The following is a 57,671-nucleotide window of genomic DNA, read 5'->3' on the forward strand; positions in this document are numbered from 1 at the left end:
AGGAAGTTTCCCCGATTTTAACGGAATACTCTTCCAAAATCTCTCAAAATGAAGCCCTTTTCAATAAAATCAAAAAGGTATATGATGAAAAGGAACAATATAACCTTAATGAGGAACAGGAAATGCTTTTGAATGAAACCTATAAAGGTTTTGTAAGAAGTGGTGCCTTACTGAATGAAGAAGACAAGGAAAAATTAAAGAAGATCAGCATGGATCTTTCTATAAAATCCCTACAATTCGGACAAAATGTACTGGCTTCTACCAATGCTTATTTCAAACATATTACAGATAAAGAACAATTAGCCGGAATTCCGGAAGCGATTGTTGAACAATTTGCTGAGGAAGCTAAAGAAAGAAATCTTGAAGGCTGGGTGGTTACGTTACAATATCCAAGCTATATCCCATTCATGACGTATGCTGAAAACCGTGAACTGAGAAAGGAACTGGCATTGGCGAATGGTAAAAAGTCTTTTGATGGTGGAGAATATGACAATCAAAATCTCATCAAAGAACTTCTCCAGTTAAAACAACAGAAAGCTGAACTTTTAGGCTATAAAAATTATGCAGATTTTGTTCTGGAAGAAAGAATGGCAAAATCTCCGGCAAAGGTTATTGATTTTCTCAATGAGCTTTTAACGAAGGCTACTCCTTACGCTGCCAAAGAAATTGACGAATTAAAATCTCTGGCAAAAGCCGATGGAGTTGAAGAAATGCAAAATTATGATCACGCTTTCTATGCTGAAAAATTGCGTAAAGAAAAATATGATCTTAATGATGAAGAACTGAAGCCTTATTTCCCGTTAAATCAAGTTCAGGATGCTGTTTTTGGATTGGCAGGTAAACTATTCGGATTAACTTTTGAAGAAAGAAATGACATTCCGAAATACCATGAAGATGTAAAAGTTTATGAAGTAAAAGAAAACGGGAATTATAAATCTCTCCTTTATGTAGATTATTTCCCAAGAAAAGGGAAAAGAGCCGGCGCATGGATGACCAGCTATAAAAATCAATATAAGCAGAATGGAGAAAACTCCCGTCCGCATATTTCTATTGTTTGTAACTTCAGTAAACCTACAAAAGATACCCCTAGCTTGCTGACCTTCCAGGAAGTAACGACTTTATTCCACGAATTCGGGCATGCTCTCCACGGAATGATGGCTGACACTCAATATCCTACTCTATCAGGAACTTCTGTAAAATGGGATTTTGTGGAACTTCCCTCTCAATTTTTAGAAAACTTCTGTTATGAACCTGAGTTCCTGAAAACATTTGCCAAACATTATAAAACCGGAGAAGTTCTTCCTGACGAAAAAATTGAAAAGATTGAGCAGTCTAAAAACTTCATGGAAGGATACCAGACTTTAAGACAACTAGGTTTCGGATTACTGGATATGAACTATCATACAAAAGTTGCAGAGCTGGAGAATGAAACTGTAAAAGAGTTTGAAGATCAATACACCAAAGCGACAGCACTTTATCCAACCAATCCTGAAACCGCGATGAGTCCAAGTTTCTCTCATATTTTCCAGGGTGGATATTCTGCAGGATATTATTCTTACAAATGGGCAGAAGTATTGGATGCTGATGCATTCCAGTATTTTAAGGAAAATGGAATCTTCAACCCTGAAATTGCATCCAAATACAAAGTACTTCTTTCTTCAGGTGGAACAAAAGATCCTATGGAACTATATAAGGCGTTCAGAGGAAGTGAGCCCAAGGTAGAAAGTTTATTAAAAAGGGCTTTTGGATAGTAAAAAATTTAATACGAAGGAAAAACCTTCAAAAACAAATGAATAACATATCACAAAGACTTGAAAATGTAAAAAAACTTCAGGCGAAAAGGTGGGAGAATGAAGATCATTGGGATGAACTAAACGATCTTTTAGTGAAAGAATTAGATGAAATTCTGCTTATTGAACCTGAGAATACTTCTGCACTCATCAACATGGGTGCAATCTATTCCGATATGGGAGAAAATGAGAAAGCTTTGGATTATTTAAAAATGGCTTTAAATCTGGGCTCGGTAGATAAAAACCTTTTCGTAAATCTGGCCATCGTTATGATTTATATGGAAAAGCATCAGGCTGAATATTTAGAATATCTGGAGGACGCTGAGGGAAAAATTGAGAATCCGCTTACTTTTAAAGCTTATTTTGACCCCCAATCTCATTAAAATTATGATAGAGAAATTAAAAAAATTAGAAGCAGCTTTTAATGAGTCATTAAAGGCTGCTCTTGTCAATATTACCCCTGAAAAGATTGATGAAATCCTCAACAACAGAGATTCTTCAGAATTTTCTGATGCATGGATGAAAGCATACCAGGCAGTTGATGGAAAAGAAATAGACGAAGAAACCGAAGATGCTGTTACGCATATCCGTAAAGATATTTTTATCTCTATGTTCAAAGCTACCAGTTCTTCTGAGCTGCCAGCGTATATTTCTGATGACTTTGGATTAATTTCGTCTTACTATATTCACGATATTGAAAACAGTTGGGTAACCAATTTACTGTTTACTTATCTTAAGCATCAGATTCCTCAGGGAGACTTGATGGATACAGAGAAAACGATAAATGAATTGATTCAATAAATCAGAAAAGAAAAATAATCTATGAAAAAAACGCACCTACTCTATTGCCTTCCGTTTCTATTCTTTTTACACTGTAAAGAAGAAAAGAAAAATTCAATTTCAGAAACTCAATCACCGGAAGTTAATCAGGTAGAAAAAACAGATTCTTTGGTTACTACAAGAATTGATTCTTCCCAAGTTCCAAAAGCATTAAAATATAAAGGAAATTTCAAAGAAGGATTCCAATGGAAAGATAAAACAGGAGAATATATAGTTGTTACATCTGAAACCGGAAAGTACAGAAATGAAAATTTTCCTCATGAAAATGATGATAGTGCAGATGCTGAAGTTTTTGGGCAATCTTACTCTTTAGAAAATAATCAGCTGGTATGGAAAGTCAATGATTTTGTCAAAGACTGTATGGTAGATATAGATGCTGAGTTTAAGAAAAATACTTTAAGCGTAACAGATCTTGATAAAAACGGTATTGCTGAAGTCTGGATCATGTATAAAATTGCCTGCAAAGGTGATGTAAGTCCTTCAGATTTAAAGATTATCATGTATGAAGGAAAGCAAAAGTTTGCCATGCGTGGACAAACAAAAATCCGAACAGGAATGGAAAATCATGGTAAACCTGTATTTGAAGGAGGATCTTATACCTTTGATAAGGCTTTTCAACAAGGCCCAAAAACTTTCAGGGATTATGCTGAAGAATTATGGAATAAGAATAGGGAAGATTAATTGTCTGTGATTTTCTACTTTATCCTAAAAATCAATACATTTGACAAATAAAAACGATATCATAACCTTAAAAATTTAAATCATGTTTTTAGCAATTGTACTTCCTTTTCTATCCTTTATTGTTAGGGGAAAAGTTCTCACCGGAATCATTTGTTTTTTCTTACAGATTACTTTAATTGGCTGGCTTCCTGCTGCCATCTGGGCAGTGATGTCTTTAAATAATGAAAGAGCCAATGAGCGGAACGAAAAATTAATCCGTGCTGTACGTGAAAGTCAAAAATAAATCATTTGCAATTTATACTCAATCCTTTATTTACATAAAGGATTTTTTTTTGAAAAATTTTGAATCAGCGTTTTAAAACTTTTTCAGCTAATAATCGTAAATTTATAGTTCATTAATTCCGTTTAAAAGCTGTAAATTTTTCCCGCCATGAAAGAAAATAAATACGATAACCCGTCTTTTTTTGACCAGTATGAGAAGATGCTCCGTTCCCAGTTGGGATTAGAGGGAGCCGGAGAATGGCATGCCCTGAAAAATATGTTACCGGATTTTAAAGATAAAAATGTGCTTGATCTTGGCTGCGGATTCGGGTGGCATTGTCGGTATGCTATGGAAAATGGAGCAAAATCTGTTATTGGTATTGATCTTTCAGAAAAAATGCTGACCAGAGCACAAGAAATTAACAATCTCGAAGGAATTCTCTATGAAAGAAAAGCATTAGAAGATGTTGATTATCCCGCAGAACAATTTGATGTTATCTTAAGTTCATTAACACTGCATTATGTGGAATCATTCGATAGAATTTCTCAAAATATCTATCGATGGCTTACTTCAGGCGGCCATTTTGTATTCTCTGTGGAACACCCTGTTTTTACTGCTGAAGGAGGTCAGGATTGGATGTACAATAAAGATGGAGAGAAAATAGCCTGGCCAGTTGACCGGTATTTTATGGAAGGAAAAAGAAATACTACATTCTTAGGAGAAAATGTCATCAAGTATCACAGAACTGTTACCTCCTATCTGAATGTCTTATTAAAACATGGCTTTAAGATCAAAGAAATCATTGAACCTGAACCTAATCATGAAATGCTGAAAGAGATCCCAGAAATGAAAGATGAACTCCGAAGACCCATGATGTTACTAATTTCAGTAGAAAAATAGAAACTTATTTACCCGGTATACAACAAAAATAATTTTTAATGTCACTTAGTATATTGTATAACATAGTAATTAAAATAATACATATCTTTGTATAACAAATTACATGATATGATTACCAAAAAATTAATAACCTTCCTAATAGCTCTGCTGATTTGCAGTACTGTGGATGCACAATTACTCACCCAAAAAAACGAAAAGAAAATAGACAGCCTCATACTTACCGGATTTGGAAACCAAGATGAGCCGGGAGGTGTTTTTATGGTCGTTCAAAAGGGTAAAAGCCTTTATAAAAAAGCTTTCGGAAAAGCTAATCTGGAACTTGGTGTTACAATGACGCCTGAACATGTTTTCCAAATCGGTTCTATGACCAAGCAATTTACTGCTGTAGCTATTCTAATGTTGGAACAACAAGGAAAACTTAAGGTAAATGATCCCATCTCAAAATATATCACAGATTATCCTAATGGTGATAAAATCACGATTCATCATCTTCTTACCCACACTTCAGGAATTAAGGATTTTACAAAGATGAAAACTTTGTCTTCCATTGCTCAAAAAGAAATGGAACCCAAAGCTATGGTTGATTTTTTCAAAAATGAACCTGTTGATTTTGCACCAGGTGAAAAGTTCGATTATAATAATTCAGGATATGTTGTTCTTGGTTATATTATAGAGCTTACTTCAGGAGATACCTACGAAAATTTTATCAAAAAAAATATTTTTGATAAAATTGGGATGACCCATTCTTATTATGCTTCAGACCGAAAAGTAATTCCTCAAAGAGCTTACGGATATCATAAAAAAGAACATGGATACGTGAATAAGACTATTATTAGCTTCAGTGTTCCTTTTTCTTCAGGCTCACTGATGTCTACCGTTGATGATTTATGGAAATGGCAACAAGCTTTGAATCAAAATATACTATTAAATCCTCAACAAACTCAAAAAGCCTTTCAAAAATATAAACTTAACGATGGGGAAGAATTTACGTATGGCTATGGATGGCATTTGAAAGAAATCAACGGAACTCCGGATCGCGAGCATGGCGGAAGTGTATTTGGTTTCAAAAGCATGGGCGTTTATATTCCTGATGCAGATATTTATGTAGTAGGGCTAAGTAATTGTGATTGTCATTCTCCAACCGATATTACCCGGGATATTGCTAAAATAAAATTAAGTGAAATAAAAGCACCCTTAAAAAAGCCTTAAAACAAAACTCCAACGACGATGAATGTCATTGGAAAAATTAGCACCTGGATGATTCGGTGGATTTATCTTCGTCTTTCGGGAAGAACAGACTGAGGGACTTTAAAAATACACACAAGTACAATCGCCAAACATAGAATATTAATCAGTATTGCTATGGTAAAGGCATTATGATAATGCTGTATTAAAGGTTTTTCTCCCAATAAATAATAAAATACACTTCCAACAACAACAATTCCCATAATTGCTGCAATCTGCTGAAAGGTATTGTAAACACCGGAAGCATTTCCTATCAGTTTTTCAGGCATTCCGGAAAGCGCAATATTGGCCAGTGAAGGAATTACAGAACCTACTCCTAGCCCATGTAAAAATAATAACAGATATAACTGGTAAAATTCAATGGATCCATTGAAGAAAATAATCTGAAGAACCAAAATCAGTATAATAAAACCAAGTCCTGCCACCAGGGCTTTTTTTCCATACCTCAGGATCAGTTTCACTGAAAAAGCTGAAGCCAGGATAAAACCTAATCCCTGAAAAACAATTACTTCTCCAGCCCTCAACGGATTAATCATTAATCCATCCTGAAAAAATAAAGAGAGAATATAGAAATAAGAATCTAGCATAATAAAGAAGAAAGAAATAGCTACAATACCCAAATTGAAATTTTTAAAGTGTAACAACTCAAAGTCAATCAGATAAGGCTTATTATTTTTCAGTTTATCTTTCTGATTTTTTATAAAGAAGATTAAAATCCCCATAGAAACAGCCATGAGCAATATATTCGGAACAGAAAAAATTTTCTTTTCAGAAACAGTAAGTGTATAAGTCATGCTGAAAAGCCCTGCAGATAACAGCAAAACACCCCAGTTATCAAAGGATTGTTTTGTAGTGACTCTGGATTCTTCTAAGTTTCTTACACTGAAAAATAAAGCTACCAGACAAATAGGAATATTGATCAGAAAAATAAGTCGCCAAGGCTCTTCTAAAGTGGTTAGAGATGAAAAATATCCTCCCAGAAACTGTCCCAGGATTGTCCCGATCCCAATGGTAATTCCATACCAGCCCATGGCTTTAGTACGTTGTTCATGATCCGGAAATAAGATCTGGATCATAGAAAGAACCTGTGGGGCCATTAATGCAGCGCTTATTCCTTGGGCTAATCTTGAGATCATCAGCTGAACAGCGCCTTGTGAAATGCCACAGGTAATGGAACTTATCATGAAAAAGACCAAGCCGATAATGAAAACCTTCTTTCTTCCATATACATCACCCAAACGTCCACCAGTAATAAGAAAAGAGGCAAACCCGATAAGGTAAGCAGCAATCATCAGTTGCATTTCTCCGTTAGATGCCTGAATATCACGTTGTATGGAAGGTATGGATACATTGATGATAAAAATATCCATGATTGTCAGCAACTGACCAAACAGTATAACAAATAATTTCAAATAGTTATGTTTCATTTTTATATAGATATATCTATTTTTTAATTTATAAAAAAATTAAGGTAATAAACCCTGAATCATTTTTTTCACCATATCAAAAGAGTCATTTTTCTTAGTAATGGTGGAAGTTACTACCGCTCCTTCTATCAATAAAAATATATTTTCGATGATTAAATCAGGATCTGAGCATTGCTTTCCTTCACAATATTCATGCACAATCTCACGGATAATTTCTTTCTGTTTTTCTTTATGATTTTTTGCAAAACCGGATACTGCCGCATTCCCCTCTCCTATTTCAGAGACAATTTTAATGAAATGGCATCCTGCGAACTTTGATGATTGCTGTAGTTTTTTACGATAATCAATGATTGCTGATATCTTTTCTTTAGAATCAGAAAGATGAGCAATACTTTTCTCAAGACCTTCAAACCAATCCTGCTCTTCTTTGATTAAATAAGCCTGAAGAAGATCATTTTTGGATGCAAAATGATTGTACAGCGAACCAATAGCAATATCAGCTTCAGCAATAATCTGATTGATTCCCGTAGAATTATAACCTTGCTTATAAAATAATTCTGAAGCTACTCTGATGATCCTGTCTCGCACTTTTTCTTTTTTCATCCTGAAAATTTTAGCAAAGCTAAGTAAAAAATAGAGAAGTCTATCTATTTTTATTAATAAAGAATTTCTCTCTGTTCATTAAAATTCTTCTTCATGAATCATCATTATTGATAAAATAGCCCGATATTTAAGCTATAAAAGACAAGCCATGTTCAACATTTTCAAGAAGAAGAAAAAAATTAAAGCTAACCTTCATTCTGTAACCATTCCCGATCAGGCGTGGTCTAAAGTTTCGGAAGATAATGAAGCTATAAGATGGGTAAATCCACAACAATCTGCCTTAATTGTCCTTCATTTTTTTGATAAAGAACCTGATCTTCCTACGGCAAAAGATCTTGATTACCTACAAAAGTTTTATCGAAATATTGCAGCAGCATCTAATGGTGGTATTATTGAAACGGATATTATTCATATCCATAACATCCCTTGTGTAAAAACCATTATTAAATATCCCCAACAGGAAACAGGGATGATTTATATTGCTTCCATCACTATTCCTTTTGAAAATTGCAGTTATGTAATAAAAATTCAGGCTGATGAAATAGGAATTACAGGGATGAGAGATGCGCTTATTCTTGACAGATTACACAAAGCCGGAGAAGTCGAAATTGATGAAGAAAATATGAAAAACTGGTTCGGAGATCCTTATGATCCGGAATTTAAGCAAGGAACTTTAATGAATCAGTCTGAACTGGAAAAATACGATCACGAATTCCCTGAGCATCCACTTTCCATCACCAGATCTCTTCTTAGATCCATTGCTACAACAGTGATTTTCAAATCAGAAATAAAAGCGCTTCCTTCATTTAAAAAATAAATAACATCTCAATGAATTCATCCAATCCTGTAGTTTATTTTGAAATTCCTGTAAATGATCTTGAACGTGCAGAGAACTTCTATTCTGCTGTTTTCAATTTCAGTTTCGAGAAAGACATCATCGATCATTATGAGATGTCCTTCTTCCCTTTTGAAGAACAGAACAGTGGCATTACCGGTGCACTGGCTAAAGGCGATGTTTACAAACCTACCAAAGATGGGGTTATTATTTATTTTAAAACCGAAAGTATTGATGCTACCCTTGAGAAAGTTCTTCAACATGCAGGAACAATTCTCTATCCCAAAAGAACAGATGAGAAATATGGTTTTGCAGTGGCAGAATTCGAAGACTCAGAGGGAAACAGGATTGCTTTGCATGAAACAATGAGTAAGGAGGATGGAGACTGAGAGATGGAAGTTATTAAGTACATAAAAGAAAAAACTCCACTATTGAAACATTGAGCTATAGAAGTATTTTATAAAATAATTTATTACTTCTGTGTTAAATGTGAACCCCATAGGCACATAGGATTATTATCAATGACTGTTTTCGGTCAAAATAACTTTTGAAACGCTTTTGGCATCAAAAAGATCTATGTTTCTATGTGGTTTACAACTTCCTGCCTCGATCTTTCAGCTTACGTCCTTCAAAGGCATTCCATTCATCGCATAACATTTTTCAATCTATGTTTCAGCATATTTTGTATCTTTAATTACCATTTCAATAAAAATATTTGGTAATTCGTTATGACAGAAGAACTTTATTTCATCAAAACCAATCCAAATATTGCCAAAATCAATTTGTACAATAAGCTTTGTCGTGAAGAGGAAAATTTTCTGAGCTTTCTCCAGCCTGATGGAAGAGCAAGTCTTGAAATCATCAAGGATAAAGTAAAAGATTCTGTGGAAGAACTTAACAGACAAGAACTTTTAAATATTTTTTTATGGTTTAGCAAAGCTTACCCTTCTGATCATGAAGAAATAAAAACTCAGCTGTTTATCAATGGAATTGATCTTTTTTATGAAATTCAATCCCCATTACACACTGCAAATTTCCTACAGGTTCTTTCTGATTATGAAAAACTTTCTCAGGAAAATATGAATTATATTGTCAATGCTCAGAATTTTAATCAATTTCTGATCTACGGAATATTCCTTACAGAAATAATCAACAGGGAACAAGGTAAAGAAAACATTCTTTCTGATTATCTGAAACCTGATTACCCAACTTTATATACATTGGCAGAAAGTCATTCGGCATTAAAAAATATTGATGAAAAAAGCAATACAGATCTCCAAAAATACTTCAATGACCTGTATGACCTGACTAAATTTTATAAAGGTTCTATTATTCAGCTATAATTCTAAACTTCCTTTAAAAGTTCTGGATTCTTTAGTAAATAATCAAAGGCTTCCTTTACAGCCTGTTCAGGACTTTTTGGATTAAAACCCAATTCATTTCTGGCTTTGGAAATATCAAAATCCTGTTGCAATCCGGAAAACATTGAAATATCTTTCCTCGTCAATATCGGAGCTTTACCACTCAACTTTGCCGTGAATTCCATCAAAGCAGCAATCGTATAAAGAATTCCTTTGGGAACAGAATTGGGAACTTTTAATTTTAGATCCGGATATAGTCTATTGGCCAAAATCGTTGTATCGGTAATGGTCATGCATTTTTCATTGGCCAGAATATACCGTTCTCCAGAGCGTCCTTTTTGGGCTGCCAGATAACATCCTTCCGCAACATCTTTCACATCTACCCAATTCAGGGTAATCTTTGTATCTACGGGAATCTGTTTATTCAGAATAAGCTTTAGTACTCCATAAGATACATTTAAAGGCAGAAATGATTCACTTCCAATCATCGCAGATGGCATAACGGAAACAAGTTCTACCCCAAGCTTTGCTGCCAGTTCAAAAGCTAATTTTTCACCATCATTTTTAGAATTATAGTACATATCCCTACGATCCGGATTATACCCATTGCTTTCCTTTATGGGTAATTGAGTATAATCAAGTGCTGCAATAGAACTTACATAGACTATTTTCTTTACTCCAGCTTCGGCTGCCGCTTCAATAGTATTTCGGGTTCCTTTGATATTGACATCATAAATTTCTTTCTTAGGATCTTTAGCCCATAATTTAAAGGAAGCTCCTACTGCATAAAAGGTTTCTACTCCCTGAAGAGCTTTTACAAAAGAGGCTTTATCTGTAATATCAGCCTGCATCAGCTCGCAGTTCAGTCCTTCAAAAGGTTTTGTATTTTGGATATTGCGTACTGTTGCCCGTACTGGAACGCCTTGTTTCAATAAAAACCTGACTAAATTATTTCCTAAATGTCCATTAGCTCCTGAAACGAGGCTTAGATTATTCTTTGTCATTGCATTGATTTTAATGCAGCAAAGTTCATGCTCCTGCTTACGAAACCACTTGACTTTTGTTAGTTAATTATTTTTCTTCTGATTCTGCTCAGACTTTCCGGTTTCATCCCCAAAAATGAAGCAATATATTGAATAGGAACATGCTGAATAATTTCCGGATAATCCTTTAATAGTTTAACATAGCGTTCTTCGGCGTTCAACGTTGACAATTCTCTGGAACGGTTTTCATTATAGGCAATAGAATGCTGAAATACTGAAATACTAAAATCTTTCATTACCTGACTTTCAGCGACAAGATGATCGAGATCTTCTTTGCTAATTCTCAAAAGTTCACAGGCCGTAATGCACTCCACGCTATGATCAGAAACGGTTCTGTTGATAAAATGAGAATAAGAGGTGAAAAATCCGGGTGGACAATTGATATGTGTTGTTACTTCATTTCCGTTCTGATCCAGATAAAAAAGTCTGAGATACCCCGAAACAATATAATAAAGATAATTAGGAACCTTACCAGGCTCTTCTATCACAGTATTTTTAAAAAAAGATACAGGCTCGAAATACTGTTGAACCATTTCAATTTCTTTTGGAGAAAAATCATGGCTGGAACACATGTATTGTAGAAGCTTATCATGCATTGAAGTTGAGTTTATATCTATTACAAAAATAATCAAAAGAATACTCAAATATTTTTGCAAAGAAAAAAGATTTTTCACAGCCCCATGTAATATTCTCTGCAAAATAATTGTCTTGTATAAAAAGCTAAATATGAACCGTAAAATTATTCTTCTTTTAAGTCTTGTTTCATCTTCATTCGCATTGGCACAAAGTGTAGAAGGGACTGTTACAGACAAAGAAAATAAACCGATAGCGGAAACTGAAGTACTCATCACAAAAAATGATATTAAATTTTCTGCAATCACAGATGAAAAAGGTTTATTCAAAATTCCTTTGAAGGAGGATGGGAATTATCTACTTGAGATTATAAAAGACGGGGTAAAAACCAACAGTGAGAAAATTACAGTAAAAGGAAATGCAAGAAAGGACATTCAGATCAAGGATGAACCTGTGGTACAGAAAGTAGAAGGAGTAACCGTTACTGCAAAGAAAAAATTATTCGAGAGAAAAGTAGACCGTTTGGTCTTCAATGTTGAGAATTCTGTAGCATCTCAGGGAATTGATGCTATAGAAGCTCTCGCTAAAACACCTATGGTAAAAACCAGTGACGAAGCGATAAGTATTGCCGGGAAAAGTAATGTCGCTGTAATGATTAATGACAGACTCCTGAACCTGAATGGACAGGAACTTATCAATTATCTGAAGACAATCCGTTCTGATGATATTCTTAAAATTGAAGTTATTACCACACCTCCTGCAAAATATGATGCAGAAGGAAAAAGCGGACTCATTAATATTATTCTTAAGAAAAATGCCAATCTGGGCTGGAATGGTTCCATTCAGACCTCAGGAAATTATTTTTGGGGAAAACCTACCGTTTCTTCCAGAGGAGGTGCTACCTTTAATTATCAGGGAGAAAAGCTCTCATTAAGTACCAATCTATCAGCCGGAGATAACTATTGGCAGTATAATATTTACAATAATATGTCCGGTATCACCAATAACAATTACTGGAACAAAGATGGTGACAATCTTAATAATTACAAATACAAAAGCGGAAATATAAAGGCTGAATATAAGATCAATGATAAACATCTTTTCGGAATCAACTATAACTACTCCCATAGTAATCCTAAAGAAATAGGCGTAAGTGAATCGACCCGTTTCAATGGAAAAGAAATCATTACTATTTCTTCTGATTTCAACAACAGAAACAGCAGAGATGTTCATAATGCCACTGCATTTTATGAAGCTAAAATAGACAGTACAGGAGGAAAGCTGAATGTAACAGCTAATTTGATGCTGAATAATTCCAACGCGAGAAACTTCTCCAATACCTATACTCCGCAAGAAGTTTATACCATGGCTAATCCTATCAGTAAATACAGAATTTATTCAGGACAGGCTGATCTGGAAAAAACATTTGGTAAAATAAAAACAGAATCCGGGCTAAAGTATACAAAGATCAAAAATGATTCGGAGTTTAATTTCTTCGACATTATCAACGGACAAAATCAGCTTAATGCCGGTAAAACCAATACATTCCTTTATAACGAAGAAAACTATGCTGCTTATTTTTCAACCAACTTTAAGATCAATGATACATGGGATGCAAAGGCGGGACTACGTTACGAATACACAACACTGGAGGGTATTTCTATGAATGATAATATTTCCACAACGATCAAATATGGTAAATTCTTCCCCACGGCTTATTTAAGTTATAAGCCTAATGAAAACAATTCTTTTTCACTAAGCTATTCCCGCAGAATTTCACGTCCTTATTTTGGAAATCTGAATCCATTTAAGTATTTCACCTCCAACTTTGAGTATACTACCGGAAACCCGTATCTGCTCCCTTCATTTTCGGATAATTTTGAATTCGGATATGTTTTGAATAACAAATTCAACATTACGCTGTATCACAGTTACAATAAAGACAGCTGGGACAGAATTCAGATGATAGATGAGAATTATAGATACACCATTGCTAAGAATTTCTATAATGAAAATCAAACCGGAATCAATATCAGTTACAACTACAACAAATTGAAGTGGATGGAATCTAATATTTTTGTTAATGGCTATTATACCAAAGCAAAATCTTATGACCCATCTATTCTGCCTGTTCCTCCAGGATATAGTGCCAATATCAACATAGACAATAGTTTCTTCCTCAATAAAGATAAAACAGTGACTTTCTTACTGGGATTTTGGGGAAGCCTTCCTAATAGAGATGGAAATACCTATTACTACACCAATTCTTCATTGTATACAGGGCTAAAGTTGAGTTTTATGGATAAAAAACTTCTTGTCAACCTTTATTTGAATGATGTACTGAATACCAACCGTGAAAAAGGAATCGAGTATTATCCGGATTACAATATTGATTACCAATACAAAGGAATAACCAGAAACGTTCATCTTTCCCTTACTTATAAATTCGGAAATAACAATGTAAAAGGAGCTACAAAACAGGTGAAATTTGAAGACTCCAACAGAGCAAATGGTGGTAATAATTAAGACCCCATTCTCTTTAGCATAAAAAACAAAAAACAGGATAAAAACAATAACCCGCGACCGGCAGTTCCTTTTCAATAAGGTTCTGCCGGTCTTTTAAAATAATCTGCATTTTAAATAAAACTTTGTGTCAAATTCAAAAAAGCTTCAAATCTTTAATATTGATCCAATGTACTCCACCCCTTTTTTTAAAACAGAAAATGATCTGATCTTAAAAAAGTAATACAACATTCCTCCAAGAAAATAGGATAATACATCAAAAATATCCCCTGTGAATAAAGGTGAAAGTTTCGGGCAAAGGATTTCAAACAAAAAAGATAGATATAAAATGGATGTGAGGACAAATTTAAAATCCGGTTTCCAGTGAAATCCCAACAATGAATTCATGATATATTCTATCAGATAACAGTACATCGGAATGGTAATAAAATCAGTAAAATGATTATTGATAACAGGAATGAAAATACCATTCTTTCTCAGCAGGATCATCACTGCCCAGGCAGCCACTCCCAACAAAAACCAATATGAAATCTGCTTTTTCATCACATGTGCAGTACGGCCATGATAAATCCGATGATAACCTGAAGTACTTTGGCCATGATATCCTGAATATCGGTTTCATTGTTCTTTTCACTCTTTCCAGCAGCCTCGTAATCAAACTTTTGTTTTCCTTCCATTGTAATAAGATTTGATATAACAAATATACCTAAATTAGAACAATTGTTCTAATTTTTAAAATATGATTTATTACCAGCCTTTATTATTCTTATCTTTGAAAGATGAGCACAAAAGAAAAAATTTTGTTCAAGGCACTGGAACTCTTTAATGAAAAGGGATACAACAATATTACAACAAGGCATATTGCAGCTGAACTTTCCATCAGCCCGGGAAATCTTCATTACCATTTCAGGCATTCTGAAGACATCATCAAAATCCTATTTGCTGAGCTTACCCTTAAAATGGATGAACTACTGAACAAAATGAAGGCAAAAGAAAACAAAACATTGGAAGATCTTTACATTTTAACCTCTTCTACTTGTGAAATTTTCTATCATTATCGGTTCATTTTTGTCAATCTTGTTGATGTATTAAAAAAAATCCCGGAGGTTGAGGCAAAGTATGAAGGAATTAATTTTAGCAGAAGAGAGGAGTTTCAATTGATCTTCACCGATCTTCAAAAAAACAATATTTTAAAAAAGGATATTCCTGATTTTATCATCAATAGTCTTACCGAACAGATTTTTATTCTAGCAGACAACTGGCTTACTCACAACAGACTGATCTCAAAACTGAATAAAAAAGCCGCTATTGAGTCTTACACCCTTTTACTGATGAATCTCTTCTATCCTTTACTCAATAAAGAACAGCAAAAAATTTATGAAAAACAGTACATCCAATAATCCAATCACCATCAGAAAATCAAACCAGGAAGATCTTTCTGAGATGTTGCTGCTTTTTAAGGATACTATTACAGCTGTTTGCAAAGAAGATTACAATACAGATCAGCTGGAAGCCTGGAAATCCGGATCAGAGAATACAAAAAGATGGCTGAACGTCATGGAAGAACAATATATTCTAATTGCTGAGTCCGAAAATAAAATAGTTGGTTTTTGTACCCTTGACCAGGGAAATTATATCGATTTGTTATTTGTTCATAAAGATTATCAGCATCAGGGAATTGCTTCCCAGCTCTACCACCTCATCGAGGAAAAGGCTTTAGAGCAGGATCAAAAATTACTGACTGCTGAAGTCAGCAAAACGGCAAAACCTTTTTTTGAAAGGATGAATTTTAAGGTCATTCTGGAACAAACAGTGCATGTAAAAGGGATTGATATCATCAATTATAAAATGGAAAAATACTTATAACATGATAAAAAACATATAAGCGTATTTTTAAGAATTTGTGGCACAAAATTAGCTTCAGAAATGGCAAGTAAAATTGTTTTGAACCATTATTTTAGACCATTAAGATACGTAAATGGTTAAGTTTTTTCTTTAAAAAACAAATCTTGTTATAACCACTACACTACATCTTAATGGTTTAAATATTGGAACTTCAGGAGAAATCCTATATATTTACAATATTAATGAAACACTTAAACAGCATATTGCGTCTTCCATTCTTCAGTGAATATTACACTCCGGGCTATCGTTCGGGAAGACTTTCTATATCTGTATTCTAAATTAAATAATCTAATTAACATATAGAGCCCGGACAGTATTGTCCGGGCTTTTTTCATTTAAAACTATTCAACATGATTAATACATTACAAGAAAATGTCTCTATTATCCTGCCTGAAAACGGATTGGAAGAGAAATTAAAACAAGCTAAAGAAGAAAATCGAAAACTTTCTATCAAATTAGGGTTTGATCCTACTGCTCCTGATTTACATCTGGGACACGCCGTTGTTCTTAAAAAACTGAAGCAGTTTCAGGACCTGGGCCACCAGGTTATTATTGTAGTGGGAAGTTTTACCGCAAGAATTGGTGATCCTACCGGAAAGAACAAAGCAAGAAAACCATTAAGTACTGAGGATGTTCAGCATAATGCACAGACTTATATCAATCAGCTCTCGAAGATTATTGATGTTGAAAGAACAAAGATTGTCTTCAATTCTGACTGGCTTGACGCATTGAATTTTTCTGAGGTGATTCAACTGCTATCAAAAGTTACGGTTGCACAGCTGATGCACAGAAATGATTTTAATAAAAGATTTACAGAAAATACCCCTATTGCCATGCATGAATTGGTATACCCTATTCTTCAGGGTTTTGATTCTGTAAAAATTGAGTGTGATATCGAAATGGGAGGCACCGATCAGCTTTTCAACTGTACGATGGGAAGACAACTACAGGAGGTTCATCAGATGCCGGCGCAGATTGTAATGTGTATGCCGCTATTGAAAGGATTGGACGGAAAGGAAAAAATGAGCAAGTCTTTGAACAATATTATCGGATTAACTGATGAACCGAATGAAATGTTTGGAAAAACCATGTCTATTCCTGATGCATTAATTGATGAATTCATCGACCTTACCACTGATTTTTCAATGGAAGAGAAAGAGAGCTTAAAATCAAAAATAGAAAACGGTGAAAACCCGATGAATATAAAAAAACTCGTGGCTAAAAATATTATCCGTCAATACCATAATGAGGAAGCCGCTGAAAATGCAGAACTGTTCTTCAATAACCAATTTCAGAATAAGAATTTTGAAGAAAAAAACTTTGATCCTGTTTCTATCAGCGTACTGAATCATGTTCAGCATAAAACAACTATTCTTGAACTTTGTCATCAGTTAAAAAAAGACCTCAGCAAATCTGCAGTTCGAAGACTTATCGAAAGCGGCGGTGTGCAGATAAATTCTGTTAAAACCATAAATCCGGATGAGGAAATAGTGTTGACAAAAGAGGTCAAAATAAAGATCGGTAGAAGAAGCTTTTTTGAATTGGTCTAAAATAAGAGATTGAATGCCGGAAGTATAAAGAATTCTAAATTCAACAACTATTTCCGGTATTCCTCATCTCTCTAAGGTGATCTTTTTATTTCCAAGTCTAATTAAATCAATATCTTCGCCTCCAGAAATAAAAAAGTAATGACGCAGGCTGAAATCCTTACCCTGATTGATGAAGAATTATCCACAGATCATATAAAAACTGAACTTAGTCAACAAAAGATTGTCTGGATAGATCATTTGGGTACTGAAAATTCAGTGTCACCCCACCAAACAGCGATCAATAAAGATGGGATTATTGCCTGGTGGCAATGTAATGAAGCGGGAAAAGAAAAGGTTCATATCAGACTGAAAAAAAAGAAACTGCTTACATGGAAACCACCTATTAATACCTTGGGACAAGCAATTTTCCGGGATGGTCTTTTGTATTTTCATGAAAATTATCTTATCATTAAGTATAAAGATACTTATTATCAGAGATTGTTTATTTTTAATATCGAAACTTTAAAGGATGAAGAAATCCTTATCAATGCACTTACCATCCAGGTCAAAATAATAGAAAATGAGTTGTTTTTAGGAGGTCTTTACCCGGATGAAGAGTTTATAAAAATCACAATGTATCCGGATCGCATTGAAAAAGAAAATATTAATGAAGCATATCTTCAACAAAGAAATATTACATTTGATTAAACTTTAAATCAAGTTCAGGAAATATTGTTAAAGATAGGTACTTATTAATTTTTCCGGTCAGGGAAAGTATGGCCTGAAATTCGAATTAAAAAAACTATGAAAACTCCACTTACTTATCAAAAAGCTACAGAAAAAGATATTGATTATCTCCTTGATCTGAGAACCAAAACCATGGTTCCGCACTATGCAGAATCTAACCTTCCTACAGACCAGGAAACGACACTTCAACGGATCCTCTATCAGTTTGACAAGGCCTCTATTATTTTTCTGGACCATAATCCTATTGGGCTTTTGAAAATAGATCGAGCAGATACCAATATCGATATATTACAGCTTCAGATTGATCCCAGCCAACAAGGCAAAGGATTAGGAAGAATGATCCTGGCTGATATTTTAGAAGAAGCTTCTGCAACAGGAAAAACGGCTTCTTTAAGTGTTTTAAAAACCAATAAGGCTCAGCATCTATATTCGAGTTTAGGGTTCAAAATCGTAAACGAAGATGAGCATTCTTACTTCATGAAGTTCTCTCCTTTTTAGCACAAATACTTTACACTAATAATCTTATGCAGAAAGCTTTTAACTTAAAGTTTTTTAAGTGTGAAAAGAGCTTTTGTGATTTTTATGGTTGATTTTATTTTCCCACAGATACGGATTTTCACAGATAATTGTACAAAAAATCTGTAGAAATATTTTACTCTCGTTGATTGAGCAGATGATTGTGTAAAAATCTGTAAGAGTATAAAAAAATAGAGGTTTGGTCTAAAGCCATTGGAGTTGGGTAAAATATAAAAAAGCGGGCTAAAGCCCACTTCTATTGAATTTAAATACTTTCATTTTATTGTTGAGGTTATATTTACTGCTTCATCTCCTCGCTTTCTGCCTAATTGAACTACTGATTTGCCATTGTTACATAGATTAATCTTCCTCCATCTTCTGCAGACAACAATATTTTCTTTCCATCAGTCAGTTCAACCATAGATCCCGGCGGAATTTCTTTCTGTTCTGTAATATCTTTCATACCTGATAAACTTTGATTGACCAATACCCATTTTCCTTGATGAAATGTAAAATATCCTACAGGTATTTTATCCTGCATAGTCAGGTTTTCATTTCTAATCACCTTCCTTGAAACATGCCATTTGAACAAATATTGATTATGGTACACCATCAATCGGTGGTTTTCAGGTTTCCAGACCTCATCATCAAATCTAAAGTATAAATCAAGAACCGGAAGTGTTCCCTGATGTGGAGTTCCGCAGAAAGGACATTTCGGATTGCTGGTATTGTCAAAGACGTACCATTTTTCAGTACATTCCGGATTCTTACAAGGCTGTATCAGATCTACTGTTTTCAGCAAAGCTGTTTCCCATTCGTTGGCAGTGGGGCGCCTGATCGGATCATGTAATCCCTCTATAAATGTTTTTCTGAACAAATCTGTAATATACGGACCTGTTACGGTATAAGGGTTCTTTTGCGGATCGCCCCAGAAAACATCCCATTTCCTAAGATGATCGGCTCTTACATTATTGGAAGGATCATTAGGATGTTCTACAAACAGTGCTTTTTCACCCATAGATATGAGTTCATCCTTTTCAGAATCCAGATCCCAGATCTTTCCGCCTCGAAGAGGGTGTCTTCTTAACAGATACATGTAAATCAAAACTGCAAGAGCATGCAAATCGGTTTTTTGATTAGGCAGATGTCTTCCCGGATCCTGAAGTCCCAAATGTTGGGTCTTTAAAACTTCAGGAGCTATAAAATCTGCCGTCCCTATGACTTCCGGTGGAAATAATTTGGGGACAACAAGACCATCAATATCAATAATACAGGCTGATTTGGTTACCGGATCTACTAAAATATTGTTATAAGACAAATCTGAATGAGCTAATCCCATCTGATGAAGCTTCTTTACTCCTCGGCTGATATTAATGGCAATCTGAAAATAGCTTAACCAGTCCCCAAGTTCAGACTGATCCAGCCTCAGTGGATACTGCGGATTTCTAAACATCGGAGCTGTAAACCATTTTCCTACTTTATCTTCACCCTGAATATTATCAGAACCTACATATCCTTTAGCAAAGAAAAATTTTTGATTGTAAATAGGAACAATAATTCCAGTCAGCCTATCTTTTTCAACAATATCATAAGGCCATCTGAATATTTCATTTAGAAAATATTCTGCAGCATTTCCATTTTGTATACTTTGAAGATAAATAGAAACAATTCTCATAATTCTTTCCTTCTGCCCCTCATCCAATGGATTTCTATAAAAAGCAACTACATACTTCCTATCCGGCGAGAAATAAACATCTTTTACTCCACCCTGAATGGGTTTTTCATCTACATACTCATAGGACTTGGCTGCATCCAGAACAGAAACAACCTTAATGGTATTTTTCATATTGAATTAATAAATTATGGCTAGTGTACGGTCGTCATGATTACCTTTGCTCCAGAAATCAGTCCAATGCAGAAGCTGTTGAGCAATCTTGGCATCATTGATAAAGTCTACCTTAGCAAGATCATCGTTATCTCCGTTAAGATCATTAAAAAACATTTTCCAGCTTTCTGTATCTTCCAGTTTGTTCTCTGTAAGGAATTTCGGATCATAAATACCGTCTGTCATGAGCACCAGATATGAAAAATCTTCAACACAAGTCATCCTGAAACGGGAAGCAATATGATTATTGAAAATTTCCTTCATCGTCATAAAACGGGTACCACCACTGAATTCTCCCACATCCATAGTATTCAGAAGTTCTACCGCGGAAAAATCTGTATTGATGAGGTTAATTGGGCAGTCTCCTACTCCGAAACTCAGGATAACATATCCAAAACTGAACTTTTTAACCAAAGCAAAAATAAGAGTAGCATGAAGATCATTAATGGAGAGGTTATTTTCTGCAGCGGTTTTTTCCAATGTGTTATGAACGTATAAAACCCCTTTATACAGAACTCTTATTACATTTTCTTTCGCTTCATCCAGTTCTTTTTGCAAATTTCCTGGGGTATAAATGATAGTGATATTATTTTCAATTTCATTTAAAACATCCGGATCACTTAAAAACTGATTGATAGAAACTGTTGCCAGCCTTGAACCTTCCCGTGCCATTACAGCAGAACCGGCACCATCAGAAACGGAAATAACATTCCATTCTGCAAAAAGTTTATTCACAGCAAAATCATCTTCTCTGAATTTTCCTTCATGAGCATGAGAACGGCCCCTTTTAGAAGCTACAACAATTTTTTTGTCTGAAAATGTACCCTGAAATGAAACCTCATCTTCTTTATAAAAATCGGCATTTCTATCACTTGGAATACTCTTCCATAAATCTTTGGGATCAACATTAACCAATAGCTGAACTCTCTTAATCTCAATATTCTCTCCATCCTCGATGTGGAAAAATTCAATATCCAGATGATAAAGATTATGGGCCACCGGAATTCCGGAAATGCTGTTATTTTCAAACATAAGACCGGTTTCTTCTAAGCTGTTGATAGTTTTAATCCTGATATTTGGAAAATCAGACATTCCAAAGCTGAATTCATAGAACTTCCCTGAATGGGCATGTTGCAATACCCAGTGAGCTTCTTTAAATTCTTCTTTCTCTTTATAAATTGCCCCTTTTCCCATAGGCTCTTTTCCGGTTCCGAAATAAAATGAAGGTATTTTCATGGCTCATATGATTTAACCTAACGTTCTATTGATATCAAATCCTCCCCCGGAATATCCGTAATAATCTGAAGTTCCACACCAAGGGCATTTATTATATCCTTCTCCTTGCAGGCAATGAATTCCACCGCAAGAGCAGGTGGCAAGAGCAATAGGATTGGCACATTGCGGACATGAAGTTCCGCCCTGAAGTTCTTCTATTGAAATTTTCAGATGACTCCTTTGTGCAGAAGACAGCCTGTAATAGGATTTTTCATCAATTTTATAAGCTCCTTCCAATTTATAATATCTGGTAGACATCCCCGGAATACTTGATTCCCCGAACGTTTTTTTAAATTTCATCAGATAGAGCTTGTCCGTCTCTGAGCATTTACCATTCAAAACCACAAAATTATTATCTGGAAAACGCTGCTCCATCTGTGGATCTACCTTTTCAAGAATAACAGAATCAATTTTGGAAAGATTGATTCCTTCTTTTTTTGCTTCAGTAACACTTTGGCTGGTTGTTTTAATAGAATCTGTTACCCATTTGAAGAATTCTTTATATGAATTTTCATCTGTATTATTGAAGAGTAAAACGTTATCCGCCAATGAGCCTAAAAGCCTATAATTGGTATTTTCCCCTATAGAAACGGCAATGGTATTAGCCTTTCCATTGTACTTGGTATTCCATCTTTCGATCGCTTTAGTCGCATCATCCGTTGGAACACCGTCTGTAAACAGAAAAACAATAGGTTTCCAGTCACCTTTACGGTCATAAGTTGTCTTTACTACATCCTTATCAATACAATCCATAATTTTAATCAACCCCTGGGACAATGAGGTTCCGCTTCCAATCGGAATTTTAGGCGGATAAAAACTGATAATATCCTGCAGTGGCGTAATCACTTCAGCCTCTCCGGCAAAACCTACCACGGAAATATAAACTGTTTCCAGTGAATACGGATCTTTTTTCAGCTCTCTGACGATATTGGAAATTCCTTCCTGCACCTGCTCAATTGGATCTCCTACCATAGATTCGGAGACATCGATCAAAAAATAAATGGGTAGCCTTCTCATATCTGTAAAGACATTTTTTTAAATAATAATAGTAAGCTCCGACGGTGGCGGAGGCAATGTTACATGATCTGCTGTATTTTGTGAATGCCCACCTTGTGTAATAGAAGAACTCACCCATTTGAAAAAGGAAGAAAGGGTAATAGCATCTGTAGTATCAAGCTTTACGACATGATCTGTAAGTTCCTTAAGAAACTGCTCATCAGCTTTGGGACCTGCTGCACAACCTACAATACCGCCAAACTCAAGACCTCTAAGCACAGGAATCATTTGTCTGTATTTCTGAATATCAGAAGGTTTTCCGTCTGTAAATATAAAAAGTAACGGCTGCCAGTCCCCTTTTTCATCAGCAGATCCTTTTACAACATCTTTCTGAACAAGTTCAGCTACCATTTCTAGCGCTGCTCCCGTATGGGTGGGGCCACTATCCGGACAGGTAATCTCCATGGGATAAAAATTGGCAAGAGCAGTTAACGGAATAATATTCTTAACCTCTCTATCAAAGGTTATGACACTTAAATGAAGGCTTTCCATCGCTTGCGGATCTGTACGAAGCATGCTGATGAGTCCATTGAAGCCGTTGTTCAGCGCCTGGATGGGTTCCCCGTTCATGGAACCGGAAGTATCCAGTAAAAAATAAGCTAATAATCTTCTGGTCATAAGGCGGTTATTAATTCTGAAGCCGGCGGAGGAAGTCGAAGACTTCCCAGCCGGCTTATATGTTGAATAGAAATTTACAATCTAGTTTGAATATGAGTACTGCTGTCTCAGAATATCAATAAAGTTATCCGTATTGTGAGGTTCTCCTACTGCACGGAACTTCCAATCTCCATTATGACGATAGGCCTCTGCAAAAACCATTGCACACATTCCGTTCATACTTGAATCTCCGGAAAGGCTGTATTTTGTAATTTCTTTACCTGTAGCATCCACGGCACGGATAAATGCATTTTCAATCATTCCAAAGTGTTGGTTATTGGTTCTTCCCTGGTAAATGGTAACCAAAAACACAATTTTCTGATAGCTTTGATCCAGCTGATCCAATTTTACAATGATCTGCTCATCATCTCCATCTCCGGCACCGGTTCTATTATCTCCCGTAAGCCATACATTTCCACTCGGATGCTGCATAGAATTGAAGAAAACCACATCTCCCTGATACAATCCCATCTGTCTTCCGTCATTGGTCTGAACCGTTCTTCCCAAATTGGCAACCTTTCCGCTACCATCCAGAAGAAATGCTACTGCATCAAGATCATATTCAGCTTCCTTATTAAAAAGTTTCCCAAAGAAACCTCCTTGTTTTCTTACATCCCATCCTAAACCGATCGTTACTTTCGAAAGGTCATAAACACTTTCTCCACGGTCATTTTTTCTTAAATCAATCGTTTGACCTTTCTGTAAATTAATTGCCATAGCTATTGTTTTGTGTATTTAATGTTTATTTGATGATTTGTCCTTTATAATATTTTTCAAGGAAGAAGCCAAGATCTGCTCTGTATCCGATTCCTGAAGCTTCAAACTTCCAGCTTCCGTTTCTTTTATACAGTCTTCCGAATTCTACTCCTGTTTCAATGGAAAAGTCTTCATCCAGTTCATATTTTGCAATCTCCTGGTGAGTACTGTTATCTACCACTCTGATATAAGAATTTCTTACCTGTCCGAAGTTCTGTTTTCTTCTTTCAAAGTCTTCAATAGTTACCACAAAAAGAATTTCCTCAACTCTTGAATCTACTTTATCAAGATCAATAATGATTGCCTCATCATCATCCCCGTCACTGTTCTTTCCACTTGGATCATCTCCGGTATGGGTAAGAGCTCCATCCGGTGAATTTAAATTATTATAAAAAACAAAATATTCCTCGCTTACTAATTTTCTTTCAGAATCGATCATAATTGCTGAAGCATCAAGATCGAAGTCGTAGCCTGTCCCTTCATTAGGATCCCAACCAAGTCCTATCGTCATTTTAGTCAGTCCGATCTCGATCTTTTGTCCTTTCTGTAGATTAATTGCCATAGTATTTTATGTTATGAATTATTTTTTCCATTAAGATAGATTTGATTTACGAACTGACCAAATTTATTTGCTAAAAATAATGGATATAAGACAAGTAAGTCTAATTCCTCCCTTGAAATAAAAGACAATAAAAAAGGTCCAATTAAAAAACTGAACCTTTATATCATATAATTGTTGAATTAATTATTTAAAAACCTTTTCTGAAGCAGCTTCATTTCTTGCTTTGGCTAACATAGGAATAGAAATAAGTCCCATTACCAACATAATCACTATCTGAAGCGGTAAAGAAATAAAAGAATAGGTCAGCCCCATTTCACCACCAAGGTCAGCACTTTTCCCTACTGAGATAAAAAGAGCCATAAAACCATATTTCATCGCCAGATTATAAGCACCTATCCCACCACTCGCCGGAATAATCATTCCTAATGTTCCTACGACAATAATGAAGAAACCATCTGCAAAGGTAAATGCAGAAGTTTCAGGAAGTGCAAAACACACCAGATAAGCTGCAAAATAATAGGAAATCCAGATTCCCAGTGTATATAATATAAATTTCCCTTTTTGTTTTAATTTGAAAATAGTAGTCAGTCCCTGAAAAATCCCATCTATAAAATTGACAATCTTACCTAGAAATGGAATATTTGCCAATCTCTTTTTAAAAGCAAAAAACAAAACCGTACCTCCAATTAATACAGAAAGAACAAGTAAAATTTTGTTAGGATTAATAGTAACTCCTGAATTTTCATAGAATGACAAAATAGCTTCATATTTAAACAATAATGTCAGCCCGAGAAAACCAAGCATACAGATTAAATCTACCACTCTTTCCAGAATAATTGTTCCAAAAGATTGGTCTACAGGTACTTTTTCTACACCATATAAAGCGGTAGCTCTTGCCAGCTCTCCACTCCTTGGAATTGTCAGGTTCATTAAATATCCAAATGAAATAGACCAAAGTGAGTTTGAATTGGAAATGCTATGTCCCATCGGTTCCAGCATCAGGTTCCATCGAATCGCTCTGAACCAATAAGCAAGAAGGCCAAAAACAGAGGCAAATAATACCCAAAGATAATTAGCTTTAGCCAATGACTGTTGAATCACTTTAAAATCAAGTCCCCGTAAGGCAAGCCATAAAAAAAAGCCTGCAAAAGCAAGCGATATTACTATTGTAAGTATTGATTTTAAAAGATTTTTTGATGTTTTCTCCATGAATTACGTAAGAAGGTTTGTTTTTTCATCCGGGAAAACGATCTTCGGCTGGAAGTCTTTAGCTTCTTCAGGAGTCATCTGCGCATAAGCAATAATGATGATAATGTCATCCTTCTGTACTTTTCTTGCGGCAGGCCCGTTAAGACATACTTCTCCGGATTTTCTTTTCCCTTTGATAACATATGTATCAAAACGTTCTCCGTTGTTCACATTGACGATATAGACCCTTTCTCCCACTACCAAACCGGCAGCTTCTATAAGATCTTCATCTATCGTTATACTTCCTATATAATTAAGGTCTGAGGCTGTCACTCGTACCCTATGGATCTTGGACTTAAAAACTTCTATTAACATGCTGCAAATTTATTAATAAAAATTAATAAAACAGACCTTCACTACCATTAAAAAACTCCCATAAACAACGGGGTTTAATTTTATAAAACACAAAAAAAGAGATCATTAGTTATATTATTAACAATTATATTCTTAAAAACATCAATACTTTACACACAATTTAGGATTTAATAAATACAGGAAATAATATTAACTTTTTGCTAAAGTCAATAAACATAAGCATTTGGCATGATTTTAGTAACCCGTAACGTAGATTTTTCGTTGAAATACGAATTATCATATTTTAACTGTTTTCACTGAAAAGTAAAAAATTTGCATAAGTTTTTATAAAAAAATTGCACAATTAGAAAATAGTATTATATTTGCTATAATTACGAACTAACTTTAATATTAAAAATTATGAACAAGTCTGAATTAATCGACGCAATCGCAAAAGATGCAGGTATCACTAAAGTTGCAGCAAAAGCTGCTTTAGAATCTTTCATTGGTAACGTAACTTCTACTTTAAAGAAAAAAGACGGAAAAGTTTCTTTAGTAGGTTTCGGTACTTTCTCAGTAGCTGAGAGAGCGGCTAGACAAGGGATCAACCCTGCAACTAAAAAACCAATCAAAATTGCTGCTAAAAAAGTTGCTAAATTCAAGGCTGGAGCTGATTTATCAAACGCAGTTTCTGGTGCTAAGAAAAAATAATCATTCAGATTACAAAAATTCAAGACCGTTTCCAGGAAACGGTCTTTTTTTTGTCTTATAATTACGGATATTAGATTATGAATTCCTATATGTAAATATAAGTCAATAGAGTAACAGAGGAATATTCAGATATTAGGAAAAACTTTTATAACAGCACTCTGCTTAGTAAAATATTATGATTTAACATGAACCGGGTGTTATTCTAAACAATCTACAAGCCTTCTAATTTCTTTTATCAATATTTCTACGGTTTAGATCCAAATTAAGTGATTAGAATGGAGGAAGGTTGTAAAGAGAATGAAAACATTAATATTAATAAATAAGCGGGCTTTAGCCCGCTTCTATCGATGTATACAACTTTATGTGATACTTTCCTTCTTGTCTTTGACAATGAATAGATTTTAGGTAAATTCTGGACATCCTATCCCTATACCTACAACCTATTCCTTATGGAGCCAGTCGGGAAATCTTCCAGTCCAGACCATCCAACGTATAAACAATTCTATCGTGAAGACGATTAGGTCTTCCCTGCCAGAATTCAATTTCATAAGGTTTTGCAAGGTATCCTCCCCAATGATCTGGTCTTGGAACTTCTACGTTTTCGTATTCTTTTTCAAGGTCTTTTAATTTTTCTTCCAGAAATTCACGGTTAGGAATTTCCTGACTTTGTGGAGAAACTACAGCACCTAACTGGCTTCCTTTCGGTCTTGAATGAAAATAACCATCACTCAAGTTCTCTGCTACTTTTTCAAGATCAGCTTTAATGATAATCTGCCTCTCCAGGTTAGGCCAGAAAAAGTGCAGGCAAGCTTTATGATTGTTTTCTATTGCTTTTCCTTTTCTACTGTTGTAATTGGTATAAAAAATAAACCCTTCATGAGTGTACGCCTTCAACAATACCATTCTTGTTCTCGGGCAACCATCTTCCTCTACCGTAGATACTGCCATGGCATTAGCTTCCGAGACCTCAGGGCTCTCGCTCGCATCCAAAAACCAGTCTCTAAACTGCTCAATTGGATTTTGTTTTATCTCACTTTCAATAAGTTGGGATTTATCATACACTTTTCTTTTGTCGTGCAGGTTTTCCATAAATATTTTTTATTAAATTTGAGTATGAATCACTCATACAAAGGTAAAATATTAATCTCGACACCTGACATTTCCGGCGATATTTTTTCCAGATCGGTAGTATTGGTTATTGAACATAACGAAAGTGGAGCTTTTGGTTTGATCCTGAATAAAAAAAACAGCCAGATGAGTAGCAAATTCAAAGATTTCTTCGATTTTAAGATCGAGGTCTATGATGGTGGTCCTGTAGAAAATGACAAGGTATTTTTCATTGTAAAAGGAGATGAAAAAGTGACTGAAGTCTATACTGATATCACTGATGAATTTTATCTTACTGAAGATATTGAACGGATCATCAATGCTGTTTTGGCTAATGAACTGGATATTCACAATATCAAAATCTTTTCCGGATATTCTGGATGGGCCCCTAATCAACTGGATAGTGAGGTTCAGAGAAAGATGTGGACCGTCGTAGATGTTTATAATCTGGATTACACTCTTCCGAATGATCAGACTTTATGGAAATCTATCATGCAGAATCTTGGCGGAGAATTCTTACTTTGGGCTAATTCTCCTGAGGATATTTCATTAAATTAGCAATATCTCTTTCAGATCAATAAAATAATTAACAAATTTTAATATTTCGTTAACCAATTTTAAAGAAACTTTTCCCGTTCTTTGGAAAACCAAAAATCACTGAAATGAAAGGTATTACATTACTTGCTTTATCAATCTTTTCGACTGCTTTTTTATCATTCACTCCTCTTAACAAGAAATATATTATCATCGATGCCGGTCATGGCGGAAATGATAATTGTGCCGTCTATGGCCGCTTTAGTGAAAAAGATATCACATTAAAAATCGCGAAAGAAATTCAAAAACTTAATGAAAAGCAGGAGCAATACGAAGTGATTTTAATAAGAAATGAAGATACTTACCCAAGTCTTTCTGAAAGAACGAATCAAATCAACAAACTGAATCCGGAAATGGTCATTTCACTCCATGTTAATACTTCTCCTCAGGCAGAAACACCTAAACATGGAACTGAAATATATGTTCAAAATGCTGAAGACTCTAAGAAACTGGCGGGAAAAATCTATAAAAAATTTAATGTCCGTAAAATTGAAGAACGTAATAATCTTCATATTTTAAGAGAAACCAAAGCACCTGCTGTATTGGTTGAGCTTGGATTTATCAATAATTCTGCAGACAGAACTTATATTACCAGTGAAAGCGGACAAAAAGAAATCGCAAGAAAATTCGTTGACATTATCAACGGAAATTAAATATAGAAACAATTTCTGATTTACTCAGAATAAAACCCGGTAAAGGACTTTGTAACTTTGTTGTTTACCGGGTTTGTCAATTTTATGAGTTAAAACTCTTTTTCCAACTTTCTACCAATTCTGTAAATCGGGAAGTTTCAAAGGTTTTATTTCTTATTTTACCTACAGAAAATATGCCTTTCTCATCAGAAATCATTAAAATCTCTTCTGCTTTCTGAGATTCAAATGCAATAATCTCATGCTCCTGGATATCAGCCAGTTTATTTTTATGTAAGAAAGTAACAAAATTTTCCATTAAAGGCGAGATGTAAGCCCCCTCTGTCTGTTTTGGAACTTTAATAATATCACCTTCCATCAATAAAAGGTTACCGGAAGTAGTACGGGCAATTCTTTTATTAGGGTTTAAAAGAATAACATCATCAAGATCATTTTCCTGAGCATAAATTCCTCCATAGATATTTTCCGGGCTGTGTACTCTAATATTGCTTAAAAGATTATTATTTACATTAATTTCCTTAATCATATCCAGCTCCAAAGGTCTCTGATGAACCGCAAGTATATCGTCCATCTCTTCAACTTCATAAAAATAAGAAATTGAAGATTTCGCCAATGTCACAGCATCCTGATTTCTAAATACCTGGAAATTAATAATTCCATTTTTTATTCCTTTGCCGTCTATAATATCCTTTTGGAATAAAGACTGAAAAAACTCCAGGGTATAAGTTAAAGGAATATTCATTCTCATCTTTCTCATGGAAGCCATCAGGAAGAAATAACATTCTTCATCCATGATCAATTTACCGTCTCTTACAAAGAAAGAAACCTTCACTGCATCGCCCCAAAGAAAGGCTCTGTTCTTTACATTCAATGCGTCCGATGTAAAATATTGATTTTCCAATTTTTGATGTGATTTATTTACAAAAAAATAATGAACGATAAATCGTTCATCAGTTTTATCATTTGATACAGCCCTGCATTATGCAGCACCTAATTTTATTCTGAGATTCTCAATAAGATTTTCCCAATACATTGCGTTTTCTTCTTCGTCACCTTCTTCACAGAAATCTGTAATATTCAGTGCCAAATCTTCTGTAATATCATCTATAGTGATAGTCATTTCAAAGAAGTTTTTCGTTCCTTCATCTTCTTCCCATCTGAAACGCACGAAACCTTCAGGCTTATATCTGATCAAAGTGGCCTTTTCAGCAGGTCCTCCACCCCAGCTAAAAAAGAAATCATCGCCTTTCTCTGTAACCTCATCCGCAAACCATTCAGACAACCCCTCCGCTGTAGCCAGATATTCGTATAAAATCTCTGATAAACAATGCATTGGGAATTCGTAATGGACTTTATGTTTCGCCATATAATCTTTGTTTTTATCGTCCCGCAATATATAAATTAATTTTTTTATTACACAAAATTGCAGTTACTTTTTTAAAGAATATGCATGATATTTATCAGAGATTATAAATATGTATTATGTTAAGTATTAGCCTTTAAAATTACCATGTAAAGCATAAAAAAAATCTCCCCGTTTGGAGAGACTTTATCTTTAATCTTCATTCAGAATATCAAGTATAATCTGACAACCTTCTCGAATTTCATCAAGAGATAATGTAAGGGGTGGAGAGATTCTCAAATATTCATTTCTGTACAACTGCCAGAATACAATAAGCCCTTTTTCCATACATTTTTTAGCAACATGTAAAGTATACTCAGGTTCTCCAAGATTTACTGCCAGCATCAGACCTTTACCATTAATATTTTTAATCTTCGGATGTACCAAAAGTTCTCTGAACAGCTTCTCCTTCTCTTCGATCTCTTCCATTAGACCGCTTTCCAGCACTTCTTTCAAAGTAGCATAGCTGGCTGCAGCAATCAGTGGATTTCCTCCAAAAGTAGTAACGTGACCTAACTTCGGAGAATGAGATAACGTTTCCATAATTTTTCTGGAACTCATGAAGGCTCCTACCGGAACACCGCCTCCCATTCCTTTTCCCATCACAAGAATGTCCGGAACAATTCCGAAATGTTCAAATGAAAACAGTTTTCCTGTTCTTCCAAACCCAGGCTGAATTTCATCCAGAATTAAAAGTGCTCCTACTTCTTCACATCTTCTTTTTAGTTTAATCAAATAATCGACATTCGGTACCAGAAACCCCGCAGCCCCTTGAATGGTTTCCAGAATTACACAGGCTGTTTTTTCTGTAATCTTATCAAACTCATTTTCATTATTGAATTCAATAAAAGTAATCATAGGCAACAATGGGCGGAATTCTCTTTTATGATTTTCATTTCCTGAAACACTTAATGCTCCATGGGTGTTTCCATGATAAGAGTTTTTAAAAGAAATAATCTCCTCTCTTCCTGTATATCTTTTAGCCAGCTTCAAACTTCCATCAATAGCTTCTGCACCGCTATTCACCAGATACGTTACCTCCAGAGGTTCCGGAGTAGCTTCTGCAAGTAATTTACATAATGCAATTGGTTTTTCCTGAGCATACTCTCCGTATACCATTACATGAAGATATTTATCAGCCTGTTCCTTGATCGCGTTGACTATTTTGGGATGGGAGTGTCCCAATGTATTGGCAGAAACTCCCGCTACAAAATCAAGGTATTTTTTCCCGTCTGTCCCATAGATATAATTTCCTTCCGCTTTTTCAACTTCAAAACCTGCAGCAAATTTTGTGGTTTGTGCCTGATATATAAAAAAATCTTTGTGCATTTCCATTGTCTCAAAAAATTTCAGCAAAGCTATAAAAGATTCGTCAAACGCCGAAATTATTGATCGGTAATAAAAATTACTCTTAAGTTATTAAGAGTAATTTTATCAGTCTAAGCATAAAAAAACAAAAAACCGCTTTAAAATAAAGCGGTTTATATTGTAATTATTTTCTTACTCTTTTTGGCTTCTTAGCCTCTTCTTTGGCCCGTTGTTTTTCTATAACTTCCTGGGCCTGGTCATACAGCTCGTTATCAGAAGAATATTTGGTTTCTTCATAATTCGGAGTGTCTACCAGTATATCCTGCCATTTCCTGATCCGGTCTTTAGTATTCCAGTTAAAATCAGGAAACTTTCTTCTTGAAGGTTCTATTTTACTCATCGGATAGGTATCTGCGGTAGCCCCAATACTACAAGAAATAATCTGCAAGGCTCTTTCCTCAAACAAGGCACCAATAATACCGCAAGCTGAAAGTGTGATTCCAATTCTTTCAGGCTTTTGGGTTTCTTTGTTTACATCATCTACATAAGCAATAGACTGTGCATTTCCAACCACTCTGGCCTCTTTAATATCATTACCCTGATAGTAAACGGTCATATATTTACCTTTCACCTGATTGAATTCATCTTTCAGGGTTAAAGAATCTACTTTACTAATAGCAAAGGCATTTCCGATTACTTTTAAGGAGTCTATATTTTCATTCTTAGTATTAAAATAGGCTTCCACTTTATCTCCTGTCACCTGCTTTTCGCCACTCCATAAAATGGGTTTTGTATACATGTGCATAACACCATCCGTCTCATTAAAAGCAATAGAGTCTGCTCTTCCTTGTGCATTGGATTTATACATCCTTGCTTTTTTATAGGCTCTTAAAAAGCTTTTCTTTATACTGATATCTAAAGAATCCGGTTTTTGATAAGAGATAATCTTTTCTGCTGCAAAATACGCGGTATCTTTTTCCATAATTTTTACAGCATAGGGATTTTTAGTCATCATTGAAGAATCTTTTTTCTCAAAGATTTCACCATATCCTCCTTTCATGTATCTTCTTTCTTTCGGATCATCCAGTTTTACATTACCTGTAGCTTTTCCAAAACCTGTGATCTGATTAAAATACATATCATCACCGGTAAGGATTTTATCATTATAAAAGATCTTGGAATTTTTATTCAGGAAAGCTTCTTTGGTTTCCATTCTATAGGTTCCTCTTTCTGTGTAAACCCTGTTTTTAGGATTAGCTCTATTGGTAATGGTAGTCGGTCCAAAAAATTCGGCTACTTTGGTATTTTGATTCTGCTTGATATTAACTCCTTCAATGATGTATTGAGCATTGTCTATTTTCACATTTCCTACAAAATCAATCATTTTGGTGTCGAGAAAATAGGTTGCGGATTTGGTATACATCACATTCCCTTGGTTGTCAGAAATGGTACCTCCTGTATTAAAATAAGCCTGGCTCGACAGTTTATCATAATACAAAATATCAGTTTTAATGGTCTGCTTAGGATCTGTTAAAACAACATTTTTTCTGGCAACACCTTTTTGGGTATTCCCATCATATTCCATTTCTCCTGCGGTAATCACAGAACCATCAGCATTTTGAAGTTTTGCGTTTCCAATTGCTTTAGCAAAGTTTTCTTCACTATACAAAACAACTTCATCTGCGGTAAGTATAGATCCCTTTTGTTCTATCTGAACATTTCCTACGAAATACTGATTACCATCATACTTTGTGGGATCTTTAATAATTTTATCTGCGTTGATAAGTTTTATTTTATCTTCAGGTTTCAACGGCTGTGGTTTTGCAGGTGAAGGAGTCTGTAAATAGGGATCTCTCTTCACAGGAGTTTTATCCTGCGCAAAACTAAGCGTAGAAATAAAGATAAACAGAAAAAGGATTTTTCTCATTAATTAGTCATTCTTAGTGCCATAGAAATATAGCGAATGAGAATCAATTTTTACGCCAAATGCTTCTTCAATGGCTTCTTTGATTCCTTGAATTCTTGGGTCACAGAATTCAATAATTTCTTCAATTTCTTTATCAGAGTCTTTTTTGTAGATCACCAGGTGGTCATGCTGTTTGTCAAAATAAGACTTCTCATAAGATGAAGAGGTAAGGGTCTTTTCTCCGAATTGATGCTTACGGATTAAACCGGCATCAAGGAAAATTTCAATAGTATTATAAATAGTCGCCTTAGAAACATGGTATTTCTTCTGCATCATCAGAAGATACAGATCATCAACATTGAAGTGATGATCCATATTATAAATTTCTTCTAATATCGTATATCTTTCAGGAGTGTTTCTGAACCCTTTTTCTAATAAGTAGTTTCTTAAAACATCCTTGATCAAAGCTATATTTTTTTCTTTTTGTATTGTATCCATTAAAAAAATTATCTACAAATTTATTGAATTTTATTTAAATAGATAGTATGGTTTAAATACTCCAGAATTATGAGTTGTGACGGAAGTATCCGGACTGTTCAATTTTATTATCATAAACTGTAAGTTCCGTAATAGGGGCAGATTCTACTTCTACGTTGTGCGAAGACACTCCCCATGCTTTAAAGTCATCACTTCCGATATACTTCACAAAGTTGTAAATATTAAGCGTAATCTTCTGTTTAACAGTTAAAAGTATATCGTTGATATAGGTGTTATCTATGATCACATATTTCAAATCTGGCGGTATATCATGCGCTCTTAGAGATGGATGGCTGCTTCTTGAAGGAATGGTTCCATCTGCCATAAGATCTCTCAATACCATATTGAAATAGTCATTGATTCTTCGGTCTACCTTAAATCCTAAAAGGAAATTAATCTTATACACGGTTCCAGGAAGAATTTCATCTACCGTATATTTGAATGTATATGGATCCTCCTGATTCACAATACTCAGGATAAAGTAATGATCTGCTCTTTTTGGCTGTTTTTTGATGATGGAATAAATAATTTTGGACTCTACTTCATCATTTCTTTTAGCTCTGCTCAGATAAGCAAGGTTTGTTGCATATTTTGGAATGGTTTCATCCAGCTTCATATCCTTAAGGATGGAAATGTATTTATCAATTTTTACATATTGGATGAAATTTGCTTTAATTAATCTTCCGTTGTACCATGCGTACATACATACAGCGATAAATCCACCTAACACCATTGTTAACCAACCTCCATCTACAAATTTAATGACGTTGGCATAGAAGAATCCTGATTCCAGGAACAGATATACAACAGCAAAACCTGCAATAAAAATCTTACTCACTCTTGTACGGCTCAGCCAGAATAAGAGAAGAATTGTAGTCATCAACATGGTAATGGTAATGGTAAGTCCATAAGCAGCTTCCATACGTTCTGATTTCTGGAAGAATATTACCACTACAAAACAGAAAGCCATCAACCCCCAGTTAATTCTAGGAATATACATCTGTCCTTTAATCCCTGAAGGATATTCAATATGCTGATTCGGCCAGAAAGAAATAGACATAGCTTCTGAGAACATGGTAAATGATCCTGTAATAACCGCCTGACTGGCAATAATTGCTGCCGCAGTAGCCAGGATTACACTTGGTAGAACAGCCCATTCCGGCATAATTCCAAAGAATGGATTCACTCCGTTATGTACCTGATGGTAGTTATCCAGTAACCAAGATCCCTGTCCTAAATAGTTTAGGATAAGCATAAGCTTAACAAAAATCCAGCTGATTCTGATATTCTTTGCCCCACAGTGTCCCAAATCCGAGTATAAAGCTTCGGCTCCCGTAGTACACAGGAATACGGCTCCCATAATTACAATGGCACTTGATGAATGCGTAATCAGATTATACGCATACATTGGATTGAAAGCCCTGATGATCTCAATATGGTCAAAAATATGCATTGATCCGGAAATTCCTAAAACAAGGAACCAGGTCACCATCACAGGTCCAAAGAACTTTCCAATAGAAGCTGTTCCGAACTGTTGTACGACAAAAACAATGAATAGAATGATTAAGGTAATGAGAACTACCGGAGTTTCGGGGTTATAGATTTTTAACCCTTCAATTGCAGACATCACCGTTAAGGAAGGGGTGATTACACTATCTGCTACGAGCGTGGAGGCTCCAATAATGGCGACTACATACAGCCATTTTTTCTTGAGTTTTTTTACCAGTGAATACAACGCAAGAATTCCACCTTCCCCTTTGTTATCTGCTCTTAAAGCAATAATCACGTATTTCAGGGTAGTCTGAAGCGTCAATGTCCAGATGATACAGGATAATGCTCCTTCAATGTATTCATCAAATGGCATCGTAGCGCCTTCTTTTCTTGCATTCACAATCGCCTTCATTACATAGAGTGGTGAGGTACCAATATCTCCGAAAACGATTCCAAGCGAAACTATAACGCCTACAAATGAAAGCTTCTTTAGGTCAAAGTGATGACCGCCTTCTGTAACTTCTGCCATATCAGCCAATTTATTTTTTTAAAAGCGCAAATTTATATCAATTTTATGACCCTAAGAATTTTTCTTCATGAATATAATAAATGAAAAAACTTCCTTTCGGAAGTTTTTCTCTATAATCTATATCATTATTTAACGTACATCGCTTTTTTGATTTCCTCTTTTACTTTTTCAAGCTTAGGGAACCATTCTGCAAATAATGCAGCAGAGTAAGGTGCAGGTGCATCAGGAGTAGTAATTCTCTTGATTGGAGCATCTAAATAATCGAATGCTTTTTGCTGTACCATATAAGTAATTTCAGAAGATATTGAACCAAATGGCCAAGCTTCTTCTAAGATCACCAATCTATTTGTTTTCTTTACGGATGCTAAAATAGTATCAAAATCTAAAGGACGAACTGTTCTAAGGTCAATAACTTCAACAGAGATTCCTTCTTTCTCCATATCTTCAGCTGCCTGCATCGCCAACTTCATGATCTTACCAAAAGAAACTAAAGTAACATCTTTACCTTCTCTCTTGATATCTGCTTTTCCGATAGGTAAGTAGTACTCTTCTTCAGGAATTTCCATTTTATCACCATACATTTGTTCAGATTCCATGAAGATCACCGGGTCATTATCCTGAATAGCCGTTTTCAACAATCCTTTTGCATCATAAGGGTTTGAAGGTACTACCACCTTAAGTCCAGGACAGTTGGCAAACCAACCTTCAAAAGCCTGAGAGTGAGTAGCTCCTAATTGTCCTGCAGAAGCAGTAGGTCCACGGAAAACGATTGGGCAGTTCCACTGTCCACCACTCATCTGACGGATTTTCGCCGCATTATTAATAATCTGATCAATTCCTACTAAGGAGAAATTGAATGTCATAAATTCTACGATAGGTCTGTTCCCATTCATTGCAGCTCCTACAGAGATCCCTGTAAATCCAAGTTCTGCAATCGGTGTATCGATTACTCTTTTTGGACCAAATTCATCCAGCATTCCTTTTGAAGCTTTATATGCACCATTATATTCTGCAACTTCCTCCCCCATCAGGTAAATGGATTCGTCTTTACGCATTTCCTCGCTCATTGCCTGCGCAATTACCTCACGAAAAGTATATTCTGCCATATTTTCTTGAAAAATTTAGACTACAAAAATAGTGTTTTTTTATTATACACATAATAAAAAGGTGCCTCATTTGAATGAGAAGTCTCAATATTAATAATAAGCTAAGAACGAATATTTTGTGATGGAGGGAAGCTGGAGGCTGGAAAAGAGAGGTTATGTAGGCTTAAAAGAATAACCAAATATCTTTTTATTGCCTTTTTTCACTGACGGAATTATCATAAAACCAACAATAGTTTCCAGCTTCTTCTATCCTTTGCTCCTATCCTTATAAGTGGGGCGATTTTATTTTCGTTACCTATTTTTCAAAAAAATGACATTTCATTTCTGAAATGTCATCTTAAAATTCTATTTAAACTTATATTAATTAGCTTTCTCCCAAACCTGGGTTCTTCCTAATAATGATAATCCCAAATACCCTCTTACATTAAGCTTATCACCGCTTTTTGTAATGGTACATTTGTAAGTTTTTCCTGTTTTAGGATCTGTGATACTACCTCCGGTAAACTCATCCCCTTCTTTTTTCAATCCTCTGATGATTTCCAATCCTAAAATTGGTTTACCTTTTCTGTCATCTTTACAAACTGTGCAATTAGGATCAGCAGGTTTTATTAATAATTGAGAAACCTTCCCATAATACTTCCCATCAGATTTTTTGAATATCTCTACAATAGATTTAGCTTGTTTTGTTTCATCATCTATTGTCTTCCACTTTCCTTCTATCTGCGCAAATGTCATCACACCAAATAAAGAAAGCGCGAATGTTAACATTATTTTTTTCATATTTCTATAGTTTTAATTTTAATACAATATACTTTTCTATGTATTGATAAAAATATAAATTAATTCTTAACGAACAAAAACTTTTATTATACAAAGCATAAAAGAGCAAATAATTAGATTTATTAATTCAGCTTTCTATTAATCACTCTATCCATATAATCCTGATACCATGCTTTTGCAGTCTGTTTTCCCTGTTCTACTTCAGGTGTTTTTAACTGGTTAATCAGGTTCTTCTCAAGAGCAAGATCAGATTTATTATATACTCCGACAATTTCCTTGCCATCAAAACGATAGATATAATTTCCAATCATAAACTGTTCATTATTTCCATCCGAATTGACCATAATACTTGGGTATTTCTTATCACTTACCAAACTTCTCCCCCAGCTTCTGATAGGTTTATTATACCCAATCAGGTCTGCAAGTGTAGGATAAATATCTATTTGCTGAGCTATTTCAGGGTTTTCTCCTTTAAGCTGATATGCTGGATTGGGGGAATATAATACCAATGGAACGGCAAAACGGTTCATCGCTTTTTCATATTCCGGATAGTAAATCTGATTGGTATGATCTCCTGTGAAAACAAAAATCGTATTATGAAACCAAGGTTGCTTTTTAGCCGTTTCAAAATATTTTTTTATTGCATAATCCGTATACTGTATCGGCTCGTGCATTTCTATTTTTCCTTTTTTAAATTTCCCTTGATACTTCTCAGGAATTTTGAATGGATGGTGAGAAGACGCCGTAAAAACCGTAGTCATAAAAGGTTGTTTTTTTCCTACATTCTTAGCAAAATACTGAAGGAAGGGTTCATCCCAGATGGCCCACATTCCATCAAAATCCTCATCATGATTGTATTCTGTTTTCCCAAAATAATGTTTAAACCCTAAGATATTACCAAATCCAAGGAATCCCATAGAGCCATTTGGAGCTCCATGATAGAAAGAGGTATCATAGCCCAGATCATTACAGACAGAAACAATAGACTGAATTTTCTGATTGGAGTATGGAGAACCTGTAAAAGCATCAGTAAGACTCGGAATTCCTGCCAATACACTGCTCATTCCATGAATAGACTGCCTTCCGTTAGCAAAAGTATTTGGAAAAATAAGACTCTGAGTCGCCAGACTATCCATAAAAGGAGTGTACGAAACGTAATCTTTAATATTTTTATCTTTATTAAATGCTCCTGAATACTCTCTCCCAAAAGATTCTACTATAAAAATCACAATATTGGGACGGTTTTCTACCTTTCTATCATATATTTTAAGAGGCTGTACATTCTCTTCAATATACTTTTGATCTACAAAATGAACTTCCTTAAAATTATTGGTATTTAAAGTTCTGAAGAATGAGAATGTACTATTGAGAACCAAATTACCCTGTAGTGGATTGGCTACAAAACGAGTGGCATCCACCATATTGATCGGCCTTGTACTGTGTTTGAAATCTCCTCTGATCCCTCCTACTACCAAGACTGCTGTAATACACAAAGTAACGATGGAAGATAAAAAATAAGGGAGTAATTGAGCTGGCTTTGCTTCATCAACTTTTACTTTTTTATATAGGAAAACCCATAATCCCATTAAAACAATAAACCAAATCAGCACAAAAGGATGCTGACCAACAGAAATCATAAGCGTCTGGGAAACATTGGATTCATGCTCTGCTACCTGAAATACTGCTGAAGTAAGCCTTGACTGGGAGAACTTATAATAAATAAAATCTCCGAAATTCATACTATACGCCAATCCGTTCGTCAGAAAATAAATCCAGAAAAGGACTTTCTGAAACTCTTTTTTGGTATTAATGACCAATGGAAGAAGACTTAATAATATAAATAGCGCATTGACATACAATATAGCAGTGGTATCGAAAGCAGCACCATGATAAGCCAGTTTAAAATACTCTGAAACAGAGTCTACTTTAATCAGATCTTTATTAAAATACCAGAATAAAAGTCTTGCAATCTGATAAAAAGCATAGGCTAAAAAAATCCTGTAAAGCAATGCCAGAACTTCCTGTTTTCTAAATCCTTTTAAAAATTTCATGTGGCAAATTTACATCAAAATCACTTTATTGCGTTTTTTAGTACATATTATTTTGAGTTAGAATTTTTAAAAACTGTAATTTTGTACTTATGAGTTTTATAAAGAATAATCTGGCTAATGCCTTAACCCTGGCTAATCTATTTGCTGGATGCGTGGGTGTAATACATCTTATTTTGGGAGACTATCAAACAACGGCAATATGCCTTGTCCTCTCCTCTATTTTCGATTTTTTTGACGGTTTTGTAGCCAGAGCCTTAAAATCAAACTCTAATCTGGGGCTTCAGCTCGATTCTCTTGCAGATATGGTGAGTTTTGGAGTTATCCCCGGGGTTACTATGTATAAAGCCCTTGAGCCATTCGGAACTGAGCTTCTTGGACTTCATTTCCCTTTTGAAATTAAGTATATTGGTTTGGTAGTAACTGTTTTCTCCTGCTTAAGACTTGCAATCTTCAATCTTGATGAGGAACAGAGATACTATTTTAAAGGATTAAATACGCCAACCAATACCGTTCTTTTATTTGGTTTGTACTATGCTTTTAAGGAAACCGGAAATTTCAGCTTCCTTTTTGAAAATGCGTTACTGCTTATCATCCTTGCATTCCTTACGTCATGGCTTCTTATCAGCCCGATCAAAATGATGGCAATGAAATTTAAATCCAAGGCGTTAAAAGATAACTATCCAAAAGTAGTATTATTGATTGGCGGGATTGCTATTCTTTCCATCTTCAAGATTGTGGGAATTCCGATGCTGGTCATCTATTATATATTGGTATCACTTATTTTTCAAAGACAATTAAAATAGAAATCAGAAAGGACTCTGATTTTTAACATTAACACATTTTCAAATTATTAATTATAGACATGAACTTAAAACTCCATAAACCCCTTTGCATTTTTGACCTGGAAACGACAGGAACCAACATCGGAAAAGATAAAATTGTTGAAATTTGTATCTTAAAAGTAAATCCGGATGCCTCCAGAGAAAGCAAAACATGGCGTGTGAATCCGGAAATGCCAATTCCTAAAGAAAGCAGTGAAATTCACGGAATTTATGATGAGGATGTGAAAGATTCACCTACCTTCAGGGAAATCGCTTCTAAAGTAATGGAAATGATTGCCGGCACTGATCTGGGAGGTTTTAATTCTAACAGATTTGACGTCCCTCTTCTAGCTGAAGAGCTGCTAAGAGTGGGTATGGATTTTGACCTTAGCAAATTCAGATTGGTAGATGCACAGACTATTTTCCATAAAAAAGAACCTAGAAATTTAGGCGCTGCGTATCAGTTTTACTGTGGAAAAACACTGGAAAATGCACACTCAGCAGAAGCGGATGTAATGGCTACTTTTGAAGTTCTGGATGCTCAGGTAGGAAAATATGATGACATTCCGAATGAAATTGCTCCATTAAGCGAGTTTACTTTCCATAATAAAAATGCAGACCTTGCCGGATTTATCGGATATAATGATAAGCAGGAAGAGGTGTTCAACTTTGGAAAATATAAAGGACAGGGAGTAAAAGCTGTGTTCCAGAAAGATCTTGGATACTTTGCATGGCTTCAGAACGCAGATTTCCCACTGTATACCAAAAAAGTATTCACCAAAATTCAACTATCAAGTAGATTTTAAATAAATATGTCTGATCTGGTTCGTTTTAAATTTTATGAAACTGCCCTTGAAGCGAATAGGGACAAACAGATTCTGGCTGAAAACGGAATTAATAGTTTCATTGCCAATGAACAGCTTATTCAATCGGATTGGCTGCTGTCTCAGGCTGTAGGTGGCATTCAGCTTCAGGTTTTTGAAGAAGATCTGGAAAAAGCAGGTCAGGTTCTACAGGATTATAAAGACAATGAACAATACTCATTGGAAGTAGAACATACTATTGAAAACCCGGAGTTTGACTTTGTTTGTCCTAAATGTGGTTCTAATCATATTTACAGGGATGACAGGGCTACCAGTTTCTTTGGAATTTCATTTCTGACAAGCCATAAATTTGTATGTTACTATTGTGGGAATGAATTTACCCATGAATAAATACTCCAATAAAATATTTACATTAATCAGAAGATTGCCTCGTTCCTCATAACCATGCAGTCCAAAATAAATAAAGAATTATGAAGATCATTTGTATAGGAAGAAACTACAGCGAGCACGCTAAAGAATTAGGAAATGAAGTTCCTGAGAACCCTGTTATTTTCATGAAGCCAGATACAGCGGTTTTAAAAGGAAATGATTTTTATATTCCGGAATTCTCCAATGATATTCATTATGAACTTGAAGTAGTGGTAAAGGTATCAAAAGGTGGAAAATACATCCAGAAGGAAACCGCCCACAAGCATTACGAAGAGCTTAGCTTAGGAATTGATTTTACAGCCAGAGATCTTCAGAGTGAATTGAAATCAAAAGGTTTACCCTGGGAGCTTGCTAAAGGTTTTGATGGTTCTGCTGTGGTAGGAAGCTTCTTTAAAAAGGAGAATTTTAACCTTGATAACCTTTCTTTTTCGTTATTAAAAAATAAAGATAAGGTTCAGGATGGTAATACAAAAGATATGTTATTCAATATTGATGATATTATTTCTTTTGCTTCTCAGTATTTCACTCTAAGAGTGGGAGATCTTATTTTTACCGGTACCCCAAAAGGAGTTGGAAAAGTAGATGAAAATGATATTCTGGAAGCTTATCTGCAAGATGAAAAAATCCTTGATATCCGAATATTATAAGTATTTAATATAAAAGTCTGGTAAATTTTTCATATCTTTAGGTAACAAAATGAAAGGTTATGATAAATATTGTATTACCCGTAGATTTTGGGGACAAAACAGACCAACTGGTGGAAGGTGCCATAAAATTTGCAAAACAACTTAATGGTAGAATTTACCTGATCCATGTTGCACCATCAGATATCGGCTTTGCCATTGGTGATATGGGATTTCAATATTTTCCGGAAGTGGAAGCGAATGAAATCAGGGAAGAATTGGTTCAGCTTAATAAAATTGAGCAAAGAATCATCGCCCATGATATCGATTGTGAACATCTTTTAAAACAAGGATTGGCAAAAGATATCATCCTGGAACACGCCAAAGCAAAGAATGCAGATTATATTGTGATGGGATCACATGGGAGAAGCGGAATTTATGATGTCTTTGTAGGAAGTCTTACCAAAGGACTGACAAAAAGCTCAACTGTTCCTGTTTTAGTACTTCCTATCCACGACACGACTAAGTAAGAAAAAATTTTAATCGTTAGTAATAAAAAAACCGATCAAATAAATTATTTGATCGGTTTTTTACTATATAACCAATTAATTAACCTTCTTTTTTGTAGATATTCGGATCGTAGTAAGGGTGCTTACCCTCTGTTGGAGAATAATAATCTTTATCTTTATCACCACCTAATGTTACTACCAGCACGTAGCACCAGTAAGTAAATAATACACAGCAAACTATAAATAGAATCCAGTTTAAAACATTTCCAAAAGCATCAAAGAACCCGAAACTCGATTTGAAAACTTTGCTTAAGAATAGAAAGAAAGACGTCATTATTTTCCTTTTTTAAATTAACTTTGTACAAATTTATAAAAAATGTTTAAATTACTTTCAAAAGAAAGCAATATTTTTTCAATTCCTGTTTATATTGGTTGTCTTCTTTTAGTAGTCGTAATATTTAACATACTGAATTTCAATACTTACGAAGCAATTATTGCCGGAATTACTTTTCTGGGAATTGCTTTGGGATATTTTTGTTTTCACAGCATTGCTCTTAATTATCAGACGCATCTTCCATTATTCTTATATACGTTTTTTATTTTTGGGCTGTATCCGGGTAATCTAGACATAGGAATTGCGGTTTCATTATTAACCAATTCCTTTCTGATCTTACTTTTAACCAGCGCAGATGAAGATATAAGGAAGAAGTCATATGTATTGGTAGGTGCCATCGTAGCATTAAACTTTATTTTCCTTCCAACCACCTGGCCGATGGCTGTTTTTGTAATTATTCATGTGGTGGCTACCTCTGCCAAAGTAGGGCTAAACCTGTTCAGATTCCTTTTAGGGGTTATTCTGATTACATTCAGTTATTTTTCTGTCATGTATTTCGTTCAGTTCACTACATGGAATATTGATTATTTTCCGTTTGGAAAGATGAAACCGGTGACAGATTATACAGAATTACTCCCTTTAATTCCTGTGGCATTGATGCTTATTTATGCCGTATATGACCATTTTCAAAATTATAATAAGAAAAGCCCGATAAGCAGATACAAATATACTTTTCTGCTGGTCTTTTCATTAGCTCAGCTTGTTACCATCATTTTATATATGAATAAAAGCTACGAATATTTGCTGCTTCTGGCATTTCCGTCAAGTATTATTCTAAGCAGAATGATGAGATTCTTACCCAAATATTGGATGCAGGAGGCCAGCTTATGGCTTATTATTTTGAGTTTACTTACCTTTAAAGCAGGTACGTATTTTGATTTATTTTAAAAAATTATGATTCAGATAGACGATAAATTGATTTCTGAGGAAATCTTTTCCGAAGAATTTGTGTGCAACCTTACCAAATGTAAGGGAGCATGTTGTGTAGAAGGTGATGTTGGAGCTCCACTGGACAAAAATGAGCTTGAAATACTGGACGGTATTTTTGACAAAATCAAACCTTATCTTACTCAGGAGGGCATTAAAGCTCTTGAGGAGCAAGGTACGTGGACTACTGATCCACACGACGGAATGTATGTTACTCCCATGGTAGAAAACCGTGAATGTGCTTATGTAACTTTTGATGATAAAGGAATTACAAAATGTGGTATTGAAAAAGCATATGAAGATGGTGCTGTAGACTGGCAAAAACCTATTTCATGCCACCTATACCCTATCCGTGTTACAGAATATTCTGCATTTACGGCTTTAAATTATCATGAATGGAATGTATGCAGCGATGCCTGTACGCTTGGAAAAGAGCTTCAGGTTCCTGTTTATAAATTCCTGAAAACCCCATTGATCAGAAAGTACGGTGAAGAATTTTACTCCGTTCTGAGCGGAGCTGCTGATGAATGGAAGAAAGAATATGGTTCATAGATAATCTTCTTTACATAAAAAAGCCGGAATTATTAATTTCCGGCTTTTTTATATGTAAAGGATGAAACTGCGTGACGGATAATGGAGGTTATTAACACTAAAATTAATAATTGCTCTCAATAACTTCCAGCTTCCAGCCTCTGGCTTCTTACTTTTTACCTATTTAAAATCAGCATCCGTTACTCCGGAATTAACTGTAATCTTAGTGGTTTTAATATTCACTTTCTGACCTGCCCCTTCTGCTTCTACATCAGCAGGAAATTGTAGTCCGTCTACAGCCATATAACTTTTTATCGTTACATTTCCTTCTCCGGCAATTGTCTTATATAAAAGTCCTGTAGCAGCATCAAAATAAAATTTTCCTTTATCTGAAGATAACACATTGTAGTCTTTACCATCCAGTTTTTCTACAGCAACATTTTGAAAAGCAGCTCCGTCAAAAGCTAGAGCATCCACCGGTTTTGCTTTTTTCAGTTCAGCAACTTTGTCTGCAGGGATTGCGGTTTTGTTTCCCATCTGATCAAAATATCCTTTTTCACCATCGAAAAACTGAACCATCTGCTGCCCCATAAGCGACTGTACAGACTTGAATTTGTTACCCATTTTTTTGGTAGTCATGTTAATTTCCATTCCTTGAGCAGACATGGTATTTTCCATATAAAGCGTTTTTACGCCTTCTAATTTTTCTTTTCCTCCCAATGCCTTAAAGTAATTATCTAATACTTCTTTAGCTGTTAAGGTTGATTTGGCAGCCTCCGTTTTTACAGAAGCGGCATCTTTCTTCTGAGCTGTTGCCGGAACGGAGAAAAGTACGGCACAGAAAAATGGAATGATGATCTTTTTCATATATATAATAAGTTTAAAGGGTAAATATATGAATATTGGCGGACATGGCTAAATATGAGTAATGAGTAATAAACAATAGGTAGTAAGTGATGATGAATAAATGATACTGAGAAGATTCAGAGAAGAATAGAAGTAAAAAAACCGCCAAAAATTGGCGGTTTTGAAATATTTATATCTGAGTATAATTATTTTTTAAGCTCTTCTAAAAATTCGTCGTGAGAAATTTTAGTTTCTTTTTTGCTCGCTTTTTCAAGAATTACATCTTTTAATTTAGCCATAGCTACTTCAGAAGAGATTTGTCTTACTTGCTCCTGATCTTTCAACATTTCAACAGCATATTTTTGGATCTCCTCATCACCTAAGTGGTGGATTCCGTAGATAGCCAATTGGTTTTTCACTAATTGCTCAGCTTGTGCCAATACATCAGCATAGTCAAGGTTGATTTCGTTATCAGTCATCAATTTACCTTCGATGATCTGGTATCTCAATTGGTTTTTCTCAGCTTCAAGGATTTCTTTAGCCTGATCTTCAGACTGGATGTTCTGGTTAGAGAACATTAACCATTTTACTAGGAAAGTTTCAGGAAGAGATACTTCTTCTTTTTCAGTAACTTGCTCTAATACTTTATTCACGAAGTGAACATCAGCATTTTGTTGGAAATACTCATCTAATTCAGTCTTAACTTTATCTTTAAGCTCGTCTTCAGATGTAATGTTTCCTTCTCCGTATACTTTGTCGAATAACTCCTGATTAAGTTCAGCTAAGTTTAATGAATAGAAGTCTTTTACTTTCACTTCAATTTCATTGTGGTGTAAGTGTTCTACTTCTTCTTTTCCGAATCCTAATTCTTTAGCTAATTCTTCATCACCTGCAAGAGTTTCTTTAGTTACTTTTACAGATCCATCCATTTTCAAAGCTTTTACTAATTTGAAAGCTTCTTTGTTTTCACCTGTAATGGTAACGTTCTTTGGGTGGTGGTGGTGCTCTCCTTCAGCATCTTCTTCCACAACTTGAGAAACTTCTAAAGCGATGTAAGAATCTTTAGTGATTTTATCTTGAGGAACCTGCTCAGCGAAACGCTTCTGCATATTTTCAATACTCTTGCTGATTTCTTTTTCAGAAGCTTCTACTTTGTAGTGAGGTGCTTCATATTTAGCTAAATCTATAGTGAATGCAGGCTCATATCCTACTTCGAAAGCAACTGTTACCTGATCAGCGTTGTAATCTAATTCGTTTACTGGCTGAGGAATAGGCTGACCAACTAATCTTAACTTGTTTTCGTTAACATAGCTGTTCAAAGCATCAGAAACCTGTCTGTTGATTTCTTCAAATGCAATTCCTGCTTCATATTGTTTTTTAACCATACTCAAAGGCACTTTCCCTTTTCTGAATCCAGGAACTTGCGCATTTTTAGCATAATTAATCAATTGCTTTTCTACTTTTTCTTTGTAGTCAGATTTCTCCAATGTTACAGTAAGTAATGCACTTACATCATCATGGTTTTGTGCGGTAACCTTCATTATTGATTAAAATTTTAGGTTGCAAAAATATGAATTTTTTATTAGAATCACTCATTTAAAATCAACTAATACAGCCAAATATTGTTAAATAAAAAACCGCCGAGATTTTCGGCGGTATAAACAAGATTAATTATCCTTAATTGCTTAAGTTATATTTAGCTTCGGCATCAGTTTCCCCTCCTGTTACGCTTCCCCAGGCAGTTCCTGATTTAGCGTCATTTACACTTTGTGGAGAGTGAATAAGTGTTAATTTTAGGAATGGCGCATCCCCATTCACTGCTTTTGTAACAGTCCATTTTGTTCTTAGTCCTACTCTTTTTCCATCATTTCTTAAATCACTTCCATCCAATCTTTCTACTGTAATATCAGACTTTGGAAAATCAAAAATAAGAAAGTGCTCATTTTTAGCATCAATAATTTCCTTCGTAGCATCTTCACTTCCATTTCTGAATTTTGCTTCAACAGTATAGCTCTTTCCATCTTTAAGAGGTATAGTAGGTATTCCTCCGGCTCCGATACTGTAGTCATATGGAATTGTATTTGTAGTTCCATCTTCAGTCACCAACAGTACGATGTTTGTAAGCTCTTCCTGAGGAAGGTCATCTTCTTCCGCAGAACCATTTCTCTGGCAAGAAATAACTGTAGTAACAGTAATAAATAAGACAGCTAGTAATTTGATTATATTTTTAGTATTGAATTGTTTGTTCATTGTTAATAAATTTAAAATTTGTAAAATTTTGATTGAATAGTTTTAAAAAAAATCTTTAGAATTTGTACCTAAAGTTTAAAATAAAGTTTCTTCCCGGTTCATCTGCAAAGAATCTCAAACGATTCAGATACTCCCTGTAAGAAGTATTGAAAAGATTGTTTACAATAAGTCCTGCCGAAAAGTTTTTGCTGATATTGATTCCTGTTTGAATATTCCATAGTGAGTATCCACTTGGCGGTGTACTGATATCAAGCATTTTATCCACCAATTCTCCATTTACATAAAGTTCCAACGGCACATTTCGAATCGGGAATCTGGTTTGTTTTAGGAATGTTTGATTTTCAACGGTGAAATAAAAATTATTCCATTTTTGTTTTTTAAACTGCAATGCATTGGAAAAGTTTGGTGGCATCATTAGAATCAACGGTTCGTTATTCGTATCATCCTGTCCATAGACATAGCTTCCTCTCCCTACATAAGTCAAATCATCTGTCAGTTTCCAGTTAACATCCAAATCCACCCCATACATTTTCGCATCAATCTGCTGGTATACCCATTCTGGGAACACTCCTCTGATTGTCCCTTTTATACCTACCGGAACTTCATTAATGAAATTTTTTGTGATGAAGAAATAAGGATTTACAGAAACATTCAAGCCTTTCAGAATATTAAACTTTGAATCTATATTCAAGTTAAACTGATGTCCCTGCTCATTTTTCAGCCCCATATCTCCAGTTTCGATCACTCCAGCTGAGTGATGCAGACCATCTGAAAATAATTCCGCTACATTTGGAGCCCGCCCTACTTTTGCATAATTAAATTTCACATCAAAATTTGCATTAGGACGATATTCCAACCCTGCATTGAAGGAAACATTATTATAATTAAGTTGAGGACGTGTCAAAACTCTGTTTTGATCTGTTTTTACATAAAATTGGGGATAAGTATCTGCATAGGATTTCTCCCAGTCACTTTTATCGTACCATTTGGTCACATCATAACGGGTGAAGTCATATCTTGCTCCTGCCTCAAAATTAAATTCAGAAGAAATTTTGTATTTGAAAACAGAATAGGCTCCTGCAGAATATTTATCATAATTCGGGATCAGACGTCTTGCCTTTGTCGCCGGGTCTGAATAATTATTCTGAAAACCGGCATCAATCCCTGTTTCTAATGACCATTTTCCTCTTTCTATCAGATCATTGATATTAAACTGGTGGGTCATCAGTTCCAAATCAAGAGCCGGTGTATCTTTCAATTCACCTCTTCTGATATCATATTCCTGTCTGTGATTATACTGATAACTGTATGTAGCCGACAGTTTTCCGATATTTTCAAATCTTTTGAAAGCCGAAACTTTGGCAATATGATGCTCAACTACCTGTCTTGGATTATCAATATCATAACTGAACTTACCAGAATACACTGGAGGGTTTGCATTCATTGCTCTATCATAATCCCCGGTTGTAGAGACATGTGAATCTCTTAAAATCCCAATATTTTGATTGGTCAAATAATAGTCGAAAGAAATTCCCCTTTCAAAAGTATTATTCTGAACGGTAAAATTAAATGATGAAAAATCCATTCCTGTATTTTTCAAATTATAATCCGGAGCGCTCTGATCTCCTAATTTTTTGATGCTTCCCCCGGATTTTATGGCCCAACCATTCTTCCATATTCTGGCAACATCTACATCAAGTCCCAGCCCTCTTCCGTTGGAAATTCCCGTAAGTCCTATTGAACCTTTAAGAGTATCTTTTTTAGGAAAAACTTCTGGTTCCAGTACTACTACTCCTCCTATGGCATCACTACCATACTTCAGAGCAGAGGCTCCTTTGATCACATCAATATGCTGAAAATTATTAATATCAACATTGGGAGCATGTTCTACTCCCCATTCCTGTTCTGCCAATCGTACTCCATTATTTAAAATGCTGATACGACTTCCATAAAGACCATGAATAACCGGCTTTGAAATATTATTTCCAGTTTTCAGAGCAGTTACCCCTGAGATTTTAGATAACAAGTTTCCAAGATTATCTGTAGAGTTTTTCTCTATATCAGATTTACTGAGTGTCTTGATTACCAATGAACCATTATTTTTATGATTTCCATGTATGGTAATGGTTTCAATATCATTACTGTGATGCTCCAGTGTAATGACCAGATGTACATCCTGATCAACTCCTATATTTTCAGTATAATCATTGCAATCAGGATGTTTTGCAATGAGTGTATACTTCCCTGCAGGGACTTTATCAAAGGAGAACACTCCTTTTTTATTTGTTTTGGCTGTAAGATTCCCAATTTTCACCACTGCATTTTCCAACATGGTTTTATCATGAAAATCCTGAACCGTTCCTTGTACAGTATACGTTTTCTGTGCACTCGTAAATGCTGATCCACAAAAGATCAACAACAGGCAATATATCAATTTCATTGTAAAATAGATTGATTGCGTACCCTTTTAATAATAGGTACATTTTTCGTTAAAATTTATTGAATGGGCTTGGATTCATAATACAATGCGTGATATGCATGTAAAATGTAATATTAATAATGACAATCGTGAAGTTAAATATAGTAAAAGTAAGTAACTGAGTAATTTTAATTAGTATTACTACTTACGCAAAACCAGCAGTTGCTTTTTCAACTACTTTAGACATTAAACTTCAAATCTTGCACATAAAACTCTAGAAAATAGAGCTATAAACCCAATAAGAATGTATTGTTTAGGAAATTGTGGGCGGTCCCCGAAGTTGAAAGGTAAATTTGGTCTGAGACCAGATTTTTTCCTGAATAGCAATAATTTGCTTTACTTCGTGCGTATAATGCTCAAAGCTAAAGCTAAATTCTTCAGGAGCTAATGTGTGTCCGGTCACCAAAAAGTGGCAGGCCAGACAGTCACCCGCTTTCTCTTTAGTAACGGCTTTCGTCACAGAATTTTCGACTTTTTTAAAGTTAAATGCCTTAAAATAATCTACCGATTCGTGGTGGTGAAAGCTCTGAGAAAGCAGCGCGATGAAGTACATCCCAAACAATAGCCTGGAGATAAATACTTTTAAGTTTCTGCTTTCTTTAATCATGGTTCAAAATTATGAAAATAATTTAATTTTCAGCTACAACTTCTATTAAATTACTTTTACAGTTCACTATTGATAAGTAGAAAACTATATTATTTTGTTACAAAAAAAAGCTTCATAAAGTAAATTATGAAGCTTTTATATGATTAATTAATCAAGTTGGGTTCCTAAGTATTCCCATTCTTGTAGAGCATTATCCAGCTCTTCTTTAGCTTTATTATAGTTTTCTAAAGTTTCATCGGAAGGATTTTCTTTAGCGAAAGAAGCTTCCATTTCTTCTACTTTAGCTTCAAGTTCGGAAATTTTCTCTTCTACTTTCTTAATTTTATACTGAATATTTTTTTGTTCCTTACTGACAATATTAGATCCCTGACTATTGCTAACAACAGGTTTTTCTTCTACTTTCTTAGGTTCTTCCTTCACATCACTATGAAGTTTCGCCTTTTCTGCGGAAATCTCTCTGATGGTTTCTTTTTGTCTGTACTCAAGATATTCATTGATGTCTCCAAGGAATTCTTTCATTTTCCCGTCACGGAATTCATAAATTTTATCACAAAGTCCCTGCAGGAATTCTCTGTCGTGAGAGATTACGATCAATGTCCCTTCAAAATTCTGTAATGCCAACTTAATGATCTCCTTAGACTGAATATCCAAGTGGTTGGTAGGTTCATCCATAATCAATGTATTGAAAGGACGAAGTAACAGTTTACAAAGTGCCAGACGGTTTCTCTCCCCTCCGGAAAGTACTTTCGTTTTCTTGCTAACAGCATCTCCCTGGAACAGGAAAGATCCTAATAGGTCTCTTACTCTTGGTCTGGTTTCTTCTGTAGCAGCATCTTCCGCTTCTTCAAGAACCGTTTTATTAGGTGTTAAAACCTCTTCCTGATTTTGGGCAAAATACCCGATATTTACATTATGTCCAAGATTCCAGGCACCTGAATAATCTTTGATGTCTCCAGCTAAGATTTTAGCCAGGGTTGTTTTTCCCTGTCCATTCTGTCCTAGAAGTGCAATTCTGTCTCCTCTTTGAACAATAAAATCTACGTCGTCAAAAATCTGTTTCTGACCATAAGCTTTCCCAAGATTTTCTGCTTCAAAGATCACTTTCCCTGGAACCATAGACTGTACGAAACGGATATTGAATTTTGAAACGTCTTCATTATCCACTTCAATACGCTCAATTTTGTCTAATTTCTTAATAAGGGATTGTGCAAAAGAAGCTTTGGTAGCACTTGCACGGAACTTATTAATGTTATCTTCCATCTGCTTGATTTCCGCATCCTGATTCTTTTTAGCCTGAATCAGTTTTTCACGGCGGTCTTCGCGCATAACAAGATATTTGGTATAATTGGCTTTATAGTCATCAACCTTCTTATTATTGATATCAAAAGTACGGTTACAAACAGCAGTCATGAACTGTTTATCGTGACTTACAAGAACAATTGCTCCAGGATAATCTTTTAAGAAGTTTTCCAGCCAGATAATAGATTCCATATCCAGGTGGTTGGTAGGCTCATCGAGAAGCATAATGTCATTCTTTTGAAGAAGCAGTTTTGCCAATTCGATTCTCATTCTCCATCCTCCTGAAAATTCATCAGTAATTTTTTGAAAATCATCAGCTTTAAATCCTAAACCAAACAATACTTTTTCCATATCGCCTTCCAGATTGTAGGCATCATGGTTCATTAAAAGGTCATTCAGTTCAGTCATTTTATTAATCAAATCCGCATAGGAATCACTTTCGTAGTCGGTTCTGATTGTCATTTGGTGATTAACCTCTTCGAGCTCATTTTTCCATGCATTAATTTGCTCAAAAGCCTGCATCGTTTCAGCCCAAACGGTTCTTCCTTTCACGAAATCAAGATCCTGCTTCAGGAAACCAATGGTAATGCTTCCTTCTTTAACCACTTCTCCTTCGTAGAAGTTAATTTCTCCGGACAGCATTTTCAATAAAGTAGATTTTCCTGCCCCATTTTTTCCTACGAGCCCTACTTTATCATCCTTTTTAATGGTGAAATTTACGTTTTGAAATAAATAATTTCCTGAATGATGTAATCCTAAACTTTGAACCGAAAGCATTTTAATTGATAATTAGTAATGAATAATGAATTTTCGGGTGCAAAAATACGGAAAAAGAAATGAATAGCCCAGAAATAAAAAAACTGACCATTTTGGCTGGTTTTTTATCCGTCAATTTTCCAGTAAGGTTTATTAAAAAACATTCAGAAGCTATGCTATGATGTACGAAATTTAAAATTCAGTAATTCTAAAAATGAGGTATTATCGATAAAGGGAACATCTAAAACGATGCTCCCTAACCTAAATTTAAAACTAAAAAGAAGTGAGATTAATTATTGATTTCATCCAGTTTTGTTGTTTTAGTCTTGATAACTGAACGAGTCCAGATATCATTATTGGGAACACTTGTTCCGTACAGAAAGTCAGCTACAAAACTGTCTTCAGGAAGATGAAGTTCAGCAGAAAGTCTTGCATGACTGTTTTGGTCTACAATAGTACTGCTTGAAACATTCAGTCCGTTGTTGAGAAGTTCAACATTCATTTCATATTCGGATCGTTTTGATAAACCATCGTGATAAAGCCCGAAATTTGCAGCAATATGGATATAATCGGCCAGTTTACTGTAATTGTATTTTGGTCTTTTATCTAGGGAAAGGTCTTTTATATACATCGCCATTTCTTCATATAAACTTTCTAACAAAGGATGTCTGCTATAATCTGTCTCCAAATCTTTTCCTGACGTAAAAACGGGTGAAATTTCATTGGTTTCTTTCAGCATCAGTTTCCCATATAGTTTTGAGAGTTCATTGTAAACTTTATCTCTGCAGACATAAGCTTTAGAAAAAGCATCTTTTCTTTCCACTCCGAATCCGGAAAGTAAGGCATCCCATATTTTATTTCCTTCAGTATTCGTTTTTCTGCTTCTTATATTTTGAACATAATTCTTCAGATCCTCTGTATTGGCAAAATCTGTAGATATATATACAGATTGTGGTCCTTCCAGATACCCACCTCCAATATCTGCATGGGCTCCCGGAACAAAAATTTCTTTCCAAACGGCAGTCGTATTCCTGAACTGATAATCCTGCATCATTTTTGAATTTTCAAAAAAACCCGTCAGTGGAAAAAAGAATCGGCATTCATTGATTGCACAGATATGCAATACATTTTCCACATGATAAGCCCCACTAAGATCATATGTATTAAATGGTTTGGACTCTACCGTATCAAAAGCTCCCAAAAACTTCACTTTAATCTTAGCTAAAGAATAGTTGGAGAAAAGCCAATGACTAAAAGTTCTGGCCAGCATTCCTCCTCTTCCGAAACCATATAAATAAAAATGATATTCACAGTCTACATCATGAATAATCTTCTGTACAAAGTTTTCTGCTTTCTGAAGTTTATCATCTGAAGAATATCCTTTTCCATAAGGTGGATTGGCACATGTTGTGATGGCAAAATTGCTATCCTCCCCGCCTGAAACGGTTCCTATTCCCTCAATATATATTTTTTCGTTACCGATAAATAACTTGTATAATTTATAGATATTGGTAAATGCCCCATGATAGCTTTCATTATTATTCAGTGGTTTATCTGCTGAAAGTGCATTTACTCCATTATTTCCTGTGCCGTCAAAGAAAATTCCGACGGAAATCACTCTACTGTCATTCATTCTGTTGTTAATTTTTTATGACAGATCTTCTCTGTACATTTATGTTTTTATTTAAAATCCCTCAAAGAGACATTCCAAAATAACGGAAGAAAGAGCAGTTTGACTAGAGTGAAAAGTACCAAATAAAAAATTCCGTATTTCTACGGAATCCAATCAAATTTTTTCGAGTGAGTAAATATTGTTTACAATAGCATAAATGACTATTCCCACAGTATTTTTGGCACCTATTTTTTCAAGAATACGTTGTCTGTGACTTTCAACGGTCCTGGGGCTGATAAAAAGTTTCTCACCAATTTCATTGTTCGTAAATTCCTGGCAGATCAATTTTACAACATCTTTTTCTCTTTCAGACAACTCATCTTCAGTTTCAAAGAGTGAATTTTTCTTGGCTGAACTGTTCATATAGGTAAACAACATCTGATGATCTTCAGCCGTAAAGTAAACTCCATTTTTATCAACCATCGTAATGGCATCAATAAAGGTTTTCTTATCTGAGTTTTTAGGAAGGAAAGCTGAAACGCCCAACTTAACCATATATCCTAAAACGGATGTTTTGTAGTGGGAAGAAAGAATAATGATTTTAAGGTCCGGATATTTTTCTTTGAGAATTTCTACCAGCTCAAAACCATTCATCGGCTTCATCTGAATATCTACCAATGCTATATCTGGAAATTCTTTTTCTGAAAGTTTTTCCAGATATTCTATAAAATCAGGTCCGTTATCTGCAGTGAGACATACAGATATATTTTTTTCATTGGACAACAGCATTTTTACCCCTTCAAGGATTAGCTGTTCATCATCAATCAGTGCTATTTTGATTTGGGAACTCATGATGTTTCGGAATTTTAATGATTAAACGACTTCCTTTATTTAAAAAAGATTTTTTCCATTTATGAAGGGCATTCATCGATTTGATCCTGGATTCGATGTTCTTAATTCCCATCCCTTTTTTCACTTCTTCATATTCGAATCCTTGTCCATTGTCTGAAATAACGACCGCCATATTTTGTGGATAATCTTTAATGTAAATCCAAAGATCCGTCGCTGTTGAGTGCTTAATGACATTGGTAGTAAACTCCTGAATGATCCGGTACAGCTGTACTTCTACAAAGAGATCCTTCTTTTCATATCCGGGCATTACCTGCATGGATATATTAATTTTGTGAGAAAGGTTGGCAATGAGTTCTTCTACATATAAAACCAACCCCACCGATTCAAGATTAACAGGATATAATGAATGGGAAATACTTCTGGCAGCATCAATCAGTGAAGACATCTGGCTGTAAATATTTTTTTTAATCAAATCATCTCCCCTGGTATCCAGATTATTAAGCCATAAGGAAAGGATATTGAGTCTGTTTCCTATATCATCGTGAATCATCACGGCTATTCTTTTACGTTCTTCTTCCTGGGCCTTGATGTTTTCCAATGCCAGCTTTTTCTGATGAAGAACTTCTGCTTCATGCTGTACATTTTTTTCCTTGATAATCCTGCTTATAAAAGTTCTGTAGGCAAGCAGAATAAAAGATACTATAATTGCTATGGTAACAATTATAAGAATCAAAAGGTTGATATTTAAGGTTACTTCTTTAATCGGATGAAGGTGTATATAAGTGAACAGTATAAAATACTTGAAAACACGTTATTGGCACTGAAAAGAATATAATAATTATTTTCTGAAAGATTGGCGATCTGATGCTGAATGATAAAAATAAATACTGAAACGGAATAATAGAAAAAAATACTGGCATCTACCCATAGAAAACGATTCTGGTCTGATGTCTTTTTAATTTCATTAATCAGAGCAACTCCTGAAAGGCAGATGATAATGATATTGGAAACCACCTTTGCAATATCGGCATTGACAGGATAGTCAAAACTATATTTTGAGATCATAAAACTCACTGCAATTACAGCTCCTAATCCTAAAAGATATTTAGGCCAATTCAGCTTTCTGATAAACAGGCCTGTCAATAAAAAAAACTCCCCGGCAATGTAGAACGGATAAAGAAATGAGGTATCATTAAGCCTGAATACGTAAGGCAGAGCAAGATTCAG

61 protein-coding genes (2 of these 61 cut by a window edge) are annotated in these 57,671 nt (G+C 35.0%); 26 read left to right on the top strand and 35 right to left on the bottom strand.

All coding sequences use genetic code 11. From position 1 onward, the window contains the following. The 7 genes from NBX25_RS17120 to NBX25_RS17150 all read left to right on the top strand — a co-directional run. Positions 1 to 1,751, top strand: the 3' portion of a protein-coding gene (locus NBX25_RS17120; RefSeq protein ID WP_250254514.1) for a M3 family metallopeptidase. 268 nt of this gene lie to the left of the window's left edge; only the last 1,751 of its 2,019 coding nucleotides appear in the window; the start codon falls outside the window, past its left edge; it ends in the stop codon at positions 1,749 to 1,751. A 38-nt stretch (positions 1,752 to 1,789) separates the two neighbouring features. Further along, complete coding sequence (locus tag NBX25_RS17125) at positions 1,790 to 2,173, top strand: tetratricopeptide repeat protein (protein WP_123910295.1); 384 nt, start codon at positions 1,790 to 1,792, stop codon at positions 2,171 to 2,173. A 4-nt stretch (positions 2,174 to 2,177) separates the two neighbouring features. After that, positions 2,178 to 2,591 carry an immunity protein PIM1 family protein gene (locus tag NBX25_RS17130; protein WP_123910293.1) on the top strand — a complete coding sequence of 138 codons (414 nt, stop codon included), beginning with the start codon at positions 2,178 to 2,180 and terminating at the stop codon, positions 2,589 to 2,591. Between the two features lie 21 nt (positions 2,592 to 2,612). Then, the gene (locus NBX25_RS17135; protein ID WP_123910291.1) at positions 2,613 to 3,311 is read left to right on the top strand and encodes a M949_RS01915 family surface polysaccharide biosynthesis protein; all 699 of its coding nucleotides are present in this window, start codon (positions 2,613 to 2,615) and stop codon (positions 3,309 to 3,311) included. 82 nt (positions 3,312 to 3,393) lie between these two features. Next, a complete protein-coding gene (locus NBX25_RS17140; RefSeq protein ID WP_185145564.1) occupies positions 3,394 to 3,594 on the top strand; it encodes a YqaE/Pmp3 family membrane protein in 201 nt (66 codons plus the stop codon). A 147-nt stretch (positions 3,595 to 3,741) separates the two neighbouring features. Beyond that, a complete protein-coding gene (locus NBX25_RS17145; protein WP_250254515.1) occupies positions 3,742 to 4,473 on the top strand; it encodes a class I SAM-dependent methyltransferase in 732 nt (243 codons plus the stop codon). A gap of 108 nt (positions 4,474 to 4,581) precedes the next feature. Further along, entirely contained in the window at positions 4,582 to 5,682 is a 1,101-nt protein-coding gene (locus NBX25_RS17150) for a serine hydrolase domain-containing protein (protein ID WP_250254517.1), read from the top strand. A 62-nt stretch (positions 5,683 to 5,744) separates the two neighbouring features. On the opposite strand, the gene NBX25_RS17155 is transcribed toward NBX25_RS17150, so the two are convergent. Together NBX25_RS17155 and NBX25_RS17160 are read right to left on the bottom strand one after the other, a co-directional pair. Beyond that, positions 5,745 to 7,145: an MFS transporter gene (locus NBX25_RS17155; RefSeq protein ID WP_250254519.1), complete on the bottom strand. Its 1,401-nt coding sequence runs from the start codon at positions 7,143 to 7,145 to the stop codon at positions 5,745 to 5,747. 39 nt (positions 7,146 to 7,184) lie between these two features. Beyond that, positions 7,185 to 7,748 carry a TetR/AcrR family transcriptional regulator gene (locus NBX25_RS17160; protein WP_250254522.1) on the bottom strand — a complete coding sequence of 188 codons (564 nt, stop codon included), beginning with the start codon at positions 7,746 to 7,748 and terminating at the stop codon, positions 7,185 to 7,187. 148 nt (positions 7,749 to 7,896) lie between these two features. Between NBX25_RS17160 and NBX25_RS17165 the strand changes: the two genes are divergently transcribed. The 3 genes from NBX25_RS17165 (at position 7,897) to NBX25_RS17175 (ending at position 9,926) form a co-directional block, all read left to right on the top strand. Then, entirely contained in the window at positions 7,897 to 8,565 is a 669-nt protein-coding gene (locus NBX25_RS17165) for a hypothetical protein (protein ID WP_250254524.1), read from the top strand. 11 nt (positions 8,566 to 8,576) lie between these two features. Beyond that, positions 8,577 to 8,972 (top strand): VOC family protein, encoded by a 396-nt coding sequence (locus NBX25_RS17170; RefSeq protein WP_250254525.1) that lies wholly within the window; start codon positions 8,577 to 8,579, stop codon positions 8,970 to 8,972. Between the two features lie 339 nt (positions 8,973 to 9,311). Next, entirely contained in the window at positions 9,312 to 9,926 is a 615-nt protein-coding gene (locus tag NBX25_RS17175) for a hypothetical protein (protein WP_123910277.1), read from the top strand. A gap of 2 nt (positions 9,927 to 9,928) precedes the next feature. Here the strand turns inward: NBX25_RS17175 and NBX25_RS17180 are convergent, their stop codons facing one another. Both NBX25_RS17180 and NBX25_RS17185 read right to left on the bottom strand, forming a co-directional pair. Next, the gene (locus NBX25_RS17180; protein WP_250254527.1) at positions 9,929 to 10,948 is read right to left on the bottom strand and encodes an NAD-dependent epimerase/dehydratase family protein; all 1,020 of its coding nucleotides are present in this window, start codon (positions 10,946 to 10,948) and stop codon (positions 9,929 to 9,931) included. Between the two features lie 59 nt (positions 10,949 to 11,007). Next, positions 11,008 to 11,583 (bottom strand): Crp/Fnr family transcriptional regulator, encoded by a 576-nt coding sequence (locus NBX25_RS17185; RefSeq protein ID WP_250254529.1) that lies wholly within the window; start codon positions 11,581 to 11,583, stop codon positions 11,008 to 11,010. 130 nt (positions 11,584 to 11,713) lie between these two features. Between NBX25_RS17185 and NBX25_RS17190 the strand changes: the two genes are divergently transcribed. Next, on the top strand, positions 11,714 to 14,086 hold the full coding sequence (locus NBX25_RS17190; protein WP_250254531.1) for a TonB-dependent receptor domain-containing protein: 2,373 nt from the start codon (positions 11,714 to 11,716) through the stop codon (positions 14,084 to 14,086). A gap of 144 nt (positions 14,087 to 14,230) precedes the next feature. Here the strand turns inward: NBX25_RS17190 and NBX25_RS17195 are convergent, their stop codons facing one another. Beyond that, positions 14,231 to 14,626, bottom strand: coding sequence for a hypothetical protein (locus tag NBX25_RS17195; RefSeq protein ID WP_250254533.1), 396 nt, complete (start codon positions 14,624 to 14,626; stop codon positions 14,231 to 14,233). Then, a complete protein-coding gene (locus NBX25_RS24730; protein ID WP_262697020.1) occupies positions 14,626 to 14,760 on the bottom strand; it encodes a hypothetical protein in 135 nt (44 codons plus the stop codon). The genes NBX25_RS17195 and NBX25_RS24730 overlap by 1 nt, the downstream gene beginning before the upstream one ends. Before the next feature lie 102 nt (positions 14,761 to 14,862). Between NBX25_RS24730 and NBX25_RS17200 the strand changes: the two genes are divergently transcribed. From NBX25_RS17200 to NBX25_RS17220, 5 genes are all read left to right on the top strand, one after another. Continuing rightward, a complete protein-coding gene (locus NBX25_RS17200) occupies positions 14,863 to 15,483 on the top strand; it encodes a TetR/AcrR family transcriptional regulator (RefSeq protein WP_123910267.1) in 621 nt (206 codons plus the stop codon). Continuing rightward, positions 15,461 to 15,949 (top strand): GNAT family N-acetyltransferase, encoded by a 489-nt coding sequence (locus NBX25_RS17205; protein ID WP_123910265.1) that lies wholly within the window; start codon positions 15,461 to 15,463, stop codon positions 15,947 to 15,949. Before NBX25_RS17200 ends, NBX25_RS17205 begins: the two co-directional genes overlap by 23 nt. 389 nt (positions 15,950 to 16,338) lie before the next feature. Further along, complete coding sequence (gene tyrS / locus NBX25_RS17210) at positions 16,339 to 17,538, top strand: tyrosine--tRNA ligase (protein WP_250254534.1); 1,200 nt, start codon at positions 16,339 to 16,341, stop codon at positions 17,536 to 17,538. Positions 17,539 to 17,676: 138 nt separating this feature from the next. Then, entirely contained in the window at positions 17,677 to 18,225 is a 549-nt protein-coding gene (locus NBX25_RS17215; RefSeq protein WP_123910261.1) for a hypothetical protein, read from the top strand. A 96-nt stretch (positions 18,226 to 18,321) separates the two neighbouring features. Beyond that, positions 18,322 to 18,762 (top strand): GNAT family N-acetyltransferase, encoded by a 441-nt coding sequence (locus NBX25_RS17220; protein WP_123910259.1) that lies wholly within the window; start codon positions 18,322 to 18,324, stop codon positions 18,760 to 18,762. A gap of 352 nt (positions 18,763 to 19,114) precedes the next feature. Here the strand turns inward: NBX25_RS17220 and NBX25_RS17225 are convergent, their stop codons facing one another. The 8 genes from NBX25_RS17225 to panD form a co-directional block, all read right to left on the bottom strand. Further along, complete coding sequence (locus tag NBX25_RS17225) at positions 19,115 to 20,626, bottom strand: helix-hairpin-helix domain-containing protein (RefSeq protein ID WP_250254536.1); 1,512 nt, start codon at positions 20,624 to 20,626, stop codon at positions 19,115 to 19,117. A 6-nt stretch (positions 20,627 to 20,632) separates the two neighbouring features. After that, a complete protein-coding gene (locus NBX25_RS17230) occupies positions 20,633 to 21,901 on the bottom strand; it encodes a PP2C family serine/threonine-protein phosphatase (protein WP_250254538.1) in 1,269 nt (422 codons plus the stop codon). A gap of 12 nt (positions 21,902 to 21,913) precedes the next feature. Next, positions 21,914 to 22,957, bottom strand: coding sequence for a TerY-C metal binding domain-containing protein (locus NBX25_RS17235; protein ID WP_250254539.1), 1,044 nt, complete (start codon positions 22,955 to 22,957; stop codon positions 21,914 to 21,916). Positions 22,958 to 22,975: 18 nt separating this feature from the next. Continuing rightward, positions 22,976 to 23,614: a vWA domain-containing protein gene (locus tag NBX25_RS17240; RefSeq protein ID WP_123910251.1), complete on the bottom strand. Its 639-nt coding sequence runs from the start codon at positions 23,612 to 23,614 to the stop codon at positions 22,976 to 22,978. An 81-nt stretch (positions 23,615 to 23,695) separates the two neighbouring features. Continuing rightward, on the bottom strand, positions 23,696 to 24,370 hold the full coding sequence (locus NBX25_RS17245) for a TerD family protein (RefSeq protein WP_123910249.1): 675 nt from the start codon (positions 24,368 to 24,370) through the stop codon (positions 23,696 to 23,698). 25 nt (positions 24,371 to 24,395) lie between these two features. Continuing rightward, positions 24,396 to 24,971, bottom strand: a complete 576-nt coding sequence (locus tag NBX25_RS17250) for a TerD family protein (protein WP_250254541.1) — start codon at positions 24,969 to 24,971, stop codon at positions 24,396 to 24,398. A 183-nt stretch (positions 24,972 to 25,154) separates the two neighbouring features. Next, positions 25,155 to 26,180: a lysylphosphatidylglycerol synthase transmembrane domain-containing protein gene (locus NBX25_RS17255; protein ID WP_250254543.1), complete on the bottom strand. Its 1,026-nt coding sequence runs from the start codon at positions 26,178 to 26,180 to the stop codon at positions 25,155 to 25,157. A 3-nt stretch (positions 26,181 to 26,183) separates the two neighbouring features. After that, positions 26,184 to 26,534 (bottom strand): aspartate 1-decarboxylase, encoded by a 351-nt coding sequence (gene panD, locus NBX25_RS17260; protein WP_002976902.1) that lies wholly within the window; start codon positions 26,532 to 26,534, stop codon positions 26,184 to 26,186. Between the two features lie 399 nt (positions 26,535 to 26,933). On the opposite strand from panD, the gene NBX25_RS17265 reads away from it, so the two are divergent. Next, positions 26,934 to 27,224: an HU family DNA-binding protein gene (locus NBX25_RS17265; RefSeq protein ID WP_027379880.1), complete on the top strand. Its 291-nt coding sequence runs from the start codon at positions 26,934 to 26,936 to the stop codon at positions 27,222 to 27,224. A 447-nt stretch (positions 27,225 to 27,671) separates the two neighbouring features. On the opposite strand, the gene pdxH is transcribed toward NBX25_RS17265, so the two are convergent. Beyond that, the gene (gene pdxH, locus NBX25_RS17270; protein ID WP_250254545.1) at positions 27,672 to 28,313 is read right to left on the bottom strand and encodes a pyridoxamine 5'-phosphate oxidase; all 642 of its coding nucleotides are present in this window, start codon (positions 28,311 to 28,313) and stop codon (positions 27,672 to 27,674) included. 24 nt (positions 28,314 to 28,337) lie between these two features. Here pdxH and NBX25_RS17275 point away from each other — a divergent pair, with 24 nt between their 5' ends. Continuing rightward, positions 28,338 to 28,889, top strand: coding sequence for a YqgE/AlgH family protein (locus NBX25_RS17275; protein WP_250254547.1), 552 nt, complete (start codon positions 28,338 to 28,340; stop codon positions 28,887 to 28,889). Positions 28,890 to 28,993: 104 nt separating this feature from the next. Next, entirely contained in the window at positions 28,994 to 29,578 is a 585-nt protein-coding gene (locus NBX25_RS17280; RefSeq protein ID WP_250254549.1) for an N-acetylmuramoyl-L-alanine amidase family protein, read from the top strand. 82 nt (positions 29,579 to 29,660) lie between these two features. Here NBX25_RS17280 and NBX25_RS17285 read toward each other — a convergent pair whose 3' ends face one another. From NBX25_RS17285 to NBX25_RS17325, 9 genes are all read right to left on the bottom strand, one after another. After that, positions 29,661 to 30,476, bottom strand: coding sequence for an aminotransferase class IV (locus NBX25_RS17285; RefSeq protein ID WP_123910240.1), 816 nt, complete (start codon positions 30,474 to 30,476; stop codon positions 29,661 to 29,663). A 78-nt stretch (positions 30,477 to 30,554) separates the two neighbouring features. Continuing rightward, positions 30,555 to 30,941, bottom strand: a complete 387-nt coding sequence (locus NBX25_RS17290) for an START-like domain-containing protein (RefSeq protein WP_034696870.1) — start codon at positions 30,939 to 30,941, stop codon at positions 30,555 to 30,557. A gap of 189 nt (positions 30,942 to 31,130) precedes the next feature. Next, positions 31,131 to 32,306 (bottom strand): aspartate aminotransferase family protein, encoded by a 1,176-nt coding sequence (locus NBX25_RS17295; protein WP_250254606.1) that lies wholly within the window; start codon positions 32,304 to 32,306, stop codon positions 31,131 to 31,133. 163 nt (positions 32,307 to 32,469) lie between these two features. Further along, positions 32,470 to 34,212 (bottom strand): OstA-like protein, encoded by a 1,743-nt coding sequence (locus NBX25_RS17300; RefSeq protein ID WP_123910236.1) that lies wholly within the window; start codon positions 34,210 to 34,212, stop codon positions 32,470 to 32,472. A 3-nt stretch (positions 34,213 to 34,215) separates the two neighbouring features. After that, positions 34,216 to 34,689 carry a Fur family transcriptional regulator gene (locus NBX25_RS17305; protein WP_002976876.1) on the bottom strand — a complete coding sequence of 158 codons (474 nt, stop codon included), beginning with the start codon at positions 34,687 to 34,689 and terminating at the stop codon, positions 34,216 to 34,218. A gap of 67 nt (positions 34,690 to 34,756) precedes the next feature. Further along, positions 34,757 to 36,748 carry a KUP/HAK/KT family potassium transporter gene (locus NBX25_RS17310; protein WP_123910234.1) on the bottom strand — a complete coding sequence of 664 codons (1,992 nt, stop codon included), beginning with the start codon at positions 36,746 to 36,748 and terminating at the stop codon, positions 34,757 to 34,759. 125 nt (positions 36,749 to 36,873) lie between these two features. After that, positions 36,874 to 37,854 carry a pyruvate dehydrogenase complex E1 component subunit beta gene (locus tag NBX25_RS17315; protein WP_045500521.1) on the bottom strand — a complete coding sequence of 327 codons (981 nt, stop codon included), beginning with the start codon at positions 37,852 to 37,854 and terminating at the stop codon, positions 36,874 to 36,876. A 360-nt stretch (positions 37,855 to 38,214) separates the two neighbouring features. Then, the gene (locus NBX25_RS17320) at positions 38,215 to 38,634 is read right to left on the bottom strand and encodes a DUF2147 domain-containing protein (protein WP_123910233.1); all 420 of its coding nucleotides are present in this window, start codon (positions 38,632 to 38,634) and stop codon (positions 38,215 to 38,217) included. Positions 38,635 to 38,756: 122 nt separating this feature from the next. Further along, on the bottom strand, positions 38,757 to 40,685 hold the full coding sequence (locus NBX25_RS17325) for an LTA synthase family protein (protein WP_250254550.1): 1,929 nt from the start codon (positions 40,683 to 40,685) through the stop codon (positions 38,757 to 38,759). 89 nt (positions 40,686 to 40,774) lie between these two features. Here NBX25_RS17325 and NBX25_RS17330 point away from each other — a divergent pair, with 89 nt between their 5' ends. From NBX25_RS17330 to NBX25_RS17350, 5 genes are all read left to right on the top strand, one after another. Further along, positions 40,775 to 41,488: a CDP-alcohol phosphatidyltransferase family protein gene (locus NBX25_RS17330; protein WP_250254551.1), complete on the top strand. Its 714-nt coding sequence runs from the start codon at positions 40,775 to 40,777 to the stop codon at positions 41,486 to 41,488. A gap of 59 nt (positions 41,489 to 41,547) precedes the next feature. Continuing rightward, positions 41,548 to 42,312, top strand: a complete 765-nt coding sequence (locus NBX25_RS17335) for a 3'-5' exonuclease (RefSeq protein WP_123910230.1) — start codon at positions 41,548 to 41,550, stop codon at positions 42,310 to 42,312. A 6-nt stretch (positions 42,313 to 42,318) separates the two neighbouring features. Then, positions 42,319 to 42,720, top strand: coding sequence for a putative signal transducing protein (locus NBX25_RS17340; RefSeq protein ID WP_250254552.1), 402 nt, complete (start codon positions 42,319 to 42,321; stop codon positions 42,718 to 42,720). 80 nt (positions 42,721 to 42,800) lie between these two features. Further along, positions 42,801 to 43,406 carry a fumarylacetoacetate hydrolase family protein gene (locus tag NBX25_RS17345; protein WP_250254553.1) on the top strand — a complete coding sequence of 202 codons (606 nt, stop codon included), beginning with the start codon at positions 42,801 to 42,803 and terminating at the stop codon, positions 43,404 to 43,406. Positions 43,407 to 43,465: 59 nt separating this feature from the next. Continuing rightward, positions 43,466 to 43,912, top strand: coding sequence for a universal stress protein (locus NBX25_RS17350; protein ID WP_123910227.1), 447 nt, complete (start codon positions 43,466 to 43,468; stop codon positions 43,910 to 43,912). 79 nt (positions 43,913 to 43,991) lie between these two features. On the opposite strand, the gene NBX25_RS17355 is transcribed toward NBX25_RS17350, so the two are convergent. Continuing rightward, positions 43,992 to 44,225 carry a DUF6341 family protein gene (locus NBX25_RS17355; RefSeq protein WP_123910226.1) on the bottom strand — a complete coding sequence of 78 codons (234 nt, stop codon included), beginning with the start codon at positions 44,223 to 44,225 and terminating at the stop codon, positions 43,992 to 43,994. Positions 44,226 to 44,267: 42 nt separating this feature from the next. On the opposite strand from NBX25_RS17355, the gene NBX25_RS17360 reads away from it, so the two are divergent. Continuing rightward, positions 44,268 to 45,173: a DUF6427 family protein gene (locus tag NBX25_RS17360; RefSeq protein WP_123910225.1), complete on the top strand. Its 906-nt coding sequence runs from the start codon at positions 44,268 to 44,270 to the stop codon at positions 45,171 to 45,173. Between the two features lie 6 nt (positions 45,174 to 45,179). Continuing rightward, a complete protein-coding gene (locus NBX25_RS17365) occupies positions 45,180 to 45,764 on the top strand; it encodes a DUF3109 family protein (protein ID WP_250254554.1) in 585 nt (194 codons plus the stop codon). Positions 45,765 to 45,923: 159 nt separating this feature from the next. Here the strand turns inward: NBX25_RS17365 and NBX25_RS17370 are convergent, their stop codons facing one another. From NBX25_RS17370 to NBX25_RS17415, 10 genes are all read right to left on the bottom strand, one after another. Further along, complete coding sequence (locus NBX25_RS17370; RefSeq protein ID WP_123910223.1) at positions 45,924 to 46,610, bottom strand: hypothetical protein; 687 nt, start codon at positions 46,608 to 46,610, stop codon at positions 45,924 to 45,926. 185 nt (positions 46,611 to 46,795) lie between these two features. Beyond that, positions 46,796 to 48,130: a trigger factor gene (locus tag NBX25_RS17375; protein ID WP_123910222.1), complete on the bottom strand. Its 1,335-nt coding sequence runs from the start codon at positions 48,128 to 48,130 to the stop codon at positions 46,796 to 46,798. Positions 48,131 to 48,266: 136 nt separating this feature from the next. Continuing rightward, complete coding sequence (locus tag NBX25_RS17380; RefSeq protein ID WP_123910221.1) at positions 48,267 to 48,839, bottom strand: hypothetical protein; 573 nt, start codon at positions 48,837 to 48,839, stop codon at positions 48,267 to 48,269. 55 nt (positions 48,840 to 48,894) lie between these two features. Beyond that, the gene (locus NBX25_RS17385; protein ID WP_250254555.1) at positions 48,895 to 51,279 is read right to left on the bottom strand and encodes a TonB-dependent receptor; all 2,385 of its coding nucleotides are present in this window, start codon (positions 51,277 to 51,279) and stop codon (positions 48,895 to 48,897) included. 292 nt (positions 51,280 to 51,571) lie between these two features. After that, a complete protein-coding gene (locus NBX25_RS17390; protein ID WP_250254556.1) occupies positions 51,572 to 51,925 on the bottom strand; it encodes a hypothetical protein in 354 nt (117 codons plus the stop codon). A 147-nt stretch (positions 51,926 to 52,072) separates the two neighbouring features. Beyond that, entirely contained in the window at positions 52,073 to 54,001 is a 1,929-nt protein-coding gene (locus NBX25_RS17395) for an ABC-F family ATP-binding cassette domain-containing protein (RefSeq protein ID WP_250254557.1), read from the bottom strand. Positions 54,002 to 54,269: 268 nt separating this feature from the next. After that, positions 54,270 to 55,613, bottom strand: coding sequence for a T6SS phospholipase effector Tle1-like catalytic domain-containing protein (locus tag NBX25_RS17400; RefSeq protein ID WP_250254559.1), 1,344 nt, complete (start codon positions 55,611 to 55,613; stop codon positions 54,270 to 54,272). A gap of 153 nt (positions 55,614 to 55,766) precedes the next feature. Continuing rightward, complete coding sequence (locus tag NBX25_RS17405) at positions 55,767 to 56,444, bottom strand: response regulator transcription factor (protein WP_123910216.1); 678 nt, start codon at positions 56,442 to 56,444, stop codon at positions 55,767 to 55,769. Then, entirely contained in the window at positions 56,413 to 57,177 is a 765-nt protein-coding gene (locus tag NBX25_RS17410) for a sensor histidine kinase (protein ID WP_228412749.1), read from the bottom strand. Before NBX25_RS17410 ends, NBX25_RS17405 begins: the two co-directional genes overlap by 32 nt. Positions 57,178 to 57,194: 17 nt before the next feature. Beyond that, positions 57,195 to 57,671: the 3' portion of a hypothetical protein gene (locus NBX25_RS17415; RefSeq protein ID WP_250254561.1), read on the bottom strand. 147 nt of this gene lie beyond the right edge of the window; only the last 477 of its 624 coding nucleotides appear in the window; the start codon falls outside the window, past its right edge; its stop codon occupies positions 57,195 to 57,197.

It is taken from the genome of Chryseobacterium sp. Marseille-Q3244 (assembly GCF_940807095.1).
Taxonomy (GTDB): Bacteria; Bacteroidota; Bacteroidia; order Flavobacteriales; family Weeksellaceae; genus Chryseobacterium.

Excerpts from the sequence above, each read along its gene's own strand:
- panD (WP_002976902.1), bottom strand. The coding sequence starts at position 26,534 with ATGTTAATAGAAGTTTTTAAGTCCAAGATCCATAGGGTACGAGTGACA.
- NBX25_RS17160 (WP_250254522.1), bottom strand. The coding sequence starts at position 7,748 with ATGAAAAAAGAAAAAGTGCGAGACAGGATCATCAGAGTAGCTTCAGAA.
- NBX25_RS17155 (WP_250254519.1), bottom strand. The coding sequence starts at position 7,145 with ATGAAACATAACTATTTGAAATTATTTGTTATACTGTTTGGTCAGTTG.
- NBX25_RS17170 (WP_250254525.1), top strand. The coding sequence starts at position 8,577 with ATGAATTCATCCAATCCTGTAGTTTATTTTGAAATTCCTGTAAATGAT.
- NBX25_RS17165 (WP_250254524.1), top strand. The coding sequence starts at position 7,897 with ATGTTCAACATTTTCAAGAAGAAGAAAAAAATTAAAGCTAACCTTCAT.
- tyrS (WP_250254534.1), top strand. The coding sequence starts at position 16,339 with ATGATTAATACATTACAAGAAAATGTCTCTATTATCCTGCCTGAAAAC.
- NBX25_RS17140 (WP_185145564.1), top strand. The coding sequence starts at position 3,394 with ATGTTTTTAGCAATTGTACTTCCTTTTCTATCCTTTATTGTTAGGGGA.
- NBX25_RS17215 (WP_123910261.1), top strand. The coding sequence starts at position 17,677 with ATGACGCAGGCTGAAATCCTTACCCTGATTGATGAAGAATTATCCACA.
- NBX25_RS17370 (WP_123910223.1), bottom strand. The coding sequence starts at position 46,610 with ATGAAAAAGATCATCATTCCATTTTTCTGTGCCGTACTTTTCTCCGTT.
- NBX25_RS17385 (WP_250254555.1), bottom strand. The coding sequence starts at position 51,279 with ATGAAATTGATATATTGCCTGTTGTTGATCTTTTGTGGATCAGCATTT.
- NBX25_RS17195 (WP_250254533.1), bottom strand. The coding sequence starts at position 14,626 with ATGAAAAAGCAGATTTCATATTGGTTTTTGTTGGGAGTGGCTGCCTGG.
- NBX25_RS17235 (WP_250254539.1), bottom strand. The coding sequence starts at position 22,957 with ATGAGAAGGCTACCCATTTATTTTTTGATCGATGTCTCCGAATCTATG.
- NBX25_RS17295 (WP_250254606.1), bottom strand. The coding sequence starts at position 32,306 with ATGCACAAAGATTTTTTTATATATCAGGCACAAACCACAAAATTTGCT.
- NBX25_RS17125 (WP_123910295.1), top strand. The coding sequence starts at position 1,790 with ATGAATAACATATCACAAAGACTTGAAAATGTAAAAAAACTTCAGGCG.
- NBX25_RS17205 (WP_123910265.1), top strand. The coding sequence starts at position 15,461 with ATGAAAAACAGTACATCCAATAATCCAATCACCATCAGAAAATCAAAC.
- NBX25_RS17400 (WP_250254559.1), bottom strand. The coding sequence starts at position 55,613 with ATGAATGACAGTAGAGTGATTTCCGTCGGAATTTTCTTTGACGGCACA.
- NBX25_RS17315 (WP_045500521.1), bottom strand. The coding sequence starts at position 37,854 with ATGGCAGAATATACTTTTCGTGAGGTAATTGCGCAGGCAATGAGCGAG.
- NBX25_RS17245 (WP_123910249.1), bottom strand. The coding sequence starts at position 24,370 with ATGGCAATTAATTTACAGAAAGGTCAAACGATTGATTTAAGAAAAAAT.
- NBX25_RS17305 (WP_002976876.1), bottom strand. The coding sequence starts at position 34,689 with ATGGATACAATACAAAAAGAAAAAAATATAGCTTTGATCAAGGATGTT.
- NBX25_RS17130 (WP_123910293.1), top strand. The coding sequence starts at position 2,178 with ATGATAGAGAAATTAAAAAAATTAGAAGCAGCTTTTAATGAGTCATTA.
- NBX25_RS24730 (WP_262697020.1), bottom strand. The coding sequence starts at position 14,760 with ATGGAAGGAAAACAAAAGTTTGATTACGAGGCTGCTGGAAAGAGTGAA.
- NBX25_RS17360 (WP_123910225.1), top strand. The coding sequence starts at position 44,268 with ATGTTTAAATTACTTTCAAAAGAAAGCAATATTTTTTCAATTCCTGTT.
- NBX25_RS17330 (WP_250254551.1), top strand. The coding sequence starts at position 40,775 with ATGAGTTTTATAAAGAATAATCTGGCTAATGCCTTAACCCTGGCTAAT.
- NBX25_RS17350 (WP_123910227.1), top strand. The coding sequence starts at position 43,466 with ATGATAAATATTGTATTACCCGTAGATTTTGGGGACAAAACAGACCAA.
- NBX25_RS17180 (WP_250254527.1), bottom strand. The coding sequence starts at position 10,948 with ATGACAAAGAATAATCTAAGCCTCGTTTCAGGAGCTAATGGACATTTA.
- pdxH (WP_250254545.1), bottom strand. The coding sequence starts at position 28,313 with ATGGAAAACCTGCACGACAAAAGAAAAGTGTATGATAAATCCCAACTT.
- NBX25_RS17310 (WP_123910234.1), bottom strand. The coding sequence starts at position 36,748 with ATGGCAGAAGTTACAGAAGGCGGTCATCACTTTGACCTAAAGAAGCTT.
- NBX25_RS17300 (WP_123910236.1), bottom strand. The coding sequence starts at position 34,212 with ATGAGAAAAATCCTTTTTCTGTTTATCTTTATTTCTACGCTTAGTTTT.
- NBX25_RS17200 (WP_123910267.1), top strand. The coding sequence starts at position 14,863 with ATGAGCACAAAAGAAAAAATTTTGTTCAAGGCACTGGAACTCTTTAAT.
- NBX25_RS17290 (WP_034696870.1), bottom strand. The coding sequence starts at position 30,941 with ATGGCGAAACATAAAGTCCATTACGAATTCCCAATGCATTGTTTATCA.
- NBX25_RS17265 (WP_027379880.1), top strand. The coding sequence starts at position 26,934 with ATGAACAAGTCTGAATTAATCGACGCAATCGCAAAAGATGCAGGTATC.
- NBX25_RS17390 (WP_250254556.1), bottom strand. The coding sequence starts at position 51,925 with ATGATTAAAGAAAGCAGAAACTTAAAAGTATTTATCTCCAGGCTATTG.
- NBX25_RS17145 (WP_250254515.1), top strand. The coding sequence starts at position 3,742 with ATGAAAGAAAATAAATACGATAACCCGTCTTTTTTTGACCAGTATGAG.
- NBX25_RS17405 (WP_123910216.1), bottom strand. The coding sequence starts at position 56,444 with ATGAGTTCCCAAATCAAAATAGCACTGATTGATGATGAACAGCTAATC.
- NBX25_RS17355 (WP_123910226.1), bottom strand. The coding sequence starts at position 44,225 with ATGACGTCTTTCTTTCTATTCTTAAGCAAAGTTTTCAAATCGAGTTTC.
- NBX25_RS17325 (WP_250254550.1), bottom strand. The coding sequence starts at position 40,685 with ATGAAATTTTTAAAAGGATTTAGAAAACAGGAAGTTCTGGCATTGCTT.
- NBX25_RS17345 (WP_250254553.1), top strand. The coding sequence starts at position 42,801 with ATGAAGATCATTTGTATAGGAAGAAACTACAGCGAGCACGCTAAAGAA.
- NBX25_RS17190 (WP_250254531.1), top strand. The coding sequence starts at position 11,714 with ATGAACCGTAAAATTATTCTTCTTTTAAGTCTTGTTTCATCTTCATTC.
- NBX25_RS17365 (WP_250254554.1), top strand. The coding sequence starts at position 45,180 with ATGATTCAGATAGACGATAAATTGATTTCTGAGGAAATCTTTTCCGAA.
- NBX25_RS17230 (WP_250254538.1), bottom strand. The coding sequence starts at position 21,901 with ATGAAAATACCTTCATTTTATTTCGGAACCGGAAAAGAGCCTATGGGA.
- NBX25_RS17175 (WP_123910277.1), top strand. The coding sequence starts at position 9,312 with ATGACAGAAGAACTTTATTTCATCAAAACCAATCCAAATATTGCCAAA.
- NBX25_RS17375 (WP_123910222.1), bottom strand. The coding sequence starts at position 48,130 with ATGAAGGTTACCGCACAAAACCATGATGATGTAAGTGCATTACTTACT.
- NBX25_RS17395 (WP_250254557.1), bottom strand. The coding sequence starts at position 54,001 with ATGCTTTCGGTTCAAAGTTTAGGATTACATCATTCAGGAAATTATTTA.
- NBX25_RS17255 (WP_250254543.1), bottom strand. The coding sequence starts at position 26,180 with ATGGAGAAAACATCAAAAAATCTTTTAAAATCAATACTTACAATAGTA.
- NBX25_RS17280 (WP_250254549.1), top strand. The coding sequence starts at position 28,994 with ATGAAAGGTATTACATTACTTGCTTTATCAATCTTTTCGACTGCTTTT.
- NBX25_RS17335 (WP_123910230.1), top strand. The coding sequence starts at position 41,548 with ATGAACTTAAAACTCCATAAACCCCTTTGCATTTTTGACCTGGAAACG.
- NBX25_RS17220 (WP_123910259.1), top strand. The coding sequence starts at position 18,322 with ATGAAAACTCCACTTACTTATCAAAAAGCTACAGAAAAAGATATTGAT.
- NBX25_RS17250 (WP_250254541.1), bottom strand. The coding sequence starts at position 24,971 with ATGGCAATTAATCTACAGAAAGGACAAAAGATCGAGATCGGACTGACT.
- NBX25_RS17320 (WP_123910233.1), bottom strand. The coding sequence starts at position 38,634 with ATGAAAAAAATAATGTTAACATTCGCGCTTTCTTTATTTGGTGTGATG.
- NBX25_RS17225 (WP_250254536.1), bottom strand. The coding sequence starts at position 20,626 with ATGAAAAATACCATTAAGGTTGTTTCTGTTCTGGATGCAGCCAAGTCC.
- NBX25_RS17185 (WP_250254529.1), bottom strand. The coding sequence starts at position 11,583 with ATGCATGATAAGCTTCTACAATACATGTGTTCCAGCCATGATTTTTCT.
- NBX25_RS17150 (WP_250254517.1), top strand. The coding sequence starts at position 4,582 with ATGATTACCAAAAAATTAATAACCTTCCTAATAGCTCTGCTGATTTGC.
- NBX25_RS17275 (WP_250254547.1), top strand. The coding sequence starts at position 28,338 with ATGAATCACTCATACAAAGGTAAAATATTAATCTCGACACCTGACATT.
- NBX25_RS17340 (WP_250254552.1), top strand. The coding sequence starts at position 42,319 with ATGTCTGATCTGGTTCGTTTTAAATTTTATGAAACTGCCCTTGAAGCG.
- NBX25_RS17380 (WP_123910221.1), bottom strand. The coding sequence starts at position 48,839 with ATGAACAAACAATTCAATACTAAAAATATAATCAAATTACTAGCTGTC.
- NBX25_RS17240 (WP_123910251.1), bottom strand. The coding sequence starts at position 23,614 with ATGACCAGAAGATTATTAGCTTATTTTTTACTGGATACTTCCGGTTCC.
- NBX25_RS17135 (WP_123910291.1), top strand. The coding sequence starts at position 2,613 with ATGAAAAAAACGCACCTACTCTATTGCCTTCCGTTTCTATTCTTTTTA.